The following is a 53679-nucleotide window of genomic DNA, read 5'->3' on the forward strand; positions in this document are numbered from 1 at the left end:
GCGTCGCCGCCGACTGGAACTCGCCCTTCATGGGCGCGACCCTGAAGGCGCACATCGACGCCAACTACGCCGATGCGGCCCACAGCTTCGAGCAGTTCGCGATCAAGGCCGACTCGTCCTTCGTCGTGAACGCCCGCGTCGCCATCGCAGACATCACGACCCGCGACGGTGGTCCGCTGCTGGAAGTGGCCCTGTGGTCACGCAACCTGCTGGACGAGACCTACGTCTATCGCCGCGATCCGTCGAACCGGAACACCCTGGGCGACTACGGCAACTTCAACAACCCGCGCACCTTCGGCATCGAGCTGCGCGCCTCCTACTAAGCGTTTCTTCCGAACGACCGACTGCCCCCCTTCCGCCACGGCGGGAGGGGGTTTTTCTTCGCCTGCGTGAAGGCTTTGCGACGGCGATATGAAACTTCACTGCAGCCTTCCGGTTTTGCTGGACGACGCGACGATCTGGCGCGATGGCGGCTTTCGGAGACGCCATGAGCAGCCTGATCCTGATCGCCGATGACGCCGCCGAGGGCGTCGAAATCCTGGACGCGGCCCTGCGTCGGGACGGCTTTCGCACCGTCGTCGCCGCAGACGGCCAGCAGGCGGCCGACCTGCATGCGTCGCTCAAACCCGATCTCGCCCTGCTCAGCGTCCGCCTGCCCGTGCGCGACGGCTGGGATGTGCTGGGCGAACTGCGTCGGCGGGGCGAAACGCCCGTCATCATGGTCGGCGACCGGGACGAGGCCGCCGACAAACTGCAGGCGCTGCGGATCGGAGCGGACGACTATATCGCCAAGCCGTTCAAGCCGGCCGAGGTCACGGCCTCGATCCAGACCATCCTGCGACGCAGCGGGGGCGGCCGGGCCGCCAAGACCCTGCGCGTCGGTCCGCTGGAAGTTCAGTTGGAGAACTACCTGGCGGCGATCCTGACGCCGTCGGGCAAGCGCCGTCTGGACCTGACCCTGACCGAGTTCCGCATCCTGGCCCACATGGCCCGCACGCCCGTGCGCGTCTTCAGCCGCAGCGAGATCATGCAGGCCTGCTTCCCCAATCAGGCGGTTCTGGAACGCACGATCGACAGCCATGTCAGCCACCTGCGCCGCAAGCTGGACGCCGCAGACGCCGCCGGCCTGCTGACCAATGTACGCGGGGTCGGATACCGGCTCGAGGCCGAGGTCTGATCTCCCTTACGCCGCGACGGCGTAGACCCTCAGCCTATGGCCGTCCGGGTCGCCCGCTACGAAGCTGCGGACAGGCGAAACGTCCGTCGGCGGCGTCAGAATGCGCGCCCCGCGATCCCACCAGTCGATATGCGCCTGATCCACCGCCGCGGCGCCCTCCAGCGGAAAGTCGACCTCGCACACCTCGCGCCGATCGCCGGCACGCCGCAGCAGCCCAAGCGCCCGGCCCGAAGTCAGCTTGAAAGGCACGATCCGGTCCCGCCACCACAGGCCGACAACCCAGCAAGGTGGCATAGAAGCGCGCACTGACCTCCGGATCCGCGACGGCCAGAAGAATGTCCTCGATATCGCTCATCAGCCCGGCCCCTCGTGTTTCCAACACGCCAAACCCTAGCCTTAGCTGCTGCCAGTTTCCGTCAGCAGCCTTCTCCTAAGCGCGACCTTTCATGCGCCTCGCGCCAAGTCTTCATCAGCGCCTGGCGACGCGCCGGATAGCGCGCGTCCATGACCTCCACCTCGACGATGCGGTCGGTGCGGAAACTGCGAAAATCACCGCGCAGTTCGCACCACGCGATCAGCAATCTCACGCGGTCGAAGAAGGCCAGGGCGAACGGCCAGACAATACGCTCGGACGCCGACCCCGCCTCGTCGCGGTAACATAGCTTCAGCCGTCGCTCGGTGCGGATCGCTTTCCTCAATAAGGCCGGATCGACCCGATCCGCCGGGAACGGCTCTCCCGGCACGACCAGCAGGGCCGAGGTATCCATCTCGTCGCGCAGGTCGGGCGGCAGCACCGCCGAGATCCGTCCCAGCGCCGCCAGCGCCGCATCGCGCATGCGCGGGTCGGCCCGGTCCGCCACCCAGCGCGACCCCAGCACCAGGGCCTCGATCTCTTCCGGCGTGAACATCAGCGGCGGCAGCATGAAGCCCGGCTTCAGAATATAGCCGACCCCCGCCTCCCCCTCGATCGTCGCCCCTTGCGCCTGCAGGCTGGCGATGTCGCGGTAAAGCGTCCGCAGGCTGACGCCCATCTCCTCGGCCAACACCTGCCCGCTCACCGGCCGACGATGCCTCCGCATGACGTTCAGCAGATCGAGAAGGTGTTCGGAGCGTGACACCCCGCGATCCTAGCAGGCCTGCTGTCAGAAAGCGTCAGTAGGGCGGCGACATGGGCATAGCTAGCGGCTCGCCGTATCAGGACGCGCGATAGGCGCGATCGCCGCCCTCGCACGCGCGATAACTGATATCGTACAAGGGGCCGTCTGAGCGACAAGGATAGCAGATGCCCGCGCTCGTGCGGCGCACCTCGACATCGCTTTGGGAACTGGTTGCGAGCAACCGCCTGCAGTCGCCTTCCATCTTGGAGACCCAAGCTCCAGCGATGACCGCTGGAGACGACTGCGGTTGCGATCAGTGATCTCAACATCAGACGATTCATGGTCGGACGCAGCGCCCTCTAAGCCGCTTCCTTGGGCATCACGTCGCCGACTGTCGGCCTGTTCTCGGCACGGGTCAGAACCATGTCTCTGGGTTTGACGATCTCGCCGCAGCAGCCGCAGGCGATGCGTGGGGTCAGGGAATGGCCGCAGGTCTTGTGGACCATGTCGATGCCGCTGTCGGCGTCGCCATAGACGTGCTTGTTCCCCCATCCGTGCAGGGTGACCAGAACACCGTACAGATCCTTGCCCTTGGCGGTCAGGACATATTCGTTGCGCGGCGGGCGTTCGGAATACAGGCGCGGCTCCAGCACGCCGTGCTGAACTAGGCTTTTGAGCCGGGCGGCCAGGACGTTGCGCGCCACGCCCAGATTGTCTTGCCACTGTTCGAACCGGCTGACGCCGTTGAAAGCGTCGCGAATGACCAGCAGGGTCCAGGGATCGCCGATCACCTCAAGCGTGGCGGCGATGGAGCAGCTTTGGCGGCTGTAGTCGGCGGTGCGTCCCATAGGCGCGAAAGTGACGCCGCGTCAGGCATTTGGCAAGGGTTGCAAATCCGAACGCTCCAAGTCAGTCTTGTTTCGCAACGGACGTGCGAGCCTCCCGGTCCGCCGCCTTGTTCCTTGGACTTCGGCGGGAGATCGTCATCAGGTCTTCCGCCGCTTCTTCGCCTGACGCAGGATTGCGCAATGACGCCGCCCATCTCCCTCGACGCCGCCCTTACACTCCTAGTCCTCGAAGACGGCGGTCTGTCCGCGCCCGTGTCGGGTCATTTCTCGAATGGCCCATCGAGCATGGCGCCGGAGAAGGGCTTTCCATTCGGCGGGCTGCTGGCGGCCCTGTGCGCCCAATCGATGCGACAGGGACTGGCGCTGAGGGCGCCCCTTCGGACGCTGTCAGTCCAATATCTGTCAGCGGCAAGGTTCGGTGAACAGGTCGCCTTTCGCCCTCGCCTGCTGCGCGGCGGCCGTAACGTGCTGTATGCCGCGGTCGAGGCCGAGCAGGACGGGCGCATGACCCACCATGCCACCGGCACCTATGGGTTGGACGCCGTGCCGGCGCCGTTGACGCCGTTGCACGCGCCGCCCCCGCCTCTGGACAGACTGGACCCCAGGGCCACGATACGCGGGCCGATGTCGCCGCATTTCGCCCAGCACGTCGAATACCGCTTCGACGGCGGCCCCAACATCCTTGGCGGCAATGAGGGCAAGCCGGTGATCGAGCGCACCTGGATGCGGATGGCGGACGCCCGGCCCTTGGATGAGGTCGGCCTGTGCTACCTGCTGGATGCGCTGTACCCGCCCGCCTGGACCGCATCCAAGACGCCAGCCGCCATGACCACGGTCGATCTGCGTATCGATATCCTGACCGATCCGACGCCGCAGACTGCGCCGGACGGCTGGGCCTTTTTCGAGTTCAGAATGCTGGACCTCGGCCTGGGCTGGACGGTGGACGAGGCGATCGCCTGGGGCGCTGATGGAACGCCGCTGGCCCTCTCGCGCCAACGCCGCAAACTGCTGCCGCAACGTCCCGCCTGAAGTCAGCCCTCATTCATCATTATCGACGACTATTCCAAATCTCTGGAGTGTCGCCCATGCGTCGTCGAAATCGCCTCGTTTCCGTATCCCAAGTCGCCGTCGTTCTGGGCGGTTGTCTGATGCTGCAGGGCTGCCTTGTCGGCGCCGTCGTCGGCGGGACCGCTGCGGTCGTCGGCGGGACGGCGAAAGCCACCGGCGCGGTCGTCGGCGCCGGCTTTGACGCCGTCACCACCTCGGACGAGGAAACCAAACTGCGTCGCGAGCGTGAACAGCGCGACTATGAACGCGAACAACGCCGCTGCGAACAGCGCCAGCGTCAGGGCAAACGCTGCTAGATCAGAGACTTAGAAGGCAGCGCTCGTTGATCGTCGGCCGCGCCACCTGAATCCGACAAAGGCCCGGCCATTCAGGTTTCAGCGTCTTGGCGAACCACAGGCACAGATTCTCCAGACTGGGCAGCTCCAGTCCCTCGTGCTCGTTCAGCATGCCGTGATCCAGCGTCTCGGCCGCCGCTTTCAGCGCCCGGTCCAGCGCGCCCAGGTCCGCCACCCAACCGTGTTCGACGTCCAGCACCTCGGACCGCACCGTCGCTTCGACCGTGAAGGAATGGCCGTGGACGCGGCGATAGATGCTGCCCTCGGGCTCGTTCGGGAAGTGGTGGGCGGCGTCGAAGGTCGCCTGTTTGGTGATCTCGAAGACGGGCATTAGCGGACGCCGATGTATTTGTGGGTCTGGACGCTTAAGCGCCACTGTGGGTGGGTCAGGCAGTATTCGATGGCGGCGGCGGTGTTTTCGACCTGATCCGGCCCGTCCATCGGCTGAAGCCAGAACCGTTCGAAATCCAGATGTTCGAACCGATCCGGCATGGCCTTGGTCTGGGGGAAGACCAGTTTCAGCTCGGCCCCGCGCGTCTGCACCACATCCGCATCGGCCTTGGGACTGATGCAGATCCAATCGACGCCGGCCGGCGCTGCGATCGTCCCGTTCGATTCGATGGCGATCTCGAACCCGCGCGCATGCAGCGCGTCGATCAGCGGGCCATCCAGCTGCAGCAAGGGCTCACCGCCCGTGCAAACCACCAGTTTCGGATCGCCGTCACGCCCGCGCCACATCGCCGCGACGTGATCGGCCAGTAAATCCGGCGTGGCGAACTTGCCGCCCCCGTCGCCGTCGACGCCGACAAAGTCGGTGTCGCAGAAGGTGCAGACGGCGCTGGCCCGATCCTGCTCGCGCCCGCTCCACAGATTGCAGCCGGCGAACCGCAGGAAGACCGCCGGTCGCCCCGCCTGTCCGCCCTCGCCCTGAACCGTCAGGAACACTTCCTTGGCCGAATAGGTCATCGCCCCGACGCCCATTCGTCATAGCCGGCCGCGCGCAGTTCGCAGGCCGGGCAAGACCCGCAGCCATAGCCCCAGGCGTGTCGATGCGTCCGGTCGCCCTGATAGCAGGTGTGGCTATCCTCGATGATCAGCTCGATCAGCCTGTCGCCGCCGATGCTGTGCGCCAGTTCCCAGGTCTGGGCCTTGGTCAACCACATCAGGGGCGTGTCGATGACGACCGGCTTGTCCAGCCCCAGCGACAGCGCCCGCGCCATCGCCTCCATCGTCTCGTGGCGGCAGTCCGGATAGCCCGAATAATCCGTCTCGCACATGCCGCCGACCAGGACTTCCAGCCCTCGCCGATCCGCCAGCGCCGCAGCTGCGACCAGGAAGATCAGATTGCGTCCCGGCACGAAGGTCGTCGGCAGGCCGCGCGCGTCCATCTCGATCTTGCGGTCGGCGGTCAGGGCGCTCTCGGCGATCCGACCGTATCCGGTCAGGTCCACCACATGGTCGTCGCCCAGGCGATCGGCCCACTGCGGCAGAGCCGTCTTCATTCCGTCGCGCACGGACTGACGCGCCTGCATCTCCACCAGATGGCGCTGGCCATAGTCGAAGCCGACCGTCTCCACCCGCTCGAACCGCTCCAGCGCCCAGGCCAGGCAGGTCGCGCTGTCCTGCCCGCCGGAGAACAGAACCAGGGCCGTCTTGCTAGCAGTGGGGGAGGTCTTTTCCAGGATGGCGCTCATGACAAATCTGCGGTCGGCCGGTCGGCCGCGCGCATGCACAAAAGGATGGGGACCAAGATGGGTCGGGCGGGCCTCATACACCAGACCCAACCCCTGAGCAAAAAAGGCGGATTTGCGTCTTGGATGACGCCGCTTAACTAATCCGCAAGCGATTTGGGCTTTTACTCACAATGAGTAGGAGTTCCAGGCAGTATGCCGACCATCGAGACCCTTTCCGAGCGTCCAAAACCGGTTGCACCGACGACTCTCGGCTGCGAGGTTCTGGCGCGTTTCGAACGCGAGCCGGATACGCTGGTCATTCCCGTGGTCGATGGCGACCGCCCCGTCGGCCTGGTCGAACGCACCGCCTTTCTTCAGAAAATCGCCGCCCGCTTCGGCCACGCTCTTTACGACCTCCGCCCCATCACCTTCGCCATGGATGCCGAGCCGGCCGTGGTCGAGGCCGGTGTCCGGATCGACGCCTTTTGCGACATCATGCTGAAGGGCGGTCCGGCCGCCCTTCTGCGCGGCTTCATCGTCACCAAGAACGGCGCCTATTGGGGCGTGGGCACCGCTGCCACCCTGTTGCAGGCCGTCAACACGCGTCAGCGCGAGCAGAACGCCGAACTGGCCGAACAGGCGGCGATCCTCAGCGACACCCGCGCCCAAGCCATCGCCGCCGCTCGCGCCAAGAGCCAGTTCCTGGCCATCATGAGCCACGAGCTGCGCACGCCGATGAACGGCGTCCTGGCCGTCGCCGAACTGCTCCGCCGCCAGCCGTTGAATACGGCGGCTCAGGCGCACGTCCAGACCATCGTCGACTCGTCCGAGACCCTGCTGCGCATCCTCCAGGACGCCGTCGACCTGTCCAAGGCCGAGGCCGGCGAACTGGAGCTGAAGACCGAGCCGACCGCCCTTCGCGCGGTCATGGACGACATCCAGTCGATGTGGGAGCCGCGCGCCTCTCAGGACGGCGTGACCCTGCTCGTCGGCTACGAAGGCGACACCGAACTGGCGGCCGTCATCGACGGCGTGCGCCTGAAGCAGGTGTTCAACAACCTGATCGGCAATGCGCTGAAGTTCGCCCGCAACGGCGTGGTTGAGGCCGGTCTCAAGGCCTGGGGCGAAGGCGATCGCATTCGTATGGAAGCCCGCATTCGCGACGACGGCCCGGGCGTCGAGCCGGAACGCGTCGATTCCATCTTCGAGCCCTTCGTGCACGGTTCCGGCCCCGACGGCGCCGGCCTGGGCCTGTCGATCTGTCGTCAGGTCATCGACCGGATGGACGGCCGAATCTGGGCCGAGAACAACAAGGGACGCGGCGCCACCTTCGCCTTCGACCTGACCGCGCCCCGCGCCGTCGTCGAGGCGGAAGCGCAATCGAACGTGTCGGATCTGTCGGGCCTGGACCTGAAATCCGCTCCGCACATCCTGATCGTCGATGACAACGCCACCAACCGCGTCGTCGCCCAGGCGCTGTGCGAGATGTTCGGCTGCAGTTCCGAACTGGCCGAGGACGGCCTGGAGGCTCTTCAGGCCGTTCAGGAAAGCCGCTACGACCTGGTCCTGATGGACATCAAGATGCCCCGGATGGACGGCGTTCAGGCGACGCAGGCCATTCGCGCCCTGCCCGGCGCTGTCGGCCGCGTGCCGATCGTGGCCCTGACCGCGAATGCGGACCCCGAAGACGCCAAACACTATCTGTCGATCGGCATGGCCGCCGTGGTCGAAAAGCCCATCAAGCCCGAACGTCTGCGAATGGCGATGAACGCCGCCATCTCCGCCGCGGACGAACAGGACCAGTCCGATCGCGCCGTCGCCTGATCGTCAGTCCGGACGAACGTCCAAGGCCTCTTCGTCCTCTTCGTCATAGCCGACCAGACGCAGCGCCCTCGCCTTCTGGCCGTTGATCTCGGCCCAGCGTAGCAAACCCTCCTCGCGACCATGGGTGATCCAGATTTCCTCCGGCTTGATCTCGGTGAAGGTCGAGGTCAGTTCGTTCCAGTCGGCATGATCCGACACGACCAACGGCAGTTCCACGGCGCGCTGCCGCGCCCGCGCCTTCACCCCCATCCAGCCTGAAGCAAAGGCCGTGACCGGATCGGCGAACCGACGCGCCCACCGATCCTGGATGGCGGATGGCGGTGCGATAGCGACCTCGCCGCCCAGCGCATTCTTGGGCAGATCGCGGGTCGGCGCCAGCGGGCCCAGATCGACCCCTTCTCTTTCGTACAGGGCGTTCAGCCGCTCCAGCGCCCCGTGCACATAGATGGTGCGGTCCCATCCAGCCTCGCGCAGCAGACGGATGATCCGCTGCGCCTTGCCCAGCGCATAGGCGCCGACCAGATGCGCCCGCTCGGGAAACTGTCCCAGCGAGCGCACCAGCCGCCCGACCTCGTCCTCCGCCGGCGGATGGCTGAAGACCGGCAGGCCGAACGTCGCCTCCGAGATAAAGACGTGACACGGCACAGGCTCGAACGGCGCACAGGTCGGATCGCGGCGGCGCTTGTAGTCGCCGGACACGACCATGATCAGCCCCTTCCAGCGCACCTCGACCTGGGCCGAACCCAGCACATGGCCGGCAGGCGCCAATCTGAGATCGACCCCATTGATCGCTGTTGCCTCGCCGTATTCCACTGACTGGGGCTGCAACGTGAAGTCCGCGCCATAACGTTCAGCCATGATCGCCAGGGTCTGGCGCGTCGCGAGCACCGCCCCGTGACCGGCGCGCGCGTGGTCGGCGTGCCCGTGCGTGATGACGGCGCAATCCACCGGCCGAACCGGGTCGATGTAGAAATCTCCCGGCGGGCAGTAGAGGCCAGCGGGCGTGGGGTGCAGCAGGTCTTCGGGGCGGATCATCTTGCGGTAACGCTCTCGACGCCGTCGGGTCGCCGCCCCATAGAGGATGACCCCGAAAATCGGCGCAACAGGTTCAGTCCGCACGATGCACGAGAGCTTCCTGACCACCATCCTGCCGCAACTGGCCGCCGGCGCCGCCCACACCGGCGCCTTGGGCTTCACCTTCGACGGCCTGCACGATGGCCAGCCCCGTATTCGCGTGCCGTGGCGTGAGGATCTGGTCGGCGATCCCGACAGCGGCGTCTTCGCAGGCGGTCTGGTGACGACCTTGCTGGATCATATAGGCGGATTGGCGGTGTGGACTGCGATGGACGCCTTCCAGCCCATCGCCACACTTGATTTGCGTGTCGACTACATGCGCGCGGCCAGGCCGCGTCAGGACCTGCTGGCACAGGGCCTTTGCTTCCGCCTGACGCCCAGCATCGCCTTCGTGCGCGCCTGGGCCTTCGAAGACGATCCATCAGACCCGGTCGCCGCCGCGCAAGCCGCCTATATCCTCAACCAAACCCGCGAGCGGACGCCCCAAGCAACAGGAGCGGCGGCATGACCGACATCCTGAACCGCATGCCCTACGCCCGCTTTCTCGGCCTTCAGACCCTGGTAAGCGGCGACGAAGTCACTGTCGTCATGCCCTTCGACGATAAGCTGATCGGCAATCCGATGCTGCCCGCCCTGCATGGCGGATCGACGGCCGCCCTTTTGGAAATGACGGCCATGGCTCAGGTGGCGCTCAGCTTTCCGGGTCCGCGTCTGCCCCGCCCGATCAATGTGACGGTCGCCTATCTGCGCACCGGCAGGCCGATCGACGTCTTTGCTCGCGCCCGCATCAGCCGGGCCGGTCGGCGCGTCGCCCACGTGCATGCGGAGGCCTGGCAGGAAGAACGTCAACAGCCGATTGCGTCCCTTACCGCACACTTCCTGCTGGACAACCAGGACTGATCACCGCGCCCTAGCGCGCTGATTCGCGCCGACTTCTTGCTCTCATTGGGTTTCAACGCCTTGCTTACGGCGGCGCTTCAACGCGCGATTGCCGATATGGTAAAGATTGCTCTACCAAACAGGGTTAAGACGTGATAACCATACGGCCGTTGTAAACCTGTCTTTGAGGGGCTTTCATGGACCGCACTGAAGTCGTCACCAGCGTTGCTGGCGATCTGCATGCTACCGAACTCGCGATCGACGCCGCGATCACCCAGGCGACCACGCTGGTTCAATCCTTCATCGGCGCTCGCGCCGCCCTGTCGCTGTCGCCGGTCTCCGGCACGCTGTCGCAAGCCAAGGCCATGGAAACCATCGCCGCCCTCTCGGCCGCGCGTGAGTCCATCGTGGCCTGTCACGCCGAGCTGCAAAAAGATCACCGCCGCCTCGGTTTCGGCACCTACGCCGCTGGCCCGATCGCCAAGCCCGACGATTGGCTCGACCCCAAATCGGCCCTGACGCCGACGCATTTGCATCGCGTCGCGTGAATTCTTGGTAAGCTTGGCTTACCGAGATTTCAGTTTGATCTGACTTCGTTCATTATCGCCCCCACGTATTTTGCGTGGGGGCGATTTTGTTATGGTCAATATCGTCTATGCGATTGTGGGCGCCGTGTTCATGGTCGGCATGGCTCTGTTTGCCTTCATGAAGGGTGGACCTGCTGAAAGAATGGGCGCCGGGGCTTATCTGTTTGCTTGGTTCGCATCCATTATCTTGCAGCAAAACAGCGGCTTTCGCGGCCTGCCTGCCGGTTTGTTTCTGATCGATCTTGCTGTTTTGATAGTCTTCGTCGGTGTTGCCTGGCGCTATCGGCAATCATGGCCCGTGTGGGCGAGCGGCATCCAGCTGATCACAGTCATGGCTCACGTCATGATGCTCGCCAAACAACCTGTGCTGCTAGGATCGTTGATCACAGTTATGAATCTCAATGGTTATCTCATTATCGGCTGCATCGTCATCGGCACATTCTACGCTTGGCAGGAGCGCCGTGCGGCGATGCTGGTAGGTAGAAATTCCTAACGCTTGATCGTATTCTAGCGACGAATCGGTCGCTGGAAGTCCATGCCGCTATCCCACGCCAAGCTCTGGAAGGCCGTCGACGCCTTGGCGCGACGTGAAGGGCTGACGCCGTCGGGCTTGGCGCGACGGGCCGGTCTGGATGCGACGAGTTTCAATCCCTCAAAACGCTTCGGACTTGGCGATCCGCCGCGTCCGCGCTGGCCGTCGACCGAGAGCATGACGCTGGTGCTTCAGGCGACGGGCCTGTCGCTATCGGAGTTTGCGGTGCTGGCTGAGGACGCGCCGGAGACGCCGACCAGCGTCCCCTTGCTGGGTCTGGCCAAGGCGGGTCAGGACGGGTTTTTCGACGACGCCGGCCTGCCGGTCGGCGAAGGTTGGGATCAGACCGATCTGCCGCGCGCCAAGGACACCCTGTTCAGCCTTCGGATAACCGGCGATTCGATGTCGCCCCTCTATCGCGAAGGCGATCGCGTCATCGTCGATCAAGAAGCGACGCAGGTTCGACAAGGCGACCGCGTTGTCGCCCGCCTGACCAGCGGAGAAACCGTGGCCAAGGAGGTCACCAGCCTGACCAGCCGCGCCGTCACCTTGGCCTCGATCAATCCCGACTATCCGCCCAGGACCGTGCCCCGGCGCGAGATCGAATGGATGGCCCGCATCCTCTGGGTCAGCCAGTAAGGCGCAGCAAAAACCCCGCCCGGCGAACCGGACGGGGCTTTCGATTAGGGCGAACTGGACTCAGTTGGCCGTGACGTAGTGGGCGTTCACCCAACCACCGCCTGCGATTTGGACCCATTCACCTTGCGAACCGATGGCGGTGAAGGGCTGGCCTGCCGACAGCGTGCCGGCTTGGCGATAGTTGGTGCCGGGGCCGCTGCGGATGCGCAGGTTCGACGAAGCGCGATACTGGGCGCCGCTGGAGGCCGAAGCCGCACGCGCGCGTTGCTGGTTGCAGCCGATATAGGAACCGGCGGCGGCGCCGGCGCCCGCGCCGACGATGGTGCCGGCCGTGCGCTCGTTGCGGGCGAGGTTCGAGCCCACCACGCCGCCGACCACGGCGCCGATCAGGGCGCCCGCACGCTGGCGACCGCCAGGCGCGTCACAATTGGTCACGCCGTTGGCCTGGGCCTGGGCGGACATCGGGGCGGCGGTCACCATGGCGGCTAAGGCGGCAGCAGTGGCCAGACCGGTCTTGAAAATCTTGTTCGACATAACTCTTCTCCTGTCAGCGCGTTTGCCGATGAGGGGAGAATGCACGGACGAACCTGAAGGCTCCCGGAGCTTCGCCGTTATTTTCCGTTCATCTTGGCAATGCGCGCGGACTGGCGGCGGGCGACGAAACGTTTGGCGATATCGACGTCGCGTTCGATGAAGTGTTTCCGACGCACGAACTGGAAGTCCAGCACACGCGCCCACAGATGGAGCATGCGGTCGTTTGTCACGAAAACCGTCACCGCTTCGACGGACGGCGGCGGCCCCCAGGCTTCAGCCAGCTTCGCCAGATGCTGGACGGTGGCGTCGTCGGTCATGGGTTCGCATTCGACGATCCAGTCCCAGCTGCAGAGCTCAGGCCTTTGCGTGATCAGATCGACCGTCGCTTTCAACACGCGGTCGGCCGACCCGGCCGACACCAGGTCGAGCATCAGGACCCTGTTCGCCTCGTCGATCTCGTAACGCAACCTCGCCTCCCCCGGCTACGTCCTATCAGGCTGGCATCACGCAACAACCCTGACGCAAGGTCAAGGTTGCGCCAGCTCTCCGTTTGCGCCCGCTTCGATCAGTGCGATCGTCTGCGGCAGGCCGTAGATGGCGGCGAACGAACCGAAGCGCGGCCCCTGGCTAGCGCCCAGCAGCACCTCATAGAGCGCGCCGAACCAGGCCCGCAGCGGCTCGAAGGCGTGTTCCTTGCCGACCGCATAGACCTCGTTCTGGATCAGCTCGCCGTCCGTGGTGTCGGCCGGCAGCGCCTTCAGCCGTTCGGCCAGATCCAGCAGCGCCGCCTTTTCCTTGTCGTCCGGCAGGCGATAGGACTTCGCGGGCTTCACGAAGTCCTCGTAGTAGTTCAGCGCGTGGTCCATCAGCCGGTCCAGCAGCGGCTCGTTTTGCGGCGTCGCGTCAGGCAGGTATTTGGCGAAATAGGCCCACAGCTGGTCCTTGGTCGAGGCGTTGGCCACGCCGACCAGGTTCAGCAGCAGGGCGAAGGACACCGGCGACGTGTGGGTCGGCGGATCGCCCGCATGGATCGACCAGACGGCGTTGTCGATCCGCTTGGCCGGCTCCTGGGTCTTGTAGCTTTCGATGAAGGCCAGATAGTCGTCGATGGCGCGCGGAATGACGTTGAAGTGCAGGCTCTTGGCCGACTTCGGCGACTGGAACATGTACCATGACAGGCTCTCGGGCGTGCCATAGCGCAGCCAATCGTCCATCGTCAGGCCGTTACCCTTGGACTTGGAGATCTTCTTGCCCTCGATGTCGAGGAAGAGCTCGTAGTTGAAGCCTTCGGGAGGGGTGCCGCCCAGGGCGCGGCAGACCTTGGAGCTTTCGCGCACGCTCTCAATCAGGTCCTTGCCCGACATCTCGTAGTCGATGTCGAGCGCGACCCAGCGCATGGCCCAGTCTGGCTTCCATTGCAGCTTCACATGACCGCCCGTGACCGGCACCTCGGTGCGGTTGCCCGGCTCGCCGGCGGGATCTTCGAAGGTGATCGTGCCCTTCTCGACGTTGCGCGCCAGGGTCGGAACCTGCAGCACATGGCCGGTGATCGGGCTGATGGGCAGGAAGGGCGAATAGGTGGCGCGGCGCTCCTCGCCCAGGGTCGGCAGCATGATGGCCTGGACCGCGTCGAACCGCTCCAGCAGGGTCAGCAACGTCGCGTCAAACCGACCCGACCTATAGGTCTCGGTCGAGGACATGAACTCATAGTCGAAGCCGAAGCTGTCGAGGAAGGCGCGCAGGCGGGCGTTGTTGTGCGCGCCGAAGCTGTCGTGGGTGCCGAAGGGATCGCGCACCCGCGTCAGGGACAGGTGCAGGTCCTCGCGCAGCATCTCCGGGTTCGGCACGCCCTCCGGCACCTTGCGCAGGCCGTCCATGTCGTCGGAGAAGGCGATCAGGCGCGTGGGCCAGTGGTCGCCGGTCAGGGCGCGAAAGGCGTTGCGCACCATGGTGGTGCGGGCGACCTCGCCGAAGGTGCCCATGTGCGGCAGGCCCGACGGGCCATAGCCGGTCTCCAGGATCACCGGGCGCTGCAAGGCGGGAAAGGCCGCCAGGGCTTCATCCGCCTTGCCGGCGTCGATCAGGGCGCGCGCTTCGGCTCGCTCGGCCTCGCCCAGCCGTTTCTTCAGAACATGGGCCAGCAGGTTGCGGGCTTGTTCGAAGGGCCAGGACTTGGCCTCGCGGGCGAGGGTTTCGAGGTTCTGAAGCATGGCGGCGGTTTGCAGTCTGCATCCCGCCCGGTCAACCGTGATCAGGCTTTGGCGGCGATTACGATGATCTCGACCCGGTAGTCGGGCGACGCAAGGCGGCTTTCGCCCGTGGCGCGGGCCGGCGGGTTGGCGGTGTCGACCCAGGCGTCCCAGACGCTGTTCATCGCCTCGAAGTCGGCGATGTCCGCCAGCCAGATCTGGGCCATCAGGATCTTGGACTTGTCGCTGCCGGCCTCGGCCAGCAGGGCCTCGATCTCGGCCAGCGCCGTTCGGGTTTGCGTCGCCACGTCGTCGCCGGGCTCGCCGACCTGGCCCGACAGATAGATGGTGTCGCCGTGGACGACGGCCTCGCTCATGCGGGCGCCGGGCTGGATGCGGGTGATCATGGGCGGGGGTCCTTCGAAAACGCCCCCCACCTATCGCCGCCGGGGCCCGGCTGTCGAGCGGCTAGCGGCGGTTGAACCGCGAGACGGTCAGGCCGACGACCAGGGCGCCGGCGCCGACGATCAGGGCGTCCTCGATCAGGCCGCTCTTGGTCTGGCCGATGCGGGCCATGGCCTTCTTGCGGCCCGAGAGGGTCAGATAGGCCAGCGGCACGGCCGTGCCGATCGCCAGGCCGGCGCCCAGCTTCTCCTTGCCGCGCGGGGCCAGGGCGGCGCCGGCGATGCCCGCGCTCATGACCCGCGCCAATAGGCCGAGGAAGACGGTGCGGTCGGGCGCGGTCTTCATCTTGTCGCCCAGCAGTTCGCCCACGCCCATGGCCAGGGCGCCGAACTTGAACAGCGGCCGGTTCAGCAGGAAGACGCGGCCGGGCAAGGGCTTGTGCGCCAGTTCGGCGGTGGCGAGGGCCGCCATCGGGGTCATGGAACGGGCGCTGGCGACGGCGCCGATGAGGGCGGACGGGAGGAGATCGAGGGCTTTCATGCCGCCACAACACCCGACCGGGCCGGAAGGTTCAGCCCGTTTCAGCCGCGCGCCGCCAAGACGTTGCGGATCGCCAGGCTGGAATGGATGCGCGACACGCCCGGCAAGCGCGACAGGACGTCCTTGTGGATCACCTCATAGGCGGCGATGTCGGGCGCGACGGCGCGGACGATGTAGTCGGCCTCGCCCGCCATCAGATAGCAGTCGCGGATTTCCGGGTGGTTGCGGACGGCCGCCTCGAACCGGCGCATGTGGTCGTCGGTCTGCTTCTCCAGCGTGATCTCGACATAGGCGACGACGCCGTCGTCGCTGTCGTTGGCCAGGACGGCGGCATAGCCCCGGATCACCCCACGCTCTTCCAGCCGCCGCACGCGCCGCAGGCAGGCGGAAGGCGACAGACCGACGGCGGAGGCCAGGTCCGCATTGCTGATGCGCCCGTCGGCGCGGAGCCGTTGAAGGAGGCGTTGGTCGATAGGATCGAGCAGGGACACAAGTTTCCGCCTTTTAGCCGCAGATTATTGCGTTAGACTTCTATCAGCGACCGATCGTTGCGCAAACAGGCAGGATCGTCGATCCATGCGGCGCTAGCTTGCGGCGAATAACAACATTGGGCTTGGAAACGTCACATGCGGGTTCTGGTGCTTGGATCGGGCGTCATCGGCGTCACCACCGCCTGGTATCTCAGCCAGGCCGGGCATGAGGTCACGGTCGTGGATCGGCAGGCCGGTCCGGCGCTGGAAACCAGCTTCGCGAACGCCGCGCAAATCTCGCCGGGCTATTCCGCGCCGTGGGCTGCTCCGTCGATCCCGGTCAAGGCGATGAAGTGGCTGCTGATGCGCCACGCGCCGCTGATCGTGCGGCCGCGGCTGGACATGGCCATGGTGCGCTGGACCGTGGCCATGCTGCGCAACTGCACCCATGACCGCTATGCGCTGAACAAAAGCCGGATGGTGCGCCTGGCCGAGTACAGCCGCGACCAGATCGACCTGCTGCGCCGCGAGACCGGCATCGCCTATGACGGTCGCCAGCAGGGCACGCTGCAGCTGTTCCGCACGGAAAAGCAGCTGGCCGACGTGCACAAGGACGTCGATGTGCTGAAGGCCGCCGGCGTGCCGTGCGAGGTTCTGGACCGCGCGGGCTGTATCGCGGCCGAGCCGGGCCTGGCAGCCTCCGACGTCGATTTCGTCGGGGGTCTGCGTCTGCCGCATGACGAGACCGGCGACTGCTTCCTGTTCACCAACGCCCTGGCCAAGCTGGCGGCGGAGCGCGGCGTGGTCTTCCACACCGGAACCGAGATTCAGTCGATCACGATGACGGACGGTCGCGCGACCGGCGCCCTAACCAGCAAGGGCCCTATGACGGCCGATCTGGTGATCCTGGCGCTCGGCTCCTATTCGCCGATGATGGCCAAGCCGTTGGGTCTGGATCTGCCGGTCTATCCGGTGAAGGGCTATTCGATCACGGCCAAGATCGTGAACGAAGACCGGGCGCCCGTCTCCACCGTCATGGACGAGAGCTACAAGGTGGCGATCACGCGCCTGGGCGATCGCATCCGCGTGGGCGGCATGGCCGAGCTGTCGGGATACAACAACACCCTGCCCGCCGTCCGCCGCGAGACCCTGGCCCATTCGGTCGGCAGCCTGTTTCCGGGCGGCGGCGACCTGGCGGGCGCCAGCTACTGGTCGGGCCTGCGCCCGATGACGCCGGACGGTACGCCGGTGATCGGCGCGACCAAGGTTCCGGGGCTTTATCTGAACACCGGCCACGGCACCCTGGGCTGGACCATGGCGTGCGGCTCGGCGCGGGTTCTGGCCGACATGGTCGACGGCAAGGCGCCCGAGATCGAGACCCGCGACCTGTCGCTGAACCGCTATGGCGCCTGGGCGGGGGCGTTTGCGCCGGGCTTCAGCTGAGATCAGACGGCGGCGGGAATTTTACCGTCTAAAGAGTCTAATTCGTCTAATCTCGCGACGGTGGAGCCTTGGGCCGCGGACGGGAATTCACCGTCTAAAGTGTCTAATTCGTCTAATCCGGCGCCATCATCCGGGTAAGGCGCGGGCGGGATTTGGTCGTCCCTTCCGCCTGAACTTACGCTGTCAAAGATCCACGGCCAGTCTACCACACGGCAGGGGCGCGGTCGGTTAGACGCCGTTCGGGCGCGAAAACCCGTTGGAAATCAGACAGCGGGGCGCCGACGATGCGCTGGCAGGGCGTCGCGGCGTGGCGCGGCGCGTCGGAGCGCCCTATAGAGCGCGCGATGAAGACCGCCGATTTCGATTTCGACCTGCCCGAAGACCGGATTGCGTTGCGCCCGGCCGATCCGCGCGATTCCGCACGGTTGCTGGTGGTGAAAGGCGGCGCGCTGGAAGACCGGATCATTCGCGATCTGCCGGACTTCCTGCAGCCCGGCGACGCCCTGGTGTTCAACGATACGCGGGTCATTCCCGCCCGTCTGTCGGGCGTGCGTCAGCGGATCGGGGCCGAGGGCGAAACCCTGACGGTCGAGGTGGAGGCGACGCTGCATCACCGCGACGCGCCCGACGTCTGGTCCGCCTTCATGAAGCCGGGCAAGCGGATCAAACCGGGGGATCGGATCCGGTTTGGAAACGCGAGCGACGCCGCCTGCAACCTGGGACGGCTGGACGCCACGGTGACGGCCAAGGGGGAAGATGGCCTGATCACCCTGACCTTCGACCTGGCGGGGCCGGCGCTGGACGATGCGATCCGCGATGTCGGGGTCATGCCCCTGCCGCCCTATATCGCCGCGAAACGCCCCGAGGACGACCGCGACCGGTCGGACTATCAGACCGTCTTCGCCGAGCATGACGGGTCGGTCGCGGCGCCGACGGCGGGGCTGCATTTCACCCCTGCACTGCTGGACGCCATCCGCGCCAAGGGCGTCTCGACCCATGCGGTGACGCTGCATGTCGGGGCCGGCACCTTCCTGCCGGTCAAGGCCGACGACCTGGCCGACCACAAGATGCACAGCGAATGGGGCGAGGTGTCGCCTGAAACCGCCGCCGCCCTGAACGCCGTCCATGCAAAGGGCGGGCGCATCGTCTGCGTCGGCACCACCTCCCTGCGGCTGCTGGAAAGCGCGACGGCCGAGGACGGCGAGATCAAGCCCTTCCACGGCGACACGGCCATCTTCATCACGCCGGGCTATCGGTTCCGGGCGGTCGATGTGCTGATGACCAACTTCCACCTGCCGAAGTCGACGCTGTTCATGCTGGTCAGCGCCTTTGCGGGCACGGCGACGATGAAGGCGGCCTATGCCCATGCGGTCGCCGACGGCTATCGCTTCTATTCCTACGGCGACGGATCGCTGCTGTTCCGCGACTGATCGCGGGTCAGGGCCAGAGACGGCCCGAGCGCCAGGCCTCGCCGTCGCGGTCGAACCGCAGTCGATCATGCAGGCGGAACGGGCGATCGCGCCAGAACTCGACCGAGCGCGGCACGACGCGCCAGCCGGTCCAGTGGGACGGGCGCGGCACCTCCTGACCATCGAAGCGTGCGGTTTCGCGACCCACGGCCTCTTCCAGCACGGTGCGATCCGACAGGGGGCGGGACTGGTCCGAGGCCCAGGCGCCGATGCGGCTTTCGCGCGCGCGGCTGGCGAAATAGGCGTCGGCCTCGGCCGGCGTGACCGGCTCGACCGCGCCGCGCACCCGCACCTGACGACGCAGGGATTTCCAGTGGAAGGTCAGGGCGGCGGCCGCGCAACCGGCCAATTCGACGCCCTTGGCGCTCTGGCTGTTCGAATAGAAGGTGAAGCCCCGCGCATCGACGTCCTTCAGCAGCACGATCCGCGCATCCGGCAGGCCGTCGGCGTCGACGGTGGACAGGGTCATGGCGTTCGGATCGTTCGGCTCGTGCGCCCTCGCGTCGGCCAGCCATTCGACGAACAGGCCGATGGGTTCGGGCCGGTCGAAGATGGTCTCGTCGCCATTGGCGGCCAGGGCGGCGGCATAGTCGCGGGCGTATTCCTCACGCGACGGGCTGGGCGGGATCACGGATGCGGTCATGGAGGGTGATGTAGTCCGTGCAGGCGCGGCTGGAAATGATCGCGGTCAAAAACGGGTGCCTCGTCGTCAGGGTTAACCGCCCATTGACCCTGATGGGCGAACGGTGACGGCATGAGCGCGCCTGTTCCGATTTCAGATGTGTCCGGCGTCCGCGAGGCCCTGTCGATCCTGGGCCTCAGTGGCGATGTCGATGCGTCCCAGCTGAAGGCCGCCTTCCGCACGGCGGTGAAGGCGGCGCGGCCGGATCAGGCGGGCGGGGACGCCGAGCGGTTCCGGCGCGTGATCGCGGCCTATCGGCTGATCCAGGCGCACCAGCCCCCTCGCCCCGCCCTGTCGGCGCCAACCGCGCGGCCCGCGCCGTCGCCGGTTCTGGTCCTGTCGCCGATGCAGGCCCTGGCCGGGGGTCAGGTCGAGGTCCGGCTGGGCGCGCGCACGGTGCGGATCACGGCGCCCAAGGGCCTGCGCAGCGGCGATCATCTGCGGTTGAGGCGCGGGGCGGCGGACGGGAGCGACCTCTATCTGTCGGTGCTGATCCGGCCCGAGGACGGGCTGTCGGTTGTCGGCGACGACCTGTTCATGACCTGGGCCGTCGAGCGTCGCCTGATGGCCGACGGCGGGCGGGTGGAGATCGAGACCCCTGTCGGCACGCGCTCGGCCTGGATCACCGCCGACATGGCCGCGCCGGTGCGGGTGCGGTTGAAGGACCTGGGCCTGCCCGCGCGCGGATCACGGCCGGCGGGGCATCTGTTCGTGACGCTGGAGCCGTCGTCCGATGTTCCCTCGGCGGCGGAGGACCTGCTGGTGCGGTTCACGCGGGTCTGGACGCAGGAGCGTCTGGCGGCCTAAGTCGGGGCCATGTCGCACAACACCTTCGGCCATCTGTTTCGCGTGACCACCTGGGGCGAGAGCCACGGGCCGGCGATCGGCTGCGTCGTGGACGGATGCCCGCCGATGATCCCCCTGACCGAGGCGGATCTTCAGCCCTGGCTGGACCAGAGGAAGCCGGGCGGCAGCCGTTTCGTGACCCAGCGCAAGGAAAGCGACACGGCGCGCATCCTGTCGGGCGTGTTCGACGACGGCGACGGGCCGGTGACGACGGGCACGCCGATCTCGATCCTGATCGAGAACGAGGACCAGCGGTCCAAGGACTATGGCGAGATCGCCCGCGCCTATCGGCCCGGGCACGCCGACTATGCCTATCAGGCCAAATACGGGGTGCGGGACCACCGCGGCGGCGGTCGATCCTCGGCGCGCGAGACCGCCAGCCGCGTGGCGGCCGGGGCCGTGGCGCGCAAGGTGCTGGGCGACGGAATCAGGATCCGCGCCGGCGTGGTGCAGATCGGCCCGAACCGGATTGCGCCGGACCGAATCGACTTCGACGCCGTGCACACTAATCCGCTGTTCGCCGCCTCGGCCGAGGTGGTGGGCGAGTGGGAGGCCTATCTGGACGGCGTCCGCAAGGCAGGATCGTCGGTCGGGGCGGTCGTCGCGCTGGAGGTGACGGGCGTTCCGGCGGGCTGGGGCGCGCCCCTGTATGGCAAGCTGGACGGCGAGTTGGCTGCGGCCCTGATGTCGATCAATGCGGCCAAGGGGGTCGAGATCGGGGCAGGCTTCGAGGCCGCCGAACTGACCGGCGAACAGAACGCCGACGAGATGCGGCTGGACCTGAACAAGCAGCCGGTCTTCCTGTCGAACAAGGCGGGCGGCGTGCTGGGCGGGATTTCGACGGGCCAGCCGGTGACGGCGCGGGTGGCGTTCAAGCCGACCTCCTCCATCCTGACCCTGCGCCAGACGATCACCCGCGACGGTGAAGAGACGGACCTGCGCACCAAGGGCCGCCACGACCCATGCGTCGCCCTGCGCGCCGTGCCGGTGGTCGAGGCCATGGCCGCCTGCGTGCTGGCCGACGCCTATCTGAGGCATCGCGCCCAGGTCGGATGAGCCATATCCGCCCCATCATCGATGGCGACGAGGCCGAGGTCATCGGCCTGTGGTCCGCCTGCGGTCTGACGCGGCCGTGGAACGATCCGGCGCTGGACCTGAAGCTGGCGCGCGACACGGCGACCTCGACCGTGCTGATCGCGACGGACGCCGACCGAATCGTCGGTTCGGTCATGACCGGCTTCGAGGGCCACCGGGGCTGGGTCTATTATCTGGCTGTCGATCCCGAACATCGCGGGACTGGCCTGGGGCGTCGGTTGATGGCGGCGGCCGAAGACTGGCTGACTGCCCAGGGCGCGCCGAAACTTCAGCTGATGGTGCGAACCGACAACGGAGCGGCGTTGGCCTTCTATGAACGACTGGGCCTGGAGCGGCAGGATGTCGTGGTGCTGGGGCGCAGGCTGGACGGCTGAGGCGTCGCGGGACGTTCGGCTGGGCGTTCGTCTTGCCGCATCAGGGCCACGAGGCACGACAGGCCTGTCGTCATGACGATCATCGCTCGATTCCTGCAACTGCGAACCGTTTGCAGGTTTGCGCATGTCGAGGGCGCGTGCAAGACAAGGGACCGGTGGCGCCCAACTCAGGAGATCAACCGTGCGTGAAGACGGAAAGCTGGACTACCTCGAACTGCCCGCCGCCGACCTGCCCGCAAGTAAGGAATTCTACGCCCAGGCGTTCGGCTGGACGTTCGTGGATTACGGCCCGACCTATGCCGCCTTCGAACAGGGACTGGACGGCGGGTTCGACGCCGATCAGGCCGATCAGACCAAGGCTCCCCTGCCCGTCCTGTACGCCCAGGACCTGGAAGCCATGCAGGCCAAGGTCGAAGGCGCGCGCGGCCGGATCGTGAAACCGATCTACAGCTTCCCCGGCGGTCGCCGCTTCCACTTCGCCGATCCGGCCGGCACCGAAATGGCCGTCTGGTCCGAGGCCTGAGCCTTATTTGGCGTCGACGGACTGGCCGATGCGTTCGGCCAGATCCCGGTCCGCGCCTTCGACGCTGGCGATCCAGACGTGGATCTCCTTGGGGTCCGCCGCGCGCTGGAACAGGTGCTCCATCGCCAGACGGCGGCTGCCTTCGGTGACGACGACCGAGGCGCGGCCGCCGGCGCGGACCGTTTCGCCGTCATAGATTGGAAACTGCGACAACGGGCCGGCGTAGATCATCAGCAGGGTCTGATCGCCGCGCTGGACGCGATAGATGCTGGCGTTCGCGCCCGCGCGCGCCGGGGTGATCGTCAGGCCGGCAGGCAGTTGAATGCTGAACGGCAGGGCGGCGATGGCGGCGGCGTTCAAGGCCGCCGGCGCGGGCGCGGCGGCCGGCGGGGTTGCGGCAGGCGCAGTCGTTGTGGGTCGAGGCGCGGTCGCCTGAGGCGCCGTGGTGGTCGGAGCTGGCGTTTGCGGGCGTGTCGTCGCCGCCGGGTTTTGGCCAATCGGCGGCAGGGTCTGGGTCGTGCGCGGCGCGGATGACGTGGCGGGCGCCGGACGCGGCGATGCCGCGGGGGTCTGACCGATCGGAGGCAGGGCCTGCGTCGCGCCGGGGGTCGGCGCCGGAGTCGTTGTCGGTGTCGGCGTCGAAACTGCGGTGGATGCGGCCGGAGACGTGGCCAAGCCGGAAGGCGGCGCGCTGTTCAGATCGCGGGTCAGGTTGGAACCGGGACGTTGCGCCGGGGGCGTCGTCGTCTGTCCGGAAATCACGAGGGCGGCGGCAAGGGCGATCATGGGCATGGCCCGACCATCGCGCGGGCGGCGTGCGACCGCAAGCGCGACCTCACGCCTTGGGCAGCGCGACCCAGAAGGTGGCGCCCTCGCCCGGCGCCGAGATCACGCCGATCGAGCCGCCCTGCAACTCGACCAGGCGCTTGGCCAGAGCCAGGCCGACGCCATGCCCCTCGACCGTCGACCGCTCAAGGCCCAGGCGGTTGAAGGGTTCGAACAGCTGCGCCTGCTTTTGAAGCGACAGGCCGGGGCCGAAATCGCTGACTTCAATGCGGACGCAGTCGTCCTGACGCAGCGCACGCAGAACGACACGGCCGCCGGACCCGCCGTATTTCAGCGCATTACTGGTCAGGTTGGTGATGATCTGGGCCAGACGCTGGGAGTCCGCGACCGCGATCAAGCCGTCGCCCTCACAGACCACCTCGACGGCGACGCGGTCGGCGTCGGGCCACAACAGACAAGCGCGGCGCACGTCTTCCAGCAGGCCCGGAATGTCAGTCGGGCGCAGATCGACCCGGACCGCCCCGGATTCGGCGCGCGCCACATCCAGCAGATCGTGGGCCAGGGTTTCGACCTGCCGCGCGGTCTTGACCAGCATGTCGGACATCTCGGCCTGCTGGGCCGAGACCGGCCCGAGATGGCCCTGCCGCCACAGATCGCCAATGCCGATGATGCCGGCGACAGGGCTCTTGATCTCATGCGCCACGTTGGCGAGCAGGCGAGACTTGGCCTCCGAGGCCTTTTCCGCGCGTTCGCGACCAACGCGGGCACGCTCCGCCAGAAGATCGCGCTCTTCCAACAATGAGGCCACCAGCAGGACGGGCATATAGCCGATCAGCACCAGCATCTGGGCCATCAGAACCTGGTGGGTCAGGTCGCCCTTGCTGTAGGGACCATGCCCCATCATGGCGCTGCCGACCAACAGGATGCTCATCACGACCAGAGTGAAGGCCGCGCCGGCGACGCCGAGCCGGACCGCGATGCCGAGCAACAGCGGGAGCAGGACGAAGCCCATCGGCACGTCACCCGTGAATGCGACATAATAGAAGACGGGCACCAGGCCGATCAGAATGACGGCTTCCAACAGCTTCCTGGGCTTCAGCAGACGCGCGAACATCGCAGGCGTCAACGACATGCCCAGCGATCCCAGGACCGCGATGCCCAGGGTGTGGCCGAGCCACCAGGTCTGGAAACCCTGCCAGACGATGTCGCCCTGGCCCATCAGCGACAGGATCAGAACGCTGCACAGGGCGGCGGGGATCGGCGCCAGGACCGCCGCGAAGAACAGGAAGCTGACCGCGCCATTCAGGCTGGACAGGTTGAGCGTGGGCGAGAAGCGACGCGCCAGCATAACGGCCGCCACGATCTCGATCATATTGGCGATGGTGAAGGCGAGGGCCAGCGGCGGCTTGTTGCCGGCGATGATCTCGCCGATCAGGATGCTGACGGTCAGGACGCCGGCGAAGGTGAGGTCACTGGTGTGACCACGGCTGGTGCGCAGCCACACGGCGACCGCGACGCCGCTGGCGCCCCACAGGCCGGCGACCAGCCCGGCCGAACGGCCATAGGCCACAGCCACGGCGACCAGAATGGCGACCGCCACGCCCGTCAGCACCGGGATTAGCGGACTGGAACCGTTCGGACCGTCGACGCCGCCGGGGCTAGGCCGATGGCCAGCCGCCAGCACGCCCTTCACGGACGCGCTGTGGGGATCATCGACATTGAGCGCGCGGCTCAGGATCATGGACAGGTTCCGACCAATCAGAGGTCGGCATAGGATCAGCCGGTTCCTAATATCCCCTGAAGTCAGGGCCTCAATTTTTCATTGAAGCGCCTGACGGCCTCGGCCGGGCCGTCAGGATGGTTCCAGACCCCGCCGCTGACCGCCACGAAGTCGGCGCCGGCCTGGGCAAGCTCTGCGGCGTTGTCGACCGTGATCCCGCCGATGGCCACACAGGGTGTCTCGACCGTCTCTTGCCAAACCGTCAGGATGTCCAAGGGCGGACGATGCACCGTTTCCTTTGTCTCTGTGGGATAAAAGGCTCCGAAGGCGACGTAGTCGGCGCCGCCCTCTGCGGCATCCCAGGCCAGATCGCGGTCGTCGTGGCAGGTAACGCCGATCATGGCGTCCGGCCCCATGATACGCCGCGCCTCGGCCAGCGAGCCGTCTTCCTGACCGATGTGAACGCCGTCGCAGCCGGCAGCCCGCGCAAGATCCGGCCGGTCGTTCAGCAGAACCGCGACATCATGACGCCGCGCAATGGGAGCCAAGACGTCGACCGCCGTACGGATGGCGGCGTCGTCGGCGGGCTTCAGCCGGATCTGCAAGGCCGCGACGTCACCGGCGGCCAAGGCCTGATCGAGGGTTTGCGCAAAAGCGTTCAGGTCGGCGATTGCGGGCGGCGTGATCAGATACAGCCGGCAGGGCGGACGCTCGGGGACGGTGGGTGTTCGGGCCATGCGCGTCATTGCCCGCCCCCGCGACGATCCGTCAACGGCCCACCGCCGGCTGACCCATGCGAACGACTTGCAATCGCCTTAAGGACTGCTATAGCGAACCATTCTCAGTCAGTGAAACGTGTAGCGCCTCGTGTACGTCTGCAACTGTAACGGTCTTCGCCAGCGTGATGTCGCCCAGGCCATCGAGGCCGGCGCCTGCCGTCCGCGCGACATCTTCGCGCGCAACCAGTGCCAGGCCCAGTGCGCCAAATGCGTCTGCGAAATGCGTCAGATGATTCAGGAAAGCCGCGAAGCGTTCGCACTCGCAGCCGAATAGTTTGCTTCGCCTGCGGGCGACAGTCACTCGCACTCTCAATGCAGTGATAAAAACTCGCAAATAAACACGGTGCGTTTTACTGTGTTATGGCTGCGCTCGACAGACGGCGACAGCGCCGTGGCGAGACCAAGGACCATGGCCATGAAGGGCGACCCCGCAATCCTGCGCACACTGAACGCAGTGCTGACCAACGAGCTGACGGCCGTGAATCAGTATTTCCTGCATGCCCGCATGTTCGAAAGCTGGGGCCTCGCGCACCTGGGCAATGTGATCTACGAAGAATCGATCGGCGAGATGAAGCACGCCGACATGCTGATCAAACGCATCCTGTTCCTGGACGGCCTGCCCAATCTGCAGGACCTGCACAAGCTGAAGGTCGGTGAGGATCCGATCGAATGCCTGGGCGCCGATCTGCAACTGGAACTGGACAGCCGCGCCACGACCGCCGCCGCCGTGACCCAGTGCGAGGAAACCCGCGATTACGTCAGCCGTGACTTGCTGATGAAGATCCTGGCCGACACCGAAGAGCACATCGACTTCCTGGAAAATCAGCACAAGCTGATCGAGTTGATGGGCGCGCAGAACTATCTGCAATCGGCGATGAAAGAGATCATCACCGAAGGCGCGGCGACCGGCAACTAAGCTCTGCCTTCTGACGGAACTCCAATCCGCTCCGGCCATTAGCCTGTCAGGGCCAAGCTGGAGCGGACCATGACCGATATCGACGACGCCATCGACGACGTGCGCGACGCCGCCATGGACTTGCTGAACAGCGAGGGCCGCAGCGCCGGCCATGTGGTCGCCGGGATCGCCCTGACCGTCGGCTTCGCTCTGCTGGCGCATGGCATCGCCTCGGGCGCCCTGACGCCCAAGCGCAATCTGAAACAGGTCCGCAAGAAGGATCTCCCGATCACCGAGAAGCCGCGGGGCGCCTTCAGCCTGATCCTCCCCGCCGTGTTTTCCGCCACCACCCTGTCCGCGGTTCGGGTGTGGAATGCGCCGTCGCGGCCCGAACGGACCCGGGCCATGGGCCTGTGGCTGGCCGCCCAGACGGTGAACGCCGTCTGGCTGGGCCTGCGTCCGTCGTCGATGGCGCGTCAGGTGATCGCCGCCATGTCGTCGGCGGGTCTGGCCGCCGCCTTCGCCCACGAGGCGCGCAAGCTGGACGAAGGGGCCGGCAAGATGGCGGCGCCGCTCGGGTCGGGCGTGCGGTTCGGAAACTTCCTGCATCGCAAGGCCGATGACGCCTCGAGCGGGCGCACCCTGCATTAGGTTGCGTCGCCTTGCCCTTTATCGGGGCTTCCTCTAGGGATCGCGCCCTATTCGCCTCGCCCCGAACGGTGCGAGGGCGCAACTCCATTTCCGATGTGACCCCATGAAGATCAACGGCAACACCATCAAGCCCGGCATGGTCCTGCAGCACAATGGCGGCCTGTGGGTCGTCACCAAGGCCAGCCACGTCAAGCCCGGCAAGGGCGGCGCCTTCGCCAACGTCGAGGCCAAGAACCTGGAGACCGGCAACAAGCTGAACGAACGCTTCCGGTCGGAAGACAAGGTCGAGCGCGTGACGCTGGAACAGAAGGACTTCTCCTATCTGTTCGACAACGGCGACAGCCTGGTCTTCATGGACGACGCCACCTACGAGCAGATCGAACTGCAGAAGGACTGGGTCGGCGAAGAGCGCATCCCCTATCTGCAAGAAGGCATGAAGGTCGTCATCGAGATGCACGAAGAGCGTCCGATCGGCCTGGAACTGCCCGATCAGGTCGTGCTGGAAGTCGCCGAGACCGAGCCGACCGTTAAGGGCCAGACCGCCTCTTCGTCCTACAAGCCCGCGCTGGCGTCGAACGGCGTGCGCATCATGATCCCGCCCTATATGTCGGCCGGCGAGCGTATCGTCGTCGACACGACCAGCGGGGAATACGTCCGCCGCGCGGACTAACAGACCACCACGTTAAAGCGGCCCCTTTCGGGGCCGTTCCTTTCTGAACTTCTCCGACTGTCCGGCTGCGGCTTTGAAGGACTTTCGGACCAGGAGATTCCTCGATGGCCCTCGCCTCCGCCCTGCTCCAAGTCATGACCGATGCGGTGCGCAAGACCGCCCGCCCGATGCTGCGCGACTTCGGCGAAGTCTCCCAGCTTCAGGTGTCGAGAAAGGGCCCCGGCGACTTCGTCACGGCCGCCGACCTGAAGGCCGAAGACACGCTATACGAACTGCTGATGAAGGCCCGCCCCGGCTACGGCTTCCTGGGCGAGGAACGCGGCATGATCGAGGGGACGGACAAGTCCCACACCTGGATCGTCGATCCGATCGACGGCACCACCAACTTCATGCACGCCATGCCTCACTTCGCCATCACGGTGGGGCTGGAGCGCCGCGCGCCGGACGGGTCGAGCGAGATCGTCGCCGGCGTGACCTACAACCCCGTCATGAACGAGCTGTTCTGGGCCGAAAAGGGCAAGGGCTGCTATCTGAACGACCAGCGCATCCGCGTCGCCGGCCGTCGTGATCTGTCCGAAAGCCTGATCGCCACCGGCCTGCCCTTCATCGGCAAGTCGGGTCACGCCCAGGCGATCAAGGACCTGCACGCCGTGGGCCAGCGCGTTGCGGGCATCCGTCGCCTGGGTTCGGCCGCCCTGGACTTCGCCTGGGTCGCGGCCGGTCGCTACGACGCCTATTATGAGCGCAATCTGAAGCCCTGGGACGTGGCGGCGGGCATCCTGTTCGTCACCGAGGCCGGCGGCCGGGTCACGACCATCGAGAACAACGGCGACCCGAAGACGGGCAAGTCGATCCTGGCGTCGAACACCGAACTGCATCCGCACCTGCGCAAGGTTTTGCAGGGCTCCTGAGGCTCGCTTCTGTCTCTTCCCCGCTTGCGGGGAAGTGGCGCGGCGCTTCTTCAGCGCCGTGACGAAGGGGCTCTTGCCTGATCGCCAGCGGCCGGTGGGGCGTCAAGAACCCCTCCACCGCTTCGCGGTCCCCCTCCCCACACGTGGGGCGGAGACGGTCATCGGCCTGTCGCACCCCTGCCCTATCCAAGGCGGATGATCCGTTTCATCCTGTGCGGCCTCGTCCTTCTGACCGGAACGCCAGCCTTGGCTCAGCCCCTGATCATCGCCCACCGCGGCGCGTCTGGCGAACGGCCCGAGCACACGCGTGCGGCCTATGAGCTGGCGATCGAACAGGGCGCGGACGTGATCGAGCCAGATCTGGTGCTGACCAGCGACGGCGTCTTCGTCGATCGGCATGAGAACGAGATCGGCGGCACGACCGACGTGGGCGACCGGCCCGAGTTCGCGGGCCGTCGGACGACCAAAACCATCGACGGGGTCGAGACCACCGGCTGGTTCACCGAAGACTTCACCCTGGCCGAGTTGAAGACCCTGAGGGCCAGGGAGCGATTGCCCGGCTTTCGACCGGGCAGCGCCGCCTATGACGGACAGGAGCCGATCCTGACCTTCGACGAGGTCGTCGTCATCGCGCGCGAGGCCTCGGCGCGGACCGGGCGGACGATCGCCGTGGCGCCGGAGCTGAAACACCCGACCTATTTCGCCGCGATCGGTTTGCCAATGGAGGACGGGTTCGTCGCTGAACTGGAGCGGCTGGGCCTGACGGGCGCCAACGCCCCGATCATCATCCAGTGTTTCGAGGTCGGGCCGCTGGAGCGGTTGGCGACGCGGATCGATGCGCCGCTTGCTCAACTCGTATCGGCCAAGGGCGGACCGGCGGACCGGGCGGACGTGACCTATGCGCAGATGATCACGCCCGAGGGGCTAAGGGCCATCGCCGCCTACGCCGCCTGGGTCGCGCCGGAGATGACCCTGGTCCTGCCGCGCGACGCCGAAGGTCGCACGGCCGCGCCGAGCTCCCTGGTCGCCGACGCCCATGCGGCGGGCCTCGAGGTCGTGGTCTGGACGCTGCGGGCCGAGAACGCCTTCCTGCCGGTCGAGCGACGCAGAGGCGACGACCCGGCCGGGCACGGCGACATGACCGGCTATGCCGCAGCCTTCGCCGCAGCCGGGGTCGATGCGCTGTTCAGCGATTTCCCAGCGCTGGCGCGGCCCCCGGCGCCCTAGTTGCGGAACTGAAGCTCGGCGAGGCGGGCGTACAGGCCGCCTTGGGCGACGAGTTGCTCGTGGGTGCCCTCTTCGACCACGCGGCCGTCGTCCATGACGACGATGCGGTCGGCGCGCAGGACGGTGGCGAGGCGGTGGGCGATGACCAGGGTGGTCCGCTCCTCCATCGCCTGATCGAGGGCGACCTGGACCAGGCGTTCGCTCTCGGCGTCCAGCGCGCTGGTGGCCTCGTCCAACAGCAGGATGGGGGCGTCGCGGACCAGGGCGCGGGCGATGGCCAGGCGCTGGCGCTGGCCGCCCGACAGGCTCTTGCCGCGCTCGCCGAGCGGGGTATCGAACCCTTCCGGCAGGGCGTCGATGAAGCCGAGCGCCTGGGCCTTTTCGGCGACGGCGCGGGCCTCTTCCAGGGTGGTGTTCTCGCGGCCGAAGCGGATGTTTTCCAAGGCCGAGCCCGAGAACAGCGGCGTTTCCTGCGACACCCAGGCGAAGCGGTCGCGCACGGCGACCGGATCGGCCTGGCGCACATCGACGCCGTCGACCGAGACCATGCCGGTCTGCGGATCATAGAAGCGCAGCAGCAGACGGAAGACCGTGGACTTGCCGGCGCCGGACGGGCCGACCAGGGCGACAGTCTCGCCGGGGCGCACGGTCAGGCTGAAGCCCTTCAGGGCCGGCAGATCCGGGCGGCCCGGATAGGCGAAACCGACGGCCGACATCGACACCTCGCCGCGCGGGGGCGTCGGCAGGGCGGTGGCCTGAGGCGGCGGGGCGATGCCGGCGACGGCGCGCATCAGCTCCTCGATCCGCTCCATGGCGCCGGCGGCCTTTTGCACGTCGCCCCAGCTTTCGCCGAGCGCGCCCACGGCGCCCGCCGCGAAGACGGACAGTAGAACGAACTGAAGCAGGGCGCCGGGCGTCATGGCGCCCTTCACCACGTCCTGGGCGCCCAGCCACAGCACCAGAGTGACGCCGCCGAACATGACGACGATGATCAGGGCCGTCATCCAGGCGCGGGCCTGCATCCGGGTCAGCGAGGCGTTGAAGGCGTCCTCGACCGCCGCGCCGAAGCGGGTGATGGCGCTCTGTTCGCGGCCGAAGGCCTGGACCGTCTCGATGGCGTCCACGCTTTCGCCGGCGAAGCCGACGGCGTTGGCGAAGCGGTCCTGAGACGCGACGGTCAGTTTGCGCACCTTGCGGCCGAAGATGAAGATCGGCCCAAGGAGGAAAGGCACGATCAGCAGGACGAAGCCGGTCAATTTGGGACTGACGAAGAACAGCAGGGCCACGCCGCCGATCAGGGTCAAGAAGTTGCGCAGCGCATAGGAGATGGACGTCGTCATCAACGTCTCGACCAGGGCGATGTCCGTGGTCAGGCGCGACAGCACCTCGCCGGTGCGCATATGGGCGTAGAAGGACGGGTCCAGCGTCAGGATGCGGCCGAACAGACCCTTTCGCACATCGGCGATGACGCGCTCGCCCGTTCGGGTGACGAAATAGTAGCGGGCGGCGGTCGCCAGCCCCAGGAACAGGGCGTTGGCGCCCAGCAGCAGGAACCAGATGTTCAGATTGGCGCCGCCGGCCTCGAACCCATGGTCGATGGCCCCGCGCGCCAGGGCGGTCAGGCCCAGCGAAGCGGCGGTGGACAACAGCAGCCAGAAGACCGCCATCAGGGCATGACCCTTGTGGCGCATGGCGAAGGGAATCAGTCGCGCCAACGGGCGGATGTCGCGACGCTTGGCGCGCTTGGCGCCCGCTTCGGACATCTGATCGGCCAGAAGGGCGCCGGCGCTGGGCCGGCCCTCCAGCGACGCCATGCCCGAGGCGCGGTTGGCGGAAGAGGCGGAGGCGGCGGCTTGATCGGTCATTTCGCCCGCCTCTTGCCCCGGAACGCCCCCCGGTGTAAACGCCGCCCCTCATTCCCGCCGGCTTTCTGGCGGGTTTCTCATTTCACGCGCACGGACGGTCGGCATCGTCACCGCGCAGAGACCGGACGACGACCATGAAGGCGGATACCCATCCCGACTACCACTTCATCACCGTGGTGATGACCGACGGCAGCACCTACCAGACCCGTTCGACCTACGGGAAGGAAGGCGACAAGCTGGCCCTCGACATCGACCCGACGACGCACCCGGCCTGGACGGGCGGCAACGCCCAGCTGATGGACCGCGGCGGTCGCGTCTCGCGCTTCAACAACAAGTTCGCCGGCTTCATCAAGAAGTAAGCGCGTCCTGGCTGCGACATCTCGCAGCAATCAGAACACCAAGAGCGTCGGTCGCAAGGCCGGCGCTTTTTGTTTGGTCGGAACACCGATAATGTGGAGGCGTTCGGGTACCAGGGGCGTCGGCCACGCTGGCCGAAGCGATCGAAGAAGCGGAAGACGATGAATAGACGGCAACTGGGTCTGGGCGTCGCGACGGCGGCCATGACCCTTGGCTCGGCGGCGCGCGCGCAGCAGGTGTTCGTGCAGCGCGGACCGGAGGCGACGGCCTTCTACAACAGCTTCAACGACCAGATTTCGCGTCTGCCCGAGACGCAGCAGGCGGATGTGCGCGCCTTCTATGAAATGAACGGCTGGCGGCCGGTGTGGAATGCCGACCGGGTGCGCGCCCTGAATACCGTCGCGGCCGGCGCCAATCGCCATGGTCTGGCGGGCTCCGACTATTTCGACTTCGTGGGACTGGCGGCCGATCCGGCGAGCGCGGACCTGCGGACCACGGCGGCGGCGCTGGCCTACGCGCGCGTCCTGGCCGAGGGCAAGGTGCGGCCCGAGACCGTCGAAGATTTGTGGGAAATGCAGAAGAACCGCGTGGACCTGCCGCGCGGTCTCAGCGACGCCTTGACCCGCAATGTGCTGGGCCAATGGTACGACGGCCTGGCGCCCACCGACATCGGCTATCAGAATCTGTCGGCCGGCTATGTCCGCTATCGCCGTCTGGCGGCGCAGGGCGGCTGGCCCCGCTTCACCCAGGGCGCGACCATCGAGCCGGGCAACAGCGATCGTCGCATCCCCGCCCTGATCGACCGCCTGACGGCCGAGGGCGACCTGTCGGCCGCAGACGGCGCACGGCTGAAGTCGCAGGGCCTGGTTTACAACGCCGAACTGCAACGTGCGGTGCAGAGCTTCCAGAACCGGCATGGCCTGGGCGCCGACGGGCGGATCGGCGCGGGCACCCAGCGCTCGCTGGGCGCCTCGGCAGAGGATCGTGCGCGTCAGATCGCGCTGAACCTGGAGCGCCGTCGCTGGCTGAAGCGCGAGGTCGCGCCCGAGCGGATCGAGGTCAACACCGCCGCCGCCATCATGGTCTATTGGAAGGACGGCAAGCCGGTTCACTCCAACCGCGTCGTCGTCGGCTCGGCCGAGAACCAGACGCCAAGCCTGGAAAAGCCGTTCGCCTCGGTCGTGGCCAATCCGCCCTGGTATGTGCCGGCCGGCATCGCGCGCCGCGAAATCCTGCCCAAGGGGCCGGGCTATCTGGCCGCCAACGACATGTATGTGAAGGACGGCATGGTCATCCAGCGCGCCGGTCCGCGTTCGGCCCTGGGCTATGTGAAGTTCGAACTGCGCGACAGCTACGCCATCTTCCTGCACGACACGCCGTCGAAAGCCGCCTTCAACCTGTCCACGCGTCAGCGCAGCCACGGCTGCGTGCGGGTGCAGAATGCGGTGGAGTTCGCGCGCCTGCTGCTGTCGCCCGATCCGACCAAGCTGGCCCAGTTCGACACGGCGCAGGACACGCGCGAGACGACGCGCGTGACCACCGGACGCGAGATCTCGGTGCGGCTGCTGTACTGGACCGCCTTCGTGGACGGTCAGGGCCGGGTGGCGTTCCGCGAGGACGTCTATGGCCGCGACGACAAGCTGGCGCAGGCGCTGGGCATCGGCGTCAATCTGCCCAAGCCCATCGACGACGGCCGGGCGGACGCCAACGACGTCGGGCCGTAAAGGGGGCGATCAGCCCCTGAAGGCCGCCTCGAGCATGCCCATCTGGCTGAGCACCGGGTTTTCCGGGGCTTGTTCCTGATCGTCTGAATACATGCGGCGATCCAGATACAGGGTGCGGTCAAACAGCTTTTCCGACCGCACGAGGTATTCGACCAGGGCGATCGGCAGTTCGGCGTGGCTCGGCTCGGCGTCGATGCGGCGCTCATTCAGGCGATAGCGCGGCTCGCAGGCGGTTTCCGGCGACATGTCGTCTTCGCGCACGGCGCGCTGGACCAGAAGCCAGGAGGCGATCTGCATCAGGCGGGTGGTCAGCTTCATGCTCTCGGCCGCATAGGCCAGGGCGGCGGCGCGCGACAGCATCTTGGAATCGCGACGGCCCTCGCCGTCCAGATAGGCGGCGGTTTCCTCGACCAGTTCCATGCCTTCGCGGAAGGTGCGATCGAACAGCTCGGACCGGGCGAAATCGCGAACGGTGCGGCTGCGGTCAGCGGGGGACGGAGCGGAGGTCATTTGAGCATTGATCATCAGAGAAGGTCGGGTCCGTCCTGCAATCGGCGCCTGGCGGGGCCGTTCGCACGAAAGATGCAACGCTCATGCCATGCCAGCGGATCATTCGCGATCACGAACCGAAGTTGAACAGGGCGTCGGCGGCGTTTTTCTTGGAGCGTTTGGTCTCGATCGCGGCGCGCGAGCGAACGATCTCAGCCTCAAGCGCGGCGATCCGCTCCTGCAAATCCTCGACGGCGTAAACATCCAGGTCTTCGCGTGACAGGGCCCGCAGCGGTTCGCCGCGTTGCGGGCGGGGTTCAAGATCTTCGAACATCGTCGCCTTCCTTTCGCGCTGTCATGGCCAAGGCGGTCCACGGTCCCTATCTGAACGCCCGGATACGGACGAATGCAAGGCGAGTGCGATGCGCGTGATCGAAATCGAAGGCGGTTCCGGACCGGCCGAAGCTCTGAAGATCGCCGAACGACCCGATCCCGTGACGGGGCCAAGTCACGTGCTGATCCGAGTGCGGGCGGCGGGCGTGAACCGGCCGGACCTGCTGCAACGCACCGGCGCCTATCCCCCTCCTCCCGGCGCGTCGGACGTTCTGGGGCTTGAGATCGCCGGCGAGATCGAGGCCGTCGGAGAGGGTGTGACGCGCTGGACGGTCGGCGACCGGGTCTGCGCCCTGCTGGGCGGCGGCGGCTATGCGGAGTTGGCCGTGGTGGATGCGCGTCATGTCCTGCCGATCCCCGAGGGTCTGGATTTCGTGCAGGCGGCCGTGCTGCCGGAAACCGTCTTCACCGTCTTCGCCAATGTGTTCGAGGGCGGCGCATTGAAGGCCGGCGAGACGTTGCTGATCCACGGAGCGACCAGCGGCATCGGCGTGACGGCCATCCAGATGGCCAAGGCCGCCGGCGCCCGGGTGATCGCCACCTCACGCGGGGCGGACAAGGCCGCAGCCGCCAAGGCGCTGGGCGCGGACATCAGCCTGGACGCCAGGAGCGATGATCTGGAGGCGCAAGTCCGCGAGGCGGGCGGCGCGGACGTGGTTCTGGACATGGTGGGGCGCGATTACGCCGCCCTGAACCTGAACAGTCTGAATGCGGGCGGGCGCTGGGTGGTCATCGCCTCCCTGACCGGCCCCAAGGTCGAGATGGATTTGCAGCGGATCATGCTGAAGCGATTGACCCTGACCGGATCGACGCTGCGCAGCCGCCCGGCGGACGAAAAGGCGCGTCTGACCGCGGCTGTCGAGGCGACCGCCTGGCCGTGGGTGGCATCCGGCAAGGTCAAACCGCCGGTTCAGGCGGTCTTCGCGTTGGAGCAGGCGGCCGATGCGCACGCCGAACTGGAAGCCGGCGGGCACATCGGCAAGATCGTACTGAGCGTCTAGTAGCGACCGCCGCGCACGGGGCGCAGCGACGAGATGTTGTCGTTGAAGCCGCCGTTCAGGAAGCGGACGTCGCCTTCGACGATGCGGCAGCGGCCCCGGAACTCGGCGTCGGTGCAGACTTCCCAGCGGCCTTCGACGCGCATCGAACTGATGCGATCGTTGAACGGGGTGCGGCCCAGGTTGCGGTCCTCGCTGGTGAACTCACGCGAGGCGCCGCGGAAGTTGGCGTTCTCATAGACGGTGATCGAGGACCGACCCCAGCCACCGCCATTGCCGCCGCCCCAGCCCGGCCCACCATTGCCAGGACCCCAGCCGCCGCCGGGACGGCCGGGCTGGCTGTCTTCATAGTCGCCACGGAACCGCCCGCAGACCAGCAGGCCGTTGTCGTTGTTGATCTCCTCGCCGCCGCAGCGGTTTAGCTCGATCGACGTGCCGCGCATCCGGCCGCGGGTATCGCGGCAATCGGCATAGAGACGACCGCGATTCACATAGGCTTCGGAACACGACTGTGTGTAGCCGCCGCGCGGGGCGACGCGTTGCTGCGCATAGTCCTGGCCCGAGGCCATCGCTGCGGCCAGAGCCGCGCCAAGCAGAATGGACATGGTGGTTCTCCTCTCCCGAAGCTGAAAAGCTTCATTACCGCGAAGGTTGCGTCAGGGCGGATGAACCGTTGCTGTATGGGATTGTCGCTCAGCGTTTTCTTTTGTGTCGAATAGGCCTATATCGGCATCATACGCGCCCGGTCGAAAGGCCGGGCGCCGTCGTATCCAACGCCAGCCGAAGCCTCATTCGGCGGCTCAACAACACCGGGACGAACGCCCCATGAGCGACATTCTGATGCCCAAGGCCACTGCGGTCTGGCTGGTCGACAACACCTCTCTCAGCTTCGAGCAGATCGCCGACTTCTGCGGCCTGCACCCGCTGGAAGTTCGCGGCATCGCCGACGGCGACGTGGCGCGCGACATCCGTGGCGTGGATCCCGTGACCGGCGGCCAGCTGACGCGCGAAGAACTGGACAAGGCCCAGGGCGACGAGAACTATCGCATGAAGGCGATCGTCAGCCGCCACGCCGAGCTGCTGAAGTCGGCCAAGCCGGCGCCGAAATACACGCCCGTGTCGCGTCGCCAGGATCGCCCAGACGCGATCGCCTGGTTCGTGCGCAACCACCCCGAGGTGACCGACGCCCAGATCGCCAAGATGCTGGGCACGACCAAGTCCACCATCGAGAGCGTGCGCAACCGCACCCACTGGAACAGCGCCAACATCAAGCCGGTCGACCCGGTGACCCTCGGCCTGGTCGGCCAACTGGCGCTGGACGAGATCGTCAAGAAGGCCGCCGACAAGAAGGCCAAGGACGACCTGAAGAACGGCGGCGGCACGATCCAGCCCGTCGAACAGGTCGAGGCCGAGCCCGAGTTCGTGCCGGAAGCCCGCCAACGTCCCGGCGCCGAGCCGACGGCGGAATCGGTGTTCGGCACCAAGGACTGATCCGCCTTCGCGCAACGAAAACGGCCCCGGAGAGCGATCTCCGGGGCCGTCGTCGTTTTCAGGGAGGCAGGCGCTAGGTCGCGCGGGCCTCCAGACTGGTGATTTCTTCCTTCAGCCGAAGCTTCTTCTGCTTCAGCGCCCTGACCTGCAACGGATCCGTGGACGGGCGGGTAAGTTCCTTCTGGATGGTCTCATCCAGGGTGCGATGACGATTACCCAGTTCGCGAATACGAGCCTCGATGGTCATGGCTTGCGCCTCCTTTGGTTAGGGACCAGTAGAGTGAGCGCCCGGTTTGGCGCGCTGTGTAATCACTTTCCAGTGACAGCCCGTCGCCCCGGACCCGAAGAAGGCTGACCCCTAAAATGGACGATGATGTGAACGGAGCCATACGGAACCCGCCCGCCAGACTGGTGGTCGGAATTTCAGGGGCTTCCGGCGCCGTCTATGGCGCCCGGGTGCTGGATGCGCTGAACGATCTAGGCGTCGAAAGCCATCTGGTCGTGACCAAGGCGGCCCTGCTCACATTGTCGCAGGAGACCGACCTGTCGCCCGACGAACTGACGGCCAAGGCGTCGGTGGTTCACAAGCTAGGCGACGTGGGGGCGATGATCGCCTCCGGCTCGTTCCGCACCCTGGGCATGATCGTGGCGCCCTGCTCGATCAAGACGATGAGCGAGATCGCGACGGGCGTGACCTCGACCCTGCTGACGCGGGCGGCGGACGTGACGTTGAAGGAGCGTCGACCGCTGGTGCTGATGGTGCGCGAAACGCCGTTCCACCTGGGCCACCTGCGCACCATGACCGCCTTGGCCGAAATGGGCGCGATCATCGCCCCGCCCCTGCCCGCGCTTTATGCCCGGCCGAGCTCGATCATGGAGATGGTCGATCAGTCGGTGGGGCGGACGCTGGACCTGTTCGGCCTGGATTGGGGCGCGGTGCGGCGCTGGGAAGGCCTGAAGTCATGAGGCTGTGGGACTGGGCTGTCGCCGCCTATGGCGCGCCGGGCGTTGGAGAGGCGTGTCTGGCGCTGCAGGACAGCCACGACCAGAACGTGCCCTTGCTGCTGTGGTCCGCCTGGGTCGCGGCGACGGGCCGAAAACCCGACGAAGAGACGATCGAGGCGGCCTGCGACACCGCCCGGGCCTGGGACAGCGTCGTGGTCGCCCCGCTGCGTTCGGTGCGGCGGATACTAAAGGCGCCGGTGCCCGATATCGACGACGGCCCGCGTGAAAGCATGCGCAACCAAATCAAGGCGCTGGAGCTGGAGGCGGAGCGACATTTGCTGGACGCGCTGGAGGCGCTGGCGCCCGAACCCAGCGGGCCGGCCCGTCCGATCATCGACGGCCTGGCGGCCACCGCCCGGATGTGGGCGGACGTCACCCCGCGTCCTGCCCTGATCCGGCTCGCAGACGCCCTTCCGACCTGAGATCAGCGTGGCTATAAGCGACCTGAGACGAGCGGCGTGGAGATGACACGATGAACGACGACACGCCTACGATCACCGAAGAAATGGCCGAGCTTCAGGCGCGGGTGAACCATCTGCGCCAGGAACACGCCGACCTGGACGCCTCTATCGAAGCCCTGGGTCAGGCCGCCATTCCCGACCAGCTGATGATCGCCCGGCTGAAGCGCAAGAAGCTGGCGCTAAAGGATGAGATCGTGAAGCTGGAAGACCGCATCCTTCCCGATATCATCGCCTGATCTGGCCGGGCGGAGGGCGGGTTCCGCCCTGCGACCATCCGCCGCCCCGCCCTAGCCCCAAAGTCGCCAAAGCCCGCAGGCATAAGCCGCCCTCCCACGGAACGCCGTGCGCTGTCGGGGCGCCGCTTCCTTCATTCCAGAGCGTAGAGACGCTGGAGAGGCCGCCGAATGCGACGCCTGCTGTCCAACGCGCCGATGGCGCGGTGCAAGACCCTGTTGATCCACTCCGGCCAGACGGCCGCTTTCGCCGCCGTGGCCGTTTTCGCCGCCGCCGCCGCGCCAAATGCCGCGCGCGAGGCCGCCTTGCCGCCGCCGACCCAGATCGCCGCGCCGGTGTCGCCGCCCCTGAAGGCCGAGGTCGAGAAGGCGGGGCCGATCACGCGCCAGATCGCCTTCACCGCCCCGGTGCGCGGCTATGCGATCAACTCGCCGTTCGGCCTTCGCAAACTGGCTATCGAAGCCAAGGCGCGTGCGCACAAGGGTGTAGACATCGCCGCGCCGAAGGGCACAACCGTCTTCACCGCCGCCGAGGGCGAAGTCATTCGCACGGGGTATGACCCCGAGGGCTATGGCAACTTCATCGAGGTGCGCCACCCCAACGGCATGAGCACCCTGTACGGCCACCTCAGCCGGATCGATGTCGCGAACGGCGATGCGGTCGCGCCCGGTCAGCGCATCGGTCTGGTCGGCTCCACGGGCTATTCCACCGGCCCGCACCTGCATTTCGAGGTCCGTCGCGGCGGCGCGCAGGTCAATCCGACCAAGGTGGTCGATCGCCATTTCGAAGTGACGGTCAAGGCCAAGGCCTGACGCGCATTACGTTGCGACGGGCGCGGCAAACGTCCTAGTGTCCCCTCTCGTTCAGGGAGGGATGAATATGAACAAGATCGTCGCCGCCGTCGTCGCGGGCCTTTTGGCCGCCACGCCCATCGCTGCCTTTGCGCAGGATTATGGGCGCTACAGCGACGCCGCCGCACAGACCGAGCTGTCGCGCCTGGCGGATGTGCAGATGGCGGTCATGGTGCCGATGCGCGACGGCGTGGGGCTGGCCACCAATGTCTATCGCCCCAAGAACGCGTCCGGCCCCTTGCCGACGGTGTTCGTGCGAACGCCCTATAACGAGTTGGCCTACAACGCCCGCACCACGCGCTCTGCCCTGAGCTGGGTCAGCAAAGGCTATGCCTTCGTCATCCAAAACGAGCGGGGACGGTATTTCTCGGGCGGCGACTATCAGATCCTGGGCTATCCCCAGACCGACGGCTATGACGCCCTGACGTGGATTGCGGCCCAGCCCTGGTCGAACGGCAAGGTCGGCACTCTGGGCTGTTCGTCCTCCGCCGAATGGCAGCTGGCCCTGGCGGCCCAGAACCACCCGGCCCACGCCGCCATGGTGCCCCAGGCCTCGGGCGCCGGCATCGGCAAGGTCGGACGGTTCCAAGAACAGGGCAACTGGTACACAGGGGGCGTGCCGCGCAACCTGTTCTTCGTGTGGCTGTACGGCGTGGACAATCCGCAGCGCGCCCAGATTCCGATGGATATCGATCAGGAAACCCGCGCCCGCATCGTCCGCTACAACGACCTGGACGCCAAGAAGCCGGATGTGAACTGGCCCAGCCAGATCCGGCATCTGCCGGTCAACGAGATGCTGAAGGACCTGGGTGAGCCGGCCGGCACGTTCGAGGAACTGATCGCGCGCACCCCGTCCGATCCGGCCTGGCGTCAGGGCGGCCTGTATCACGACGACATGGGCTGGGGCGTGCCGTCCCTGTGGTTCAACAGCTGGTACGACGTCTCGATCGGGCCGAACATGGAGCTGTTTAACCACGCCCGGTCCACGACACAGGATCGCGAGGCGGCCGAGAACCAGTATGTCGTGGTCGGCCCCAACAACCATTGCGCCTTCGGGGGCCTGGGGCCGAACTACAAGTCGGGCGACCGGCCGCTGGGCGACGCCACCTTCGACAGCGACGCCCTGGTGCACGCCTGGTTTGATCGCTGGCTGAAGGGCGAGCGCCGCGCCTTCCCCGAGAGCACGCCGCACGTGCAGTATTTCAACATGGGCGAAAACGCCTGGCGCACGGCCGCGCAGTGGCCGCCGGCCGGGGTCAAGACGGTGCGGATGTATCTGCGCTCGGGCGGCGGGGCCAACAGTCTGAACGGCGACGGCCTGCTGAGCCTTCAGGCGCCGCCCGCCGGCGAGCCGGCAGACCGCTATCGCTATGATCCCATGAACCCGGTCCAGACCATCGGCGGCGGCGATTGCTGCAACGGCGGCCTGGTCACGGCCGGGGCGTTCGATCAGCGACCGATCGAGGCGCGCAACGATGTACTGGTCTATACGTCGGAAGCGCTGACCGAGCCGATGCAGGTCACCGGCTTCATCGATGCGGTGCTGAAGGTGTCGTCCTCTGCGCCCGACACCGATTTTGCGGTCAAGCTGGTGGACGTGGCGCCGGACGGCACGGCCTATATCCTGGGCGACACCATCATGCGGGCGCGCTATCGCAACGGCTATGACCGCCCCGCGCCCCTGACGCCGGGCCAGGTGGCGACCGTCCAGCCCACGCCGCTGACCATCAGCAACACCTTCCAGCCCGGTCACCGCATCCGGGTCGAAGTCACCAGCTCCAACTTCCCCAAGTTCGTGCGCAACCTGAACACGGGCGGACCGAACGAGACCGAGAGCCAGGGCGTGGTCGCCGACAACGCCGTCCATCACGCGGGCGACGACGCCTCCTACATCGACCTGCCTGTGGTGAAATAGGCGCCCCTGCGCCGAAGTCGCTGGCGTCCCCTGTCGTCGGATTCTAGTCTGACGACAGGGATTTGGGAGGCGACATGGCGGCGTTGACGCTGGATGGGGTGAACAAGCGATACGGCGATTTCCACGCCGTGCGCGATCTGAGTTTTCAGGTCGAGAAGGGGTCGATCTGCGGCTTTCTGGGGCCGAACGGGGCGGGGAAGACCTCGACCCTGCGGATGATTCTGGGGTTGCAGCCGGCGACGTCGGGGCGGATCGAGATCCTGGGCGCCGACGACGGGCGCAAGGTGCGCGACCGGATCGGTTTCCTGCCCGAGGAACGCGGCCTCTATAAAAAGATGACGCCGGTCGAGGCCATCGCCTTCTTCGGGGCGCTGAAAGGCCTGCCGGTCGCCGAGGGCCGCAAGCGCGCCAAGACCCTGCTGGAGCAGCAGGGGCTCGGCGAAGCGCAGAAAAAGAAGATGAAGGAGCTGTCCAAGGGGATGGCGCAGAAGGTGCAGCTGATCGCCTCGGTCGTGCACCAGCCCGAGTTCGTCATTCTGGACGAGCCGTTCTCTGGTCTGGACCCGATGAACCAGCAGGGTCTGGAGGCGATGATTCGCGGACTGGCCGCGAACGGCGCCACGGTGCTGTTCTCCACCCACGTGATGCAGCATGCCGAGCGGCTGTGCGACAAGGTCGTGCTGCTGGCGCGCGGCAAGAAGGCGTTCGAGGGGACGGTGGATCAGGCCAAGGCCACGTCGCCGCGTTTCCTGGATCTGGATGGGGCGATCAGCGCGGACGCCGCCGCCGCCCTGCCCGGCGTGGCGGGCGTCGAGACCCTGTCCGACGTGGATGGCGTGCGTCGCCTGAAGATCGCCCTGGCGCCCGGCGCCGGGGGCCAGGACACCTTGAAGACGGCCTTCCTGAACGGGCTGGACGTGCGCGGCTTCGCGCTGAAGGAGCCGACGCTGCACGACGCCTTCATCGGCCTGACCGGGGACCATCCCGACCAACCCGTCGCATCCGTGGAGGCTGTCCGATGAACCGCACCCTGCTGATCGCGCGACGCGAATATGTCGCCTACGCCAAGACCGTCGGCTTCTGGCTGTCGCTTCTGGCCTTTCCGCTGTTCGCCGTGCTGGGCGGCGGCATTCCGGCGCTGATCAAGGCGTCCGAGCCGATCAAGTCGGTGGCGGTGATCGAGGAAGGCCCCAATGCGACGGGTCTGGCCGCCGCTGTGCGCGCCTCGCTGCAAGCCGATGTGGATCGTCAGAACGAGCGCCTGCGCGAAGCCGCCGAAAAGGGACAGGCGGGCGCCGGGCGCGCCGTCGCCTCCATCACCGGCCCCAAGATCCGTCTGGTCGATGTACCGCCCGCCATCGCCGACGCCGTCGGCCCGGCGCGTGACGAGGCGATCCGCAAGGCGCTGGACAAGCAGACCTCGAAGGCCAGACGCCTCGACGCCGTGGTGTTCTTGAGCCGCACGGACGGCAAGCCCGCCGCCCAGGTCTGGACCGCGCGCGCCACCGACAACGACGTCTCAGGCTTCGTCCGCAACGCCCTGCGCGATGCGCGACGCACCGAGCTTTTGACCGCCGCCGGGGTCGCCCCGGCCGTGGCGCAGGAGGTTCAGACCTTCCGGCCCGAGGTGAAGTCCTTCTCGCCCAGCGCGGCCAGCGGGGGCGAGGTGTCGATGCGTGACCGGATCCCGTCCTTCATCGGCCTGGGCGTCGGATTCCTGTTGTGGTCGCTGGTCATCACAGGGGCCTCCATCCTGCTGAACAGCGTGATGGAGGAGAAGTCGAACAAGATCCTGGAGGTGCTGCTGTCCTCGGCCTCGGCGACCGAAATCCTGACGGGCAAGGTGCTGGGCGTGGCGCTGCTGACCCTGACGGTCATGGGCGTCTGGGGTGGGATCGGCGCCTTCACCCTTATCTCGGCCTCGCCCGAGACGGCGGCGACGGTCGGACAGGTGCTGCTGCACGACGGCCTGATCTTCTATTTCTTCGCCTATATGGTCGGCGGATACCTGATGTATGCGGTGCTGTTCGCGGCCATCGGCGCCTTCTGCGAGACGCCGCGCGACGCCCAGACCCTGATGGGGCCGATCATGATGATCCTGGTCGTGCCGATCCTGGTGATGCAGATGGCCCTGACCAGTCCGGATGCGCCGGTGGTCAAGGTGTTGTCCTGGGTCCCCTTCTTCACCCCCTTCCTGATGAGTGCGCGCGCGCCCAGCGACCCGCCGCTGGTGGAGGTGATCCTGACGCTGATCGGCATGTTCGCGACCGCCGCCTTCATGGTGTGGATCGCCGGGCGGGCCTTCCGCGCCGGCGCGCTTTCGGACGTGAAGCTGAGCTGGAAGAGCTTTGGCCGGGCGATCACCGGGCGGGCGTAGGCGGCATGGTTATCTCCTCCCCGTCGCGTCGCGATGGGGAGGTGGCGCGGCGGTTCTTCGGTGGGACTTCAAGAGTCCTCAACCACGCTCCGCAGAAACGAAACGCAAAGAAAAAGGCCGCTTCCTTCGGGAAGCGGCCTTAAATCTTTCGGCTTTCGCCGGGGTCTTAACGACCGCCGGGAACGCGCGGCTTCGGCGCGGGCAGCAGGCCCTCGCGCTGCATGCGCTTGCGCGCCAGCTTGCGGGCGCGACGGATGGCTTCAGCCTTCTGACGAGCGCGCTTTTCCGAGGGCTTCTCGAAGTGCACGTGGCGCTTCATTTCACGGAAGCTGCCCTCGCGCTGCATCTTCTTCTTCAGGGCTTTCAGCGCTTGGTCGACGTTGTTGTCGCGAACGAAAATCTGAACCAGGTTAAACTCTCCTTTGGCCGCCCGCCGCGTCCTGTGAGGGAGACGGGCGAACAAAATAAAATCGTCTTCCGACAGCCGGGCTCTCGGATGAAGGCGCGCTGATACACGAGCCGCCCCCTTCTGTCCAGATCGTCGCGACCATTCTTCAAGGCTCGAAACGCCATGACGACCGGCGTATGATCGCCCTTATGACCGAGACGACAGACTGGGCCGACCGGACCGAACAGACCGTGCTGGACGCCGCCATCGCCCGCGCGCCCGCCTTGGGCTGGAACGCGCGTCTGGTGCGCGAAGCCTGTGAGGCGTGCGGCCTGTCGCAGGGCGACGAGGAACTGCTGCTGCCCAACGGCGCGCGAGATCTGGCGGCCCTGCTGTCGCGCCGCCACGATGCGCGAGCGCTGGCGGCTCTGGGTGAGATCGACGCCAAGTCGCTGAAGATCCGCGAGCGAATCGCCCGCGCCGTGTCCGAGCGGATGGAGGCGGGCGCCGCCGATCTGGAGGCCACGCGTCGCTGCGCCGCCTTCCTCGCCCTCCCCGTCAACGCCGACCTGGGGCTGAAACTGGCCTGGGAGAGCGCGGATCATCTGTGGCGCTGGGCTGGGGACGAGGCGACCGACTGGAATCACTATTCGAAGCGGACGATCCTGTCGGGCATCCTGATTCCCGCCCTGACCCTGCGCTGGTTCGACGGACGCGAAGCGGCGGAAGCCTTCGTCGCCCGCCGGATCGAAAACGTCATGGCCTTCGAGAAGTGGAAGGCGGGCAAGGACTTCGACGCGCCGTTCCGAAAGGTCAGCGATGCGCTGAGCCGCATGCGGTATGGGGCGAGGGTGTAAAGCGAACGCGTCAAGGTTGCTGAAAAGCGCAGCCCATGCGACCCCTTCACTCCAACGGGGAGTGTAGGATGCAAAAGACTATCGTCTTAAGTGGCTTAGGCGTTTTGGCCGGATCTGCGCTTTTGGGCGCACTCTCTTACCCAGAGCCGCCGTCACAAGTGAAACCGAAGGTCTGCTGGGTTGAGAGCAAACCGATTCCCAACGGCCTGCTCAATGTCGTGCGATGTGACGCGACTAAGGTCGACTGATCAGACCACGCCCAACACCCGGTTCACATGCGCCATCTTGCGGCCGGGGCGGGCCTCGGCCTTGCCGTAGAGGTGAAGGCGTTCGTCGGACTTGGCCGACAGCTTGCGCCAGTCCTCGACCTCGTCGCCCAGCAGGTTTGTCATTTCGATGCGGGCGTGGGCCGTCGTGGGGCCGAGCGGCCAGCCGGCGACGGCGCGGATATGCTGTTCGAACTGGTCGCAGACGCAGCCGTCCTGGGTCCAGTGGCCGGTATTGTGAACGCGCGGGGCGATCTCATTGACCAGAAGCACGTCATCTCCGAGGTCGAACAGTTCGACGCCCAGAACGCCGACGTAGTCCAGCCCGTCCAGGATCGCCTCGGCGATGGCGCGGGCGCGAACCTGCGTCTTCTCATCCACGGCGGCGGGGGCCAGGGTGGTGCGCAGGACGCCGCCTTCGTGCCGGTTTTCGCCCAGCGGATAGACCGCCATATGGCCGTCCCAGTCGCGGGCGGCGATGACCGACAGTTCGCGTACGAAGGTCGCCTTGGCCTCCAGGATGGCCGGGCGGCCGCCCAGGCTTTCCAGGGCGGCGGGCGCGTCCTCGATAGCGTGGATCCAGACCTGGCCCTTGCCATCATAGCCTTCGCGGCGGGTCTTCAAGAGGGCGGGCAGGCCCAGTTCGGTCAGGCCGACGACCAGATCGTCCAGCGTGTCGACAACGGCGAAGGCGACCGTCGGGGCGCCGACGGCGTTCAGGAAGGTCTTTTCGTCCACCCGGTCCTGCGACACGCGAAGCGCCGTCGGTCCCGGCGCGACGAGGGCGCCGGCCTCGGCCAGACGCTCGATGGATTCGGCCGGCACGTTCTCGAACTCGAAGGTGACGACATCGGCGGCGCGGCCCAGCGCCGACAGGGCCTTGGGGTCGTCATAGGCGGCGACGATCTGGCGCGCCGAGACCCGGCCGGCCGGGCTGTCGGCCTCGGGGTCCAGGATCACGACATCGAAGCCCAGACGCGAGGCGGCCTGGCTCAGCATCCGGCCCAGTTGGCCTCCGCCGATGATGCCGAGGGTCGAACCGGGGGGAAGCGGAAGATCAGGCACTCAGTCCTCGACGGTTTCTGCGACGGATTCGGTCTGGGCGGCGCGGAAGGCGGCCAGGCGTCCGGCCAGTTCTTCGTTCGACAGGGCCAGGATCTGGGCGGCCAGGATGCCGGCGTTGGCGGCGCCTGCCTCGCCGATGGCCAGGGTGGCGACCGGAACGCCGGCCGGCATCTGCACGATCGACAGCAGGCTATCCATGCCCTTCAGCGCCTTGGACTGGACCGGCACGCCCAGCACCGGCAGTTCGGTCATAGAGGCGGCCATGCCGGGCAGATGGGCGGCGCCCCCGGCCCCGGCGATGATGACCTTGTATCCGGCGGCCTTGGCGCCCGTGGCGAACTCGACCAGGCGTTGGGGCGTGCGGTGGGCGCTGACGACCTTGGCGTCCCAGGCGACGCCCAGTTGATCCAGGCGATCGGCGGCCAGCTTCATGGTCGGCCAGTCGGACCGGCTGCCCATGATGATCGCCACCGGGGTTTGGGAAGTCGCCATGTCTGCAAGGCCCCTCGCGGAAAGGCGCCGGTTACAGCACGCGGGTGACGCCCGCAACCGCAACACCGTGATTTCAGCCGGGTCGGCCCGGAATGTCGGCCTTCAATGTCGGCGGATCACGCTCTACCATCGTTCGACCGCGCGACGCAGACTGAGTCGCGCCTTCGGAGCCAACCCTGCGCCGTGACCGACGTGGCCGAACACGACCTGACCGCCGAGATCGCGCGCCTGCGCGTCGAGCTGGAAGCGTGGAAGACACGCGCCGCCGCCGCCGAGGCCGCCGCCGACCACGATGTGCTGACGCCCGCCCTGAACCGGCGCGGCTTCATCACGGCCATGCAGCGGACCATGGCCTATTGCCAGCGGCACGGGGTGCCGGCGGTGCTGCTGTATCTGGATATGGACGGATTCAAGAGCGTCAACGACAACCTGGGCCATGCGGCCGGCGATGCGGCCCTGGTCGCGGTGGCCGAGCTGTTCCTGGCCAACCTGCGCGAGTCGGATGCGGTGGGCCGGCTGGGCGGCGACGAGTTCGCCCTGCTGATGTTGCACGCAGGCTATGAAGAGGGCCGGGCCAAGGCGCGTCAGCTGGCCGAGGCGCTGAAGACCGAAGGCTTTGTCTGGGACGGCCAGAAGACCGAACTGGGCGGCTCGTTCGGCGTGCGCGCCTGGGACGGCCATACCGACGCCGAGGTCTGGCTGACCGAGGCCGACGCCGCCATGTGGGTGAGGAAAAAGGGGCGCTGAGGCCCCTTCCCGCCCCTGCCGCTTAAAGCGGCAGTTTCAGCTGAATGCCGCCCATGTGGCTGTCGGCGTGGTCGCCGAAGCGGCCGCGATAGCCGACCGTCACCTTGACCGGGCCGACCGACCCCTCGACGCCGGCCGAGGCCAGGAACTGGCCGCCGAACAAATCGTCGATCTCGCGCGACAGCACCTGGGCCGGGCTGTTGTAGAGACCGACGCGCACCGGATCGGAGCTGTCGTCCAGGGCGTCGCGGTAGCCGCCTTCGGCGAACAGGCCGAACCCGCCCATTTCGGCTTCGGCGCGCAAGGCGACCTCGCCGGTCAGGGCCTTCACCGTGCGGTCGCCGTACTGATACTGGGCGCCGACGCCCTGTTCGTAATAGCCGTCCACGTCGCTGGACACATAGGCCAGGGCCGCACGGGGCGACAGGGCGACGCCGCCCATGTCGAACCACATGCCGCCTTGCAGACGCGCGCCGCTGCTGAGCGCGCGGGTTTCGGCAGTGTGGACGATCGGCGCCAGCCTGGTGGTGCGTTCGATGTCGTCGATGTTGTCGCGCGCCACGCCGACGGCAGCATTGACGAAGACATCGCCCGAGCGCCAGCCGCCATAGACGTCCAGGCCGAAGCTTTCGACGTTGAACTGCAGCGCCTGGCTTTCGACGTCGGTGTTACGCGCCGTGCCGGCCAGACCGAAGCGCCAGTTGGCCGAGGGGCCGGCCTCAAGCGCGATACGGGCGCCCCAGCCGTCGCTGGACGAGCTGGTGACAGAGCCGCGCGCGTCGGTGTCGACGCTGTCGATCAGGGCCGAGGTGGTGACGGACACGCCGGCCTCCCACGGCTGACGACCCGACAGGGCCTCGCCGGCGGCGTCCAAAGCATCCTCGCGGTGACGATAGGCGGTCTCCCCCTGCAGGGTCGATTGGGCGCCGATGTCGCCATAGTAGAGGTAGTCGGCCGCCAGCTGGGCTATGATCCGGTGGCCCGCTGCGGTCGGGTGGACGCCGTCGAAGTAGAAATAGCTGTCGGGGTTCGTGCAGACCGTCACGCCGTTGAAGCAGGGCTGGATGATGTTGGTGATGCCGAACAGGCCCGGATTGCCGGCCAGGTTGTCGCCGATCTTGTACAGGTCCATCATGATGATGTTGCTGCCTGGGCGGGCGGCGGCCGTGGCGGTCAGATTGGTCTGGAGCGCGGTGTTGAATGTGGTGACGGCGAAGTCGGCCAGGGGCGCGGCGGTCGTGCCGCGGAACTGAGGCGTCAGGCTGAGCTTGGGCAGGTTGGTGACCAGGATGGTCCCGGCGCCCGCGCCCGCCACGGTGTTGACCAGGCTGTTGATGTTGGCGGCGGCCGTGGTAGCGACCGGAGTGATGGCGGCGACCGGGCTGGCGGAAGCGCCGGCGGCGGGCAGACCCTGGAAGATGTCGTTGGTGCCGCCCAGGACGCTGACCAGATCGGTCGAGCTGAAGCGGCCGCCCGCGGCGGTGTAGCGCGACAGCTGGTTCAGCATGCCGAACGGCACGCCAGCCGAGGCGTCGCTGCGCGAACCGCCGAACGCGTAGTTGATGCTGCCCGTGACCGAGCCGTTGAAGTTGGCGGCGTTGAAGCCCAGCAGTTCAACGAAGGTCGGACCGTTCGAGAAGCGGCGCGCATAGGGCGGCGACGGCGGCTGGGTCCCGCCCGAGATCAGAAACAGGTTGCCGTTGTCGCTGAGGCTGTCCCCGAAGACGACCAGACGGTTGTAAGTCTGGGCCGAGGCCGAGCCGGCAAAGGTGCAGGCGGCAAGCGCCAGAGCGGCGACGGCGCCGCCGGTGATGAAGCGTGACATGAAATTCCTCCCGCAGCCGTCGTTGCGCGGCCGTTCGACGTGAGGATGCGCCAGTTCGCGCAGAGCGCAAGATGCCGCGAGGTCAGCTTTGAGAAGATATTTGCGAGCGACGTATCACTGCAACGTGCGGAACTTCAGCGTGCCCGGCACCGTCTTGAGTTCGCGCAGCGCCTCCGGGTCGTAGTCGCGATCCACATCGGTGATGACATAGCCCGTGCGCTCGTCCGTTTTCAGATGCTGGCCCAGGATGTTCAGGCCCGCCGACGCCAGGGCGCGGTTCAGTTCAGCCAGCACGCCCGGCTGGTTCCGGTGGATGTGCAAGATGCGGTGCGCGCCCGAAACTTCGGAAAGCTGGACGTTGGGCAGGTTGACGCTGAAGGTCGTGTCGCCCCGGTTCAGATAGCCCAGCAGGCGTTCGGCCGCGAACTCGGCGATGGCCTCCTGCGCCTCTTCGGTCGAGCCGCCGATGTGCGGCGTCAGGATCATGTTGGGCAGGCCCTGAAGCGGGCTCTCGAAGGGGTCGGCGTTGGTGCGCGGTTCTTCGGGGAAGACATCGACGGCGGCGCCGGCGACCCGGCCAGAGCCGATCGCCTGAGATAGCGCTCCGACATCGACCACATGGCCCCGCGCCAGATTCAGGAACAACGCGCCTTCCTTCATCCGGCCGAACTGAGCCGCACCGAAGATATTGGCGTTTTCCTTGCGACCATCGACATGCAGGGTGACCACGTCGCTTTCGGCCAGCAGCGCGTCCAGCGAGCGCATGCGGCGCGCATTGCCTAGGGCCAGGCGCTCTGACAGGTCATAGAACAGCACCCGCATGCCCAAGTTCTCGGCCAGAACGGAAAGCTGGCTGCCGATCGCGCCGTAGCCGACGATACCCAGGGTCTTGCCACGCAGCTCCTTTGAGCCGGTGGCGGACTTGTTCCACTTGCCGACATGCATGGCGGCGGACTTGTCCGCCACGTCGCGCATCAGAACGATCATCAGGCCGATGGCCAGTTCGACCACCGAGCGGGTGTTCGAATAGGGGGCGTTGAACACCGCCACCCCGTGATCCGAGGCCGCGTCCAGGTCGATCTGGTTGGTGCCGATGCAGAAGGCGGCGACGGCCATCAGTCGATCGGCCTGTTCCAGCACGCGGCGGCTGACCGAGGTCTTGGAACGGATGCCCAGGACATGGACACCCTTGATGGCGGCGATCAGATCGTCCTCGTCCAGCGCGCCCTTCTGGGTTTCAACCGAATAGCCCGCCTCCTCAAGCCGCTCGACGGCGGCGGGGTGGATGTTTTCCAGGAGCAGCATCTTCATGCGGCTGCGCGGGAAGGACCAACGGCCGACAAGGCCTTCGGCATGCAGCACCTCGTCGAGCGACGCGGCCTCGGCGTCGGCGACCTGGACCACCGGCGCGCGGCGCACGACCTCGGTGAAGGCGTAGAAGGCGTCGGCGGCGCCCGCGATCTTGACCTCGGCGTCGTTCCAGCCGTCGCCCACCATGACGACGCGACCCGACAGGTTCAGGCTGTGAATGGCGGTCGGCTTGCCATTGGCGTGCGACAGTGGGTTGGCGTCGTCCACGCCGATCACGCGGTCGTCGGCGTCGTAGATCAGATCGTTGCACAGCACGCGATCGGGCGAGACGCCCAGCTCTTCGGCGACGGGCGCGATCACCTCACGGAAGCCGCCGGAGAGAATGACGACCTTACCCTTGTTCTGCTGGAAGAAATTCAGGTTGCGCCGCACAGACGCCGTCAGGTGGTCCAACGCGCTCTGGGCGAGGGCGGCGACATGGGCGCGGGTCAGCGGCAGAAGAGCCAGCCGGCGGCGCAAAGCCTCGCCGAACTCGATATCTCCGGCCATGGCCTGATCCGTCAGGGCGGCGATCTGGGCGCGGGTTTCGGCAGCGCCGGGCGCATCCGCCAGGGCGATGTCGGCCAAGGCTTCCAGGGTTTCGAAATCGACCAGGGTCGAATCGAAGTCGAAGATCAGGGTGGGGCGCGCGCTCATGGGCGGCGTCTTAGCGGCCTTCGCGCCTGCGGCAAAGCCGAGCGATGCTGCTCACTGTGGGCAGATGCGCTAAAAGTTTGCCGCCCGTCGCGATTTTTTCACAACGGGCGGCATGAAAATATCAGAAGCGCGCGATGCGATGCACGTGACTGTCAGGACGACGGCTTTCGAGCACCGCTGCGCCGACGGCGGCGGCGATGGTCGCCACCGCCAGCAGCGCGCCGCCTTCGCGGGCGTGATCACGCGCATATTGACCGGCGTCGTCAGCATAGCGGCGCGCCGTCTTGCCATGTTTCTTCAACGCCTTCTTGCCGTCCTTGCGGGCCGAACGGAACCAGTCGTCGGCGCGGTCGCGGAAATCGTAGGCGCTGTCTGCGGCGCGGTGGCGGGCGTCGCGCGAAAAGGCGCCGGCGCGTTCGCCCACATCCTCGGCGCGGTGGCGGAAGGCGTCGACGGCGTCGTGGAAACGGTCGCGCAGTTCGGACGTATCGACCCAGCCGCGCGGGTCGATGCGCGACTTGATGCGCTGGTAACGGGTGGGGCCGCTGCGTTGCGTCAGATAGACGACGGCGACAGCGCCGAGCGCGACCGCGAGGAGGCTGCCGGCGGTGATGCCGGGGTGTTTGCGAATCTCTTCGATCGGATCGATGTCGCGGATCATCGGCGGAACCTCTTCAGTTATTGGCGTCTTGAACGGAGCGACGGCTCCGCTTGAGCCAAAAGAGCGATCCGCGCCGAAATCGGTTCCGTCGCCCTCTCCCAAGACCCGGCGGACTAGCCCCCTTATCAAGTCGCTTACGGGCGCCTACATAGCCGCGATCCCCAAATGACGCCCCAAAGGACCTCGCCGTGACCGATCACGCGCCCAACATTCCCGTTTCCGACGATCTGGCCGCCGCCTTCCAGATCGAAGGCTGGCCCGTGCGCGGTCGCCTGGTTCGCCTGGGCGCGACCATCGACAAAATCCTGGCCGCCCACGCCTATCCCGAGCCGGTCGCCGCCCTGTTGGGCGAGGCCTGCGCGCTGGCGGCCCTGATCGGCTCCAGCCTGAAGTTCGAGGGTCGCCTGCTGGTCCAGGCGCAGGGCGACGGCCCCGTGCGCTATGTCGTCGCCGATTACGGCACCGACGGATCGCTGCGCGGCTATTGCCGCTATGACGAGGCTGAGGTCGCCGAGGCGTCGCAGGGGTTCGCCCGCCCCGGCGCCCGCTCGCTGCTGGGCCAAGGCGTCTTCATCATGACGCTGGATCGCGGCCCGGACTTCGAGCGCACCCAAGGCATCACGCCGATCGAGGGCGAAAGCCTGTCGCTGGCGGCCGAACACTATTTCCAGCAGTCAGAACAGGTGCCGACCAAGGTGCGTCTGGCCGTCGGCCAGGTTCAGACCGAGGCCGGATCGCAATGGCGCGCCGGCGGCGCGATGATCCAGATCATCGCCGGCGACGAGGCCCGCGGCTCGACCGAAGAAGTCTGGGACCGCACGCGAGCCCTGTTCGGGACGCTGGGCGATGACGAGCTGGTCGATCCGACGATCTCGCCCGAGACGCTGCTGTTCCGCCTGTTCCACGAGGACGGCGTGCGGCTGGAGGGCGCGCGAGAACTGACGGCCGTCTGCCGTTGCTCGCGCGAACGGATCACCTCGGTCCTCGCGTCCTTCGATCCGGCCGAGCGCGCCGAGATGCTGGAGGACGACGGCAAGATTCGCGTCACCTGCGAATACTGCGCCACGGTCTATGCGCTGGACCCCGACGAAGTGGTCGCGGAGCAAATCTGAACGAGAAAGGGCGGCTCCGGGGAGCCGCCCTTTTTTGATCTCAGCCTTCCAGATCCAGCGAATAGCCCGCCGAGCGAACCGTGCGGATGGGATTGGCGCTTTCGTCGGCGATGGCCAGGGCCTTGCGCAGGCGACCGACGTGGACGTCGACGGTGCG

65 protein-coding genes and 1 pseudogene (2 of these 66 running past the window's edge) are annotated in these 53679 nt (G+C 66.9%); 36 read left to right on the forward strand and 30 right to left on the reverse strand.

The features are described 5' to 3' along the window. A protein-coding gene (locus tag VH88_RS04810) for a TonB-dependent receptor (RefSeq protein WP_045810243.1) crosses the window boundary here: on the forward strand, positions 1-323 show its end. 2011 nt of this gene lie to the left of the window's left edge; 323 of the gene's 2334 nt are visible here — the last part of the coding sequence; the start codon falls outside the window, past its left edge; its stop codon occupies positions 321-323. A 164-nt stretch (positions 324-487) separates the two neighbouring features. After that, entirely contained in the window at positions 488-1177 is a 690-nt protein-coding gene (locus tag VH88_RS04815; RefSeq protein WP_045810496.1) for a response regulator, read from the forward strand. A 6-nt stretch (positions 1178-1183) separates the two neighbouring features. Here the strand turns inward: VH88_RS04815 and VH88_RS04820 are convergent, their stop codons facing one another. The 3 genes from VH88_RS04820 to VH88_RS04830 form a co-directional block, all read right to left on the reverse strand. After that, a complete protein-coding gene (locus VH88_RS04820) occupies positions 1184-1426 on the reverse strand; it encodes a hypothetical protein (protein ID WP_231576579.1) in 243 nt (80 codons plus the stop codon). A 167-nt stretch (positions 1427-1593) separates the two neighbouring features. After that, the gene (locus VH88_RS04825) at positions 1594-2295 is read right to left on the reverse strand and encodes a YafY family protein (RefSeq protein WP_045810244.1); all 702 of its coding nucleotides are present in this window, start codon (positions 2293-2295) and stop codon (positions 1594-1596) included. 338 nt (positions 2296-2633) lie between these two features. After that, positions 2634-3122 carry a helix-turn-helix domain-containing protein gene (locus VH88_RS04830; protein ID WP_045810245.1) on the reverse strand — a complete coding sequence of 163 codons (489 nt, stop codon included), beginning with the start codon at positions 3120-3122 and terminating at the stop codon, positions 2634-2636. A 180-nt stretch (positions 3123-3302) separates the two neighbouring features. On the opposite strand from VH88_RS04830, the gene VH88_RS04835 reads away from it, so the two are divergent. Further along, entirely contained in the window at positions 3303-4151 is an 849-nt protein-coding gene (locus VH88_RS04835; protein WP_045810246.1) for an acyl-CoA thioesterase II, read from the forward strand. 56 nt (positions 4152-4207) lie between these two features. Next, a complete protein-coding gene (locus tag VH88_RS04840) occupies positions 4208-4486 on the forward strand; it encodes a hypothetical protein (protein ID WP_045810247.1) in 279 nt (92 codons plus the stop codon). Between the two features lies 1 nt (position 4487). Here the strand turns inward: VH88_RS04840 and VH88_RS04845 are convergent, their stop codons facing one another. Genes VH88_RS04845 through queC form a run of 3 tightly spaced genes read right to left on the reverse strand, consistent with a single transcriptional unit; the run spans position 4488 to position 6219 of the window. Continuing rightward, the gene (locus VH88_RS04845; protein ID WP_045810248.1) at positions 4488-4856 is read right to left on the reverse strand and encodes a 6-carboxytetrahydropterin synthase; all 369 of its coding nucleotides are present in this window, start codon (positions 4854-4856) and stop codon (positions 4488-4490) included. Then, the gene (queE, locus tag VH88_RS04850) at positions 4856-5491 is read right to left on the reverse strand and encodes a 7-carboxy-7-deazaguanine synthase (RefSeq protein ID WP_045810497.1); all 636 of its coding nucleotides are present in this window, start codon (positions 5489-5491) and stop codon (positions 4856-4858) included. Before queE ends, VH88_RS04845 begins: the two co-directional genes overlap by 1 nt. Continuing rightward, entirely contained in the window at positions 5488-6219 is a 732-nt protein-coding gene (gene queC, locus VH88_RS04855; protein ID WP_045810249.1) for a 7-cyano-7-deazaguanine synthase QueC, read from the reverse strand. The genes queE and queC overlap by 4 nt, the downstream gene beginning before the upstream one ends. A gap of 192 nt (positions 6220-6411) precedes the next feature. Here queC and VH88_RS04860 point away from each other — a divergent pair, with 192 nt between their 5' ends. Beyond that, positions 6412-8022, forward strand: a complete 1611-nt coding sequence (locus VH88_RS04860) for a response regulator (protein ID WP_045810250.1) — start codon at positions 6412-6414, stop codon at positions 8020-8022. 3 nt (positions 8023-8025) lie between these two features. On the opposite strand, the gene VH88_RS04865 is transcribed toward VH88_RS04860, so the two are convergent. Then, the gene (locus VH88_RS04865; protein WP_045810251.1) at positions 8026-9057 is read right to left on the reverse strand and encodes a ligase-associated DNA damage response exonuclease; all 1032 of its coding nucleotides are present in this window, start codon (positions 9055-9057) and stop codon (positions 8026-8028) included. A gap of 46 nt (positions 9058-9103) precedes the next feature. Between VH88_RS04865 and VH88_RS04870 the strand changes: the two genes are divergently transcribed. The 5 genes from VH88_RS04870 (at position 9104) to VH88_RS04890 (ending at position 11733) form a co-directional block, all read left to right on the forward strand. Further along, positions 9104-9604 carry a PaaI family thioesterase gene (locus VH88_RS04870; RefSeq protein ID WP_231576580.1) on the forward strand — a complete coding sequence of 167 codons (501 nt, stop codon included), beginning with the start codon at positions 9104-9106 and terminating at the stop codon, positions 9602-9604. Continuing rightward, positions 9601-9996, forward strand: coding sequence for a PaaI family thioesterase (locus tag VH88_RS04875; RefSeq protein WP_039246414.1), 396 nt, complete (start codon positions 9601-9603; stop codon positions 9994-9996). The genes VH88_RS04870 and VH88_RS04875 overlap by 4 nt, the downstream gene beginning before the upstream one ends. Positions 9997-10172: 176 nt before the next feature. Next, positions 10173-10523 carry a hypothetical protein gene (locus VH88_RS04880; protein WP_045810253.1) on the forward strand — a complete coding sequence of 117 codons (351 nt, stop codon included), beginning with the start codon at positions 10173-10175 and terminating at the stop codon, positions 10521-10523. A 91-nt stretch (positions 10524-10614) separates the two neighbouring features. Next, positions 10615-11055 (forward strand): hypothetical protein, encoded by a 441-nt coding sequence (locus tag VH88_RS04885; protein WP_045810498.1) that lies wholly within the window; start codon positions 10615-10617, stop codon positions 11053-11055. Between the two features lie 42 nt (positions 11056-11097). Next, the gene (locus tag VH88_RS04890) at positions 11098-11733 is read left to right on the forward strand and encodes a helix-turn-helix transcriptional regulator (protein WP_045810254.1); all 636 of its coding nucleotides are present in this window, start codon (positions 11098-11100) and stop codon (positions 11731-11733) included. Positions 11734-11793: 60 nt separating this feature from the next. Here VH88_RS04890 and VH88_RS04895 read toward each other — a convergent pair whose 3' ends face one another. The 6 genes from VH88_RS04895 to VH88_RS04920 form a co-directional block, all read right to left on the reverse strand. Next, positions 11794-12267, reverse strand: a complete 474-nt coding sequence (locus tag VH88_RS04895) for an SH3 domain-containing protein (RefSeq protein ID WP_039246408.1) — start codon at positions 12265-12267, stop codon at positions 11794-11796. 77 nt (positions 12268-12344) lie between these two features. After that, complete coding sequence (locus VH88_RS04900; RefSeq protein WP_045810255.1) at positions 12345-12734, reverse strand: hypothetical protein; 390 nt, start codon at positions 12732-12734, stop codon at positions 12345-12347. Between the two features lie 60 nt (positions 12735-12794). Then, positions 12795-14477 (reverse strand): lysine--tRNA ligase, encoded by a 1683-nt coding sequence (locus VH88_RS04905; protein ID WP_045810256.1) that lies wholly within the window; start codon positions 14475-14477, stop codon positions 12795-12797. Positions 14478-14518: 41 nt separating this feature from the next. Next, positions 14519-14863: a RidA family protein gene (locus tag VH88_RS04910; RefSeq protein WP_045810257.1), complete on the reverse strand. Its 345-nt coding sequence runs from the start codon at positions 14861-14863 to the stop codon at positions 14519-14521. 61 nt (positions 14864-14924) lie between these two features. Continuing rightward, the gene (locus tag VH88_RS04915) at positions 14925-15401 is read right to left on the reverse strand and encodes a hypothetical protein (RefSeq protein WP_045810258.1); all 477 of its coding nucleotides are present in this window, start codon (positions 15399-15401) and stop codon (positions 14925-14927) included. A gap of 41 nt (positions 15402-15442) precedes the next feature. Beyond that, a complete protein-coding gene (locus tag VH88_RS04920; RefSeq protein WP_045810259.1) occupies positions 15443-15892 on the reverse strand; it encodes an Lrp/AsnC family transcriptional regulator in 450 nt (149 codons plus the stop codon). A gap of 135 nt (positions 15893-16027) precedes the next feature. Between VH88_RS04920 and VH88_RS04925 the strand changes: the two genes are divergently transcribed. Together VH88_RS04925 and queA are read left to right on the forward strand one after the other, a co-directional pair. Next, positions 16028-17314, forward strand: coding sequence for a D-amino acid dehydrogenase (locus VH88_RS04925; protein WP_045810260.1), 1287 nt, complete (start codon positions 16028-16030; stop codon positions 17312-17314). 344 nt (positions 17315-17658) lie between these two features. Then, complete coding sequence (gene queA / locus VH88_RS04930; protein ID WP_045810499.1) at positions 17659-18744, forward strand: tRNA preQ1(34) S-adenosylmethionine ribosyltransferase-isomerase QueA; 1086 nt, start codon at positions 17659-17661, stop codon at positions 18742-18744. A gap of 7 nt (positions 18745-18751) precedes the next feature. Here queA and pdxH read toward each other — a convergent pair whose 3' ends face one another. After that, positions 18752-19426 carry a pyridoxamine 5'-phosphate oxidase gene (pdxH, locus tag VH88_RS04935; protein ID WP_045810261.1) on the reverse strand — a complete coding sequence of 225 codons (675 nt, stop codon included), beginning with the start codon at positions 19424-19426 and terminating at the stop codon, positions 18752-18754. Positions 19427-19537: 111 nt separating this feature from the next. On the opposite strand from pdxH, the gene VH88_RS04940 reads away from it, so the two are divergent. The 4 genes from VH88_RS04940 to VH88_RS04955 all read left to right on the forward strand — a co-directional run bounded on the left by VH88_RS04940 (position 19538) and on the right by VH88_RS04955 (position 22303). Beyond that, positions 19538-20272: a DnaJ C-terminal domain-containing protein gene (locus tag VH88_RS04940; RefSeq protein WP_045810262.1), complete on the forward strand. Its 735-nt coding sequence runs from the start codon at positions 19538-19540 to the stop codon at positions 20270-20272. 9 nt (positions 20273-20281) lie between these two features. Then, entirely contained in the window at positions 20282-21367 is a 1086-nt protein-coding gene (gene aroC, locus VH88_RS04945; protein WP_045810263.1) for a chorismate synthase, read from the forward strand. Continuing rightward, positions 21364-21780 carry a GNAT family acetyltransferase gene (locus VH88_RS04950; protein ID WP_045810264.1) on the forward strand — a complete coding sequence of 139 codons (417 nt, stop codon included), beginning with the start codon at positions 21364-21366 and terminating at the stop codon, positions 21778-21780. Before aroC ends, VH88_RS04950 begins: the two co-directional genes overlap by 4 nt. Positions 21781-21961: 181 nt before the next feature. Next, a complete protein-coding gene (locus VH88_RS04955) occupies positions 21962-22303 on the forward strand; it encodes a VOC family protein (protein WP_045810265.1) in 342 nt (113 codons plus the stop codon). A 3-nt stretch (positions 22304-22306) separates the two neighbouring features. On the opposite strand, the gene VH88_RS04960 is transcribed toward VH88_RS04955, so the two are convergent. From VH88_RS04960 to thiE, 3 genes are all read right to left on the reverse strand, one after another. Beyond that, positions 22307-23095, reverse strand: a complete 789-nt coding sequence (locus tag VH88_RS04960; RefSeq protein ID WP_045810266.1) for a hypothetical protein — start codon at positions 23093-23095, stop codon at positions 22307-22309. 43 nt (positions 23096-23138) lie between these two features. After that, complete coding sequence (locus VH88_RS04965) at positions 23139-24830, reverse strand: HAMP domain-containing sensor histidine kinase (RefSeq protein WP_045810267.1); 1692 nt, start codon at positions 24828-24830, stop codon at positions 23139-23141. A 62-nt stretch (positions 24831-24892) separates the two neighbouring features. After that, positions 24893-25546: a thiamine phosphate synthase gene (gene thiE, locus VH88_RS04970; protein ID WP_045810500.1), complete on the reverse strand. Its 654-nt coding sequence runs from the start codon at positions 25544-25546 to the stop codon at positions 24893-24895. A 130-nt stretch (positions 25547-25676) separates the two neighbouring features. On the opposite strand from thiE, the gene VH88_RS04975 reads away from it, so the two are divergent. The 6 genes from VH88_RS04975 (at position 25677) to VH88_RS05000 (ending at position 29942) form a co-directional block, all read left to right on the forward strand. Next, positions 25677-25862 (forward strand): bacterioferritin-associated ferredoxin, encoded by a 186-nt coding sequence (locus VH88_RS04975; RefSeq protein ID WP_017504559.1) that lies wholly within the window; start codon positions 25677-25679, stop codon positions 25860-25862. 141 nt (positions 25863-26003) lie between these two features. Beyond that, positions 26004-26504 (forward strand): bacterioferritin, encoded by a 501-nt coding sequence (bfr, locus tag VH88_RS04980; protein ID WP_045810501.1) that lies wholly within the window; start codon positions 26004-26006, stop codon positions 26502-26504. A 69-nt stretch (positions 26505-26573) separates the two neighbouring features. After that, the gene (locus tag VH88_RS04985) at positions 26574-27134 is read left to right on the forward strand and encodes a tryptophan-rich sensory protein (protein WP_045810268.1); all 561 of its coding nucleotides are present in this window, start codon (positions 26574-26576) and stop codon (positions 27132-27134) included. 103 nt (positions 27135-27237) lie between these two features. Beyond that, positions 27238-27804: an elongation factor P gene (efp, locus tag VH88_RS04990; protein WP_017504556.1), complete on the forward strand. Its 567-nt coding sequence runs from the start codon at positions 27238-27240 to the stop codon at positions 27802-27804. 104 nt (positions 27805-27908) lie between these two features. Beyond that, complete coding sequence (locus VH88_RS04995; RefSeq protein ID WP_045810269.1) at positions 27909-28715, forward strand: inositol monophosphatase family protein; 807 nt, start codon at positions 27909-27911, stop codon at positions 28713-28715. 195 nt (positions 28716-28910) lie between these two features. Next, a complete protein-coding gene (locus VH88_RS05000; protein WP_045810270.1) occupies positions 28911-29942 on the forward strand; it encodes a glycerophosphodiester phosphodiesterase in 1032 nt (343 codons plus the stop codon). Here the strand turns inward: VH88_RS05000 and VH88_RS05005 are convergent. Further along, positions 29939-31807, reverse strand: coding sequence for an ABC transporter transmembrane domain-containing protein (locus tag VH88_RS05005; RefSeq protein ID WP_045810271.1), 1869 nt, complete (start codon positions 31805-31807; stop codon positions 29939-29941). The two genes, VH88_RS05000 and VH88_RS05005, sit on opposite strands and share 4 nt — an antisense overlap. 134 nt (positions 31808-31941) lie before the next feature. Between VH88_RS05005 and rpmE the strand changes: the two genes are divergently transcribed. Both rpmE and VH88_RS05015 read left to right on the forward strand, forming a co-directional pair. Further along, positions 31942-32166, forward strand: a complete 225-nt coding sequence (gene rpmE, locus VH88_RS05010; RefSeq protein WP_039245294.1) for a 50S ribosomal protein L31 — start codon at positions 31942-31944, stop codon at positions 32164-32166. 159 nt (positions 32167-32325) lie between these two features. Continuing rightward, positions 32326-33888, forward strand: a complete 1563-nt coding sequence (locus tag VH88_RS05015; RefSeq protein WP_045810272.1) for a murein L,D-transpeptidase — start codon at positions 32326-32328, stop codon at positions 33886-33888. A 9-nt stretch (positions 33889-33897) separates the two neighbouring features. Here VH88_RS05015 and VH88_RS05020 read toward each other — a convergent pair whose 3' ends face one another. Together VH88_RS05020 and VH88_RS05025 are read right to left on the reverse strand one after the other, a co-directional pair. Beyond that, on the reverse strand, positions 33898-34398 hold the full coding sequence (locus tag VH88_RS05020) for a DUF1465 family protein (RefSeq protein WP_045810273.1): 501 nt from the start codon (positions 34396-34398) through the stop codon (positions 33898-33900). A 109-nt stretch (positions 34399-34507) separates the two neighbouring features. Continuing rightward, a complete protein-coding gene (locus tag VH88_RS05025; protein WP_039245297.1) occupies positions 34508-34711 on the reverse strand; it encodes a DUF1192 domain-containing protein in 204 nt (67 codons plus the stop codon). Positions 34712-34799: 88 nt separating this feature from the next. Here VH88_RS05025 and VH88_RS05030 point away from each other — a divergent pair, with 88 nt between their 5' ends. Next, positions 34800-35771 carry an NAD(P)H-quinone oxidoreductase gene (locus VH88_RS05030; protein WP_045810274.1) on the forward strand — a complete coding sequence of 324 codons (972 nt, stop codon included), beginning with the start codon at positions 34800-34802 and terminating at the stop codon, positions 35769-35771. Here VH88_RS05030 and VH88_RS05035 read toward each other — a convergent pair. Then, positions 35768-36373 (reverse strand): beta/gamma crystallin-related protein, encoded by a 606-nt coding sequence (locus VH88_RS05035; protein ID WP_045810275.1) that lies wholly within the window; start codon positions 36371-36373, stop codon positions 35768-35770. The two genes, VH88_RS05030 and VH88_RS05035, sit on opposite strands and share 4 nt — an antisense overlap. A 220-nt stretch (positions 36374-36593) precedes the next feature. On the opposite strand from VH88_RS05035, the gene VH88_RS05040 reads away from it, so the two are divergent. Beyond that, positions 36594-37259 (forward strand): DUF1013 domain-containing protein, encoded by a 666-nt coding sequence (locus tag VH88_RS05040; protein ID WP_039245300.1) that lies wholly within the window; start codon positions 36594-36596, stop codon positions 37257-37259. A gap of 73 nt (positions 37260-37332) precedes the next feature. Here the strand turns inward: VH88_RS05040 and VH88_RS05045 are convergent, their stop codons facing one another. Next, the gene (locus VH88_RS05045) at positions 37333-37506 is read right to left on the reverse strand and encodes a YdcH family protein (RefSeq protein WP_017505994.1); all 174 of its coding nucleotides are present in this window, start codon (positions 37504-37506) and stop codon (positions 37333-37335) included. A gap of 116 nt (positions 37507-37622) precedes the next feature. Between VH88_RS05045 and VH88_RS05050 the strand changes: the two genes are divergently transcribed. From VH88_RS05050 to VH88_RS05080, 7 genes are all read left to right on the forward strand, one after another. Next, positions 37623-38225 (forward strand): UbiX family flavin prenyltransferase, encoded by a 603-nt coding sequence (locus VH88_RS05050; protein WP_045810276.1) that lies wholly within the window; start codon positions 37623-37625, stop codon positions 38223-38225. Beyond that, positions 38222-38686, forward strand: coding sequence for a TIGR02444 family protein (locus VH88_RS05055; protein ID WP_045810277.1), 465 nt, complete (start codon positions 38222-38224; stop codon positions 38684-38686). The genes VH88_RS05050 and VH88_RS05055 overlap by 4 nt, the downstream gene beginning before the upstream one ends. Before the next feature lie 50 nt (positions 38687-38736). Next, positions 38737-38961 carry a YdcH family protein gene (locus VH88_RS05060; protein WP_045810278.1) on the forward strand — a complete coding sequence of 75 codons (225 nt, stop codon included), beginning with the start codon at positions 38737-38739 and terminating at the stop codon, positions 38959-38961. A gap of 168 nt (positions 38962-39129) precedes the next feature. Then, positions 39130-39771, forward strand: a complete 642-nt coding sequence (locus tag VH88_RS05065; RefSeq protein ID WP_045810279.1) for a M23 family metallopeptidase — start codon at positions 39130-39132, stop codon at positions 39769-39771. Between the two features lie 67 nt (positions 39772-39838). Next, entirely contained in the window at positions 39839-41725 is a 1887-nt protein-coding gene (locus VH88_RS05070) for a CocE/NonD family hydrolase (RefSeq protein ID WP_231576581.1), read from the forward strand. 74 nt (positions 41726-41799) lie between these two features. Beyond that, positions 41800-42747 carry an ABC transporter ATP-binding protein gene (locus tag VH88_RS05075; protein ID WP_017505988.1) on the forward strand — a complete coding sequence of 316 codons (948 nt, stop codon included), beginning with the start codon at positions 41800-41802 and terminating at the stop codon, positions 42745-42747. After that, positions 42744-44102 (forward strand): ABC transporter permease, encoded by a 1359-nt coding sequence (locus VH88_RS05080; protein ID WP_045810281.1) that lies wholly within the window; start codon positions 42744-42746, stop codon positions 44100-44102. Before VH88_RS05075 ends, VH88_RS05080 begins: the two co-directional genes overlap by 4 nt. Positions 44103-44268: 166 nt before the next feature. On the opposite strand, the gene rpsU is transcribed toward VH88_RS05080, so the two are convergent. After that, complete coding sequence (rpsU, locus tag VH88_RS05085) at positions 44269-44511, reverse strand: 30S ribosomal protein S21 (RefSeq protein WP_026108547.1); 243 nt, start codon at positions 44509-44511, stop codon at positions 44269-44271. A 188-nt stretch (positions 44512-44699) separates the two neighbouring features. Here rpsU and VH88_RS05090 point away from each other — a divergent pair, with 188 nt between their 5' ends. Beyond that, the gene (locus VH88_RS05090; RefSeq protein ID WP_045810502.1) at positions 44700-45347 is read left to right on the forward strand and encodes a COQ9 family protein; all 648 of its coding nucleotides are present in this window, start codon (positions 44700-44702) and stop codon (positions 45345-45347) included. 248 nt (positions 45348-45595) lie between these two features. Here the strand turns inward: VH88_RS05090 and VH88_RS05095 are convergent, their stop codons facing one another. Both VH88_RS05095 and purE read right to left on the reverse strand, forming a co-directional pair. Next, positions 45596-46678 (reverse strand): 5-(carboxyamino)imidazole ribonucleotide synthase, encoded by a 1083-nt coding sequence (locus VH88_RS05095; RefSeq protein ID WP_045810282.1) that lies wholly within the window; start codon positions 46676-46678, stop codon positions 45596-45598. Beyond that, positions 46679-47170, reverse strand: coding sequence for a 5-(carboxyamino)imidazole ribonucleotide mutase (gene purE / locus VH88_RS05100; protein WP_045810283.1), 492 nt, complete (start codon positions 47168-47170; stop codon positions 46679-46681). A gap of 183 nt (positions 47171-47353) precedes the next feature. On the opposite strand from purE, the gene VH88_RS05105 reads away from it, so the two are divergent. Continuing rightward, the gene (locus VH88_RS05105) at positions 47354-47917 is read left to right on the forward strand and encodes a GGDEF domain-containing protein (RefSeq protein WP_045810284.1); all 564 of its coding nucleotides are present in this window, start codon (positions 47354-47356) and stop codon (positions 47915-47917) included. A gap of 22 nt (positions 47918-47939) precedes the next feature. Here VH88_RS05105 and VH88_RS05110 read toward each other — a convergent pair whose 3' ends face one another. From VH88_RS05110 to VH88_RS05120, 4 genes and pseudogenes are all read right to left on the reverse strand, one after another. After that, positions 47940-49742: an autotransporter domain-containing esterase gene (locus VH88_RS05110; protein ID WP_045810285.1), complete on the reverse strand. Its 1803-nt coding sequence runs from the start codon at positions 49740-49742 to the stop codon at positions 47940-47942. Between the two features lie 114 nt (positions 49743-49856). Then, a complete protein-coding gene (serA, locus tag VH88_RS16580) occupies positions 49857-51101 on the reverse strand; it encodes a phosphoglycerate dehydrogenase (protein ID WP_354040528.1) in 1245 nt (414 codons plus the stop codon). Positions 51102-51221: 120 nt separating this feature from the next. Continuing rightward, positions 51222-51749, reverse strand: a pseudogene (locus VH88_RS16705) (HAD family hydrolase); the annotation flags it as partial. 121 nt (positions 51750-51870) lie between these two features. Further along, the gene (locus tag VH88_RS05120; protein ID WP_045810287.1) at positions 51871-52410 is read right to left on the reverse strand and encodes a hypothetical protein; all 540 of its coding nucleotides are present in this window, start codon (positions 52408-52410) and stop codon (positions 51871-51873) included. 188 nt (positions 52411-52598) lie between these two features. Here VH88_RS05120 and VH88_RS05125 point away from each other — a divergent pair, with 188 nt between their 5' ends. Further along, positions 52599-53522 carry an Hsp33 family molecular chaperone gene (locus VH88_RS05125; RefSeq protein WP_039245336.1) on the forward strand — a complete coding sequence of 308 codons (924 nt, stop codon included), beginning with the start codon at positions 52599-52601 and terminating at the stop codon, positions 53520-53522. A gap of 40 nt (positions 53523-53562) precedes the next feature. Here the strand turns inward: VH88_RS05125 and phoB are convergent, their stop codons facing one another. Beyond that, positions 53563-53679, reverse strand: the final stretch of a protein-coding gene (phoB, locus tag VH88_RS05130; protein ID WP_017505977.1) for a phosphate regulon transcriptional regulator PhoB. The gene runs 576 nt beyond the window's last position; the window shows 117 of its 693 coding nt (coding positions 577-693); its start codon lies beyond the right edge, outside the window; the stop codon is at positions 53563-53565.

Source organism: Brevundimonas sp. KM4, from assembly GCF_000964075.1.
In the GTDB taxonomy this organism is placed as follows: domain Bacteria; phylum Pseudomonadota; class Alphaproteobacteria; order Caulobacterales; family Caulobacteraceae; genus Brevundimonas; species Brevundimonas huaxiensis.

Coding starts and splice junctions, on each gene's coding strand:
- VH88_RS04815 (WP_045810496.1), top strand. CDS start 488: ATGAGCAGCCTGATCCTGATCGCCGATGACGCCGCCGAGGGCGTCGAA.
- VH88_RS04830 (WP_045810245.1), bottom strand. CDS start 3,122: ATGGGACGCACCGCCGACTACAGCCGCCAAAGCTGCTCCATCGCCGCC.
- VH88_RS04835 (WP_045810246.1), top strand. CDS start 3,303: ATGACGCCGCCCATCTCCCTCGACGCCGCCCTTACACTCCTAGTCCTC.
- VH88_RS04840 (WP_045810247.1), top strand. CDS start 4,208: ATGCGTCGTCGAAATCGCCTCGTTTCCGTATCCCAAGTCGCCGTCGTT.
- VH88_RS04845 (WP_045810248.1), bottom strand. CDS start 4,856: ATGCCCGTCTTCGAGATCACCAAACAGGCGACCTTCGACGCCGCCCAC.
- queE (WP_045810497.1), bottom strand. CDS start 5,491: ATGACCTATTCGGCCAAGGAAGTGTTCCTGACGGTTCAGGGCGAGGGC.
- queC (WP_045810249.1), bottom strand. CDS start 6,219: ATGAGCGCCATCCTGGAAAAGACCTCCCCCACTGCTAGCAAGACGGCC.
- VH88_RS04860 (WP_045810250.1), top strand. CDS start 6,412: ATGCCGACCATCGAGACCCTTTCCGAGCGTCCAAAACCGGTTGCACCG.
- VH88_RS04865 (WP_045810251.1), bottom strand. CDS start 9,057: ATGATCCGCCCCGAAGACCTGCTGCACCCCACGCCCGCTGGCCTCTAC.
- VH88_RS04870 (WP_231576580.1), top strand. CDS start 9,104: ATGACCCCGAAAATCGGCGCAACAGGTTCAGTCCGCACGATGCACGAG.
- VH88_RS04875 (WP_039246414.1), top strand. CDS start 9,601: ATGACCGACATCCTGAACCGCATGCCCTACGCCCGCTTTCTCGGCCTT.
- VH88_RS04880 (WP_045810253.1), top strand. CDS start 10,173: ATGGACCGCACTGAAGTCGTCACCAGCGTTGCTGGCGATCTGCATGCT.
- VH88_RS04885 (WP_045810498.1), top strand. CDS start 10,615: ATGGTCAATATCGTCTATGCGATTGTGGGCGCCGTGTTCATGGTCGGC.
- VH88_RS04890 (WP_045810254.1), top strand. CDS start 11,098: ATGCCGCTATCCCACGCCAAGCTCTGGAAGGCCGTCGACGCCTTGGCG.
- VH88_RS04895 (WP_039246408.1), bottom strand. CDS start 12,267: ATGTCGAACAAGATTTTCAAGACCGGTCTGGCCACTGCTGCCGCCTTA.
- VH88_RS04905 (WP_045810256.1), bottom strand. CDS start 14,477: ATGCTTCAGAACCTCGAAACCCTCGCCCGCGAGGCCAAGTCCTGGCCC.
- VH88_RS04910 (WP_045810257.1), bottom strand. CDS start 14,863: ATGATCACCCGCATCCAGCCCGGCGCCCGCATGAGCGAGGCCGTCGTC.
- VH88_RS04915 (WP_045810258.1), bottom strand. CDS start 15,401: ATGAAAGCCCTCGATCTCCTCCCGTCCGCCCTCATCGGCGCCGTCGCC.
- VH88_RS04925 (WP_045810260.1), top strand. CDS start 16,028: ATGCGGGTTCTGGTGCTTGGATCGGGCGTCATCGGCGTCACCACCGCC.
- queA (WP_045810499.1), top strand. CDS start 17,659: ATGAAGACCGCCGATTTCGATTTCGACCTGCCCGAAGACCGGATTGCG.
- pdxH (WP_045810261.1), bottom strand. CDS start 19,426: ATGACCGCATCCGTGATCCCGCCCAGCCCGTCGCGTGAGGAATACGCC.
- VH88_RS04940 (WP_045810262.1), top strand. CDS start 19,538: ATGAGCGCGCCTGTTCCGATTTCAGATGTGTCCGGCGTCCGCGAGGCC.
- aroC (WP_045810263.1), top strand. CDS start 20,282: ATGTCGCACAACACCTTCGGCCATCTGTTTCGCGTGACCACCTGGGGC.
- VH88_RS04950 (WP_045810264.1), top strand. CDS start 21,364: ATGAGCCATATCCGCCCCATCATCGATGGCGACGAGGCCGAGGTCATC.
- VH88_RS04960 (WP_045810266.1), bottom strand. CDS start 23,095: ATGCCCATGATCGCCCTTGCCGCCGCCCTCGTGATTTCCGGACAGACG.
- VH88_RS04965 (WP_045810267.1), bottom strand. CDS start 24,830: ATGATCCTGAGCCGCGCGCTCAATGTCGATGATCCCCACAGCGCGTCC.
- thiE (WP_045810500.1), bottom strand. CDS start 25,546: ATGGCCCGAACACCCACCGTCCCCGAGCGTCCGCCCTGCCGGCTGTAT.
- bfr (WP_045810501.1), top strand. CDS start 26,004: ATGAAGGGCGACCCCGCAATCCTGCGCACACTGAACGCAGTGCTGACC.
- VH88_RS04985 (WP_045810268.1), top strand. CDS start 26,574: ATGACCGATATCGACGACGCCATCGACGACGTGCGCGACGCCGCCATG.
- efp (WP_017504556.1), top strand. CDS start 27,238: ATGAAGATCAACGGCAACACCATCAAGCCCGGCATGGTCCTGCAGCAC.
- VH88_RS04995 (WP_045810269.1), top strand. CDS start 27,909: ATGGCCCTCGCCTCCGCCCTGCTCCAAGTCATGACCGATGCGGTGCGC.
- VH88_RS05000 (WP_045810270.1), top strand. CDS start 28,911: ATGATCCGTTTCATCCTGTGCGGCCTCGTCCTTCTGACCGGAACGCCA.
- VH88_RS05005 (WP_045810271.1), bottom strand. CDS start 31,807: ATGACCGATCAAGCCGCCGCCTCCGCCTCTTCCGCCAACCGCGCCTCG.
- rpmE (WP_039245294.1), top strand. CDS start 31,942: ATGAAGGCGGATACCCATCCCGACTACCACTTCATCACCGTGGTGATG.
- VH88_RS05015 (WP_045810272.1), top strand. CDS start 32,326: ATGAATAGACGGCAACTGGGTCTGGGCGTCGCGACGGCGGCCATGACC.
- VH88_RS05020 (WP_045810273.1), bottom strand. CDS start 34,398: ATGACCTCCGCTCCGTCCCCCGCTGACCGCAGCCGCACCGTTCGCGAT.
- VH88_RS05025 (WP_039245297.1), bottom strand. CDS start 34,711: ATGTTCGAAGATCTTGAACCCCGCCCGCAACGCGGCGAACCGCTGCGG.
- VH88_RS05030 (WP_045810274.1), top strand. CDS start 34,800: ATGCGCGTGATCGAAATCGAAGGCGGTTCCGGACCGGCCGAAGCTCTG.
- VH88_RS05035 (WP_045810275.1), bottom strand. CDS start 36,373: ATGTCCATTCTGCTTGGCGCGGCTCTGGCCGCAGCGATGGCCTCGGGC.
- VH88_RS05040 (WP_039245300.1), top strand. CDS start 36,594: ATGAGCGACATTCTGATGCCCAAGGCCACTGCGGTCTGGCTGGTCGAC.
- VH88_RS05045 (WP_017505994.1), bottom strand. CDS start 37,506: ATGACCATCGAGGCTCGTATTCGCGAACTGGGTAATCGTCATCGCACC.
- VH88_RS05050 (WP_045810276.1), top strand. CDS start 37,623: ATGGACGATGATGTGAACGGAGCCATACGGAACCCGCCCGCCAGACTG.
- VH88_RS05055 (WP_045810277.1), top strand. CDS start 38,222: ATGAGGCTGTGGGACTGGGCTGTCGCCGCCTATGGCGCGCCGGGCGTT.
- VH88_RS05060 (WP_045810278.1), top strand. CDS start 38,737: ATGAACGACGACACGCCTACGATCACCGAAGAAATGGCCGAGCTTCAG.
- VH88_RS05065 (WP_045810279.1), top strand. CDS start 39,130: ATGCGACGCCTGCTGTCCAACGCGCCGATGGCGCGGTGCAAGACCCTG.
- VH88_RS05070 (WP_231576581.1), top strand. CDS start 39,839: ATGAACAAGATCGTCGCCGCCGTCGTCGCGGGCCTTTTGGCCGCCACG.
- VH88_RS05075 (WP_017505988.1), top strand. CDS start 41,800: ATGGCGGCGTTGACGCTGGATGGGGTGAACAAGCGATACGGCGATTTC.
- VH88_RS05080 (WP_045810281.1), top strand. CDS start 42,744: ATGAACCGCACCCTGCTGATCGCGCGACGCGAATATGTCGCCTACGCC.
- VH88_RS05090 (WP_045810502.1), top strand. CDS start 44,700: ATGACCGAGACGACAGACTGGGCCGACCGGACCGAACAGACCGTGCTG.
- purE (WP_045810283.1), bottom strand. CDS start 47,170: ATGGCGACTTCCCAAACCCCGGTGGCGATCATCATGGGCAGCCGGTCC.
- VH88_RS05110 (WP_045810285.1), bottom strand. CDS start 49,742: ATGTCACGCTTCATCACCGGCGGCGCCGTCGCCGCTCTGGCGCTTGCC.
- VH88_RS05120 (WP_045810287.1), bottom strand. CDS start 52,410: ATGATCCGCGACATCGATCCGATCGAAGAGATTCGCAAACACCCCGGC.